We start from the raw sequence: 55316 nt of genomic DNA on the forward strand, positions 1-55316 counted from the left end.
GGGCCTTGACGATGTCTACGCCGGTGATTTCCTCGGTCACGGTGTGCTCCACCTGCACACGCGGGTTCATCTCGATGAAGACGTGGTTGCCACGCTCATCGACGAGGAATTCCACGGTACCCGCACCCTCGTAATTGATGTGCTCACAGAACTTCACCGCATCCTGGCAAATGCGGTCACGCAGCTCGGAATCCAGCGACGGCGCCGGCGCAATCTCTACCACCTTCTGGTGGCGGCGCTGCACCGAGCAGTCGCGCTCGAAGAGGTGAACCACGTTGCCCTGGCTATCGGCCAGAATCTGCACCTCGATGTGCTGTGGTTTAATGACCGCAGTCTCCAGGTACACGCTGCCGTCACCGAACGCCGCCTCCGCCTCGCGCGAAGCCTCGGCCGCCTTTTCGCGCAGCTGATCCTCGGATTCCACGAAGCGCATGCCGCGCCCGCCGCCACCGGCGACAGCCTTAACGAAGACAGGAAAGTTAAAGTCCTTGGAGTATTCCACCAGCTTATCGACGTCCGTCGATGGCTCCGAGTCCTGCAACGTCGGCAGCCCAGCTTCCTTCGCCGCACTAACTGCCGCAGCCTTATCACCGGTGAGATCCAACGTGCTTGGGGTCGGGCCAATGAACTTAATGCCATTGTCCTCACACGCACGGGCTAGATCTGCGCGCTCCGAAAGGAATCCGTAGCCGGGGTAAATGGCATCCGCTTCGGCCTTCTTGGCGGCGCGGATAATCTCATCAATGTCCAAGTATGCCTTGACCGGCTGCCCCTCACCGCCGATGCGGACGGCTTCATCCGCGAAGGCGCGGTGGAAGGAGTTACGGTCTTCGCGAGGATAGACCGCGACGGTCTTTGCCCCGGTCTCAAAAGCAGCGCGGAATGCACGCACGGCGATTTCGCCACGGTTGGCTACCAGAATCTTTTTGAACGATGGAAGCGCGGGATTAGCCACTTCTGTGTTCCTTTCAGCTCGGAAGACGCCGCGATGCAACGCCTCCTGTTGGGTGATCCGTATCTCAGTTTAGAGATCGAAACCTTTCTTGTCTGCCCATTTTCAAGCGGAGTTCGCCACACCAACCAGCGATTAAAGCAACGTCTGAGAGATTTCTGCAGCCCGACCAGTAATAACGCGCTTGACCTTCCTGTAAATGTTGTAAATTTTTGGTTCAACAAAATATGCAGCGGGGACACCTGCCAGACCAACCCGCTTCGTATTGACCAGATTCATAAACACCTATATGGTTACCCACATAGGTGGTTAACCCATACACCAGAAAGGGAGTCATATGCCACGAATTAGAGAGGCCGCAGCATGAGTGACACCCGGCCTATTTACCAGCAACTGGCAGGAGGAATCAGGGACATGATTATTTCCGGCGAACTCCCAGAGGGAGAACGCGCCCCTAGCACCAATGAACTTTCGGCTTTCCATTCCGTCAATCCCACTACCTCCGCCAAGGCACTGACCGTCCTCTTCGAGGAAGGGCTGCTGGAAAAACGCCGCGGCTTGGGCATGTTTGTACGCGAAGGCGCGCGCGAGAAGGTTCGCCATCAACGCCAAGAATCACTCAGGGAAGACTTCATCGTTCCCCTCCTGAAAGAAGGAGCCGCGCTGGGCTTAAGCGCCAGCGATATCGCCGACCTCATCGAAGCCGAAGGAGACCATCATGACGCACCTTAAGTTGAAGAACGTCACCTGCAAGCGCCGCTTGCACGTGCCACACCTAGAGCTCACCGCCGGCATGTATGGGCTTATCGGCCCCAATGGCGCGGGCAAGACCACGCTCTTGCGTGCGGTAGCGGGATTCCTTCCTACCAAGGGCAGCATCGATACCCCACAGGTGGGGATCGCGCGCACCGGAGCCGATATTCTGCTCTCCGGTTCCACTGTGCGCCAGCACCTGCGCGCCGCAGAGCACGTACGTGAGGGATTCGCCGTGGGGTATGCGGAGGAGCTGTTGGATAAGATGGGCATCGATAAGCGCAGCAAGAACCGCTCTTTGAGCACCGGCCAGCGCCAATTGGTTGCCTGTGCCACTGCCCTGGCTGCGCGCACGCCGGTCACCCTCCTCGATGAACCTTTCAACGGCCTGGACGCGCCGACGCGCACGCGCCTGCGCGAGCTCATTATCGCCCACGCCTCCGGCACCCAGGACTGGCTGCTGCTGCTTTCTTCTCACCGCGCCGAGGACCTCGTCGGTCTGGTTGACCAGGTCATTACCGTGCACGACGGCACGGTCAATAAGCCCACCGACCTGGAATCCCAAAGGCCGCACTACCCCGTGCTTAGCGGCAGCACCAAGGACGTGGAGCAAGCACTCGCGCTTGCCGACGCCCTCCCCCTCCACCGTTCCTCCCTTGGCTCCACCGCCAAGGTGCACGCCTGGTGCCCGACCCCGTTCCCGGCCGATACCGCAGCCGCCGCCCAGGTCACCGTCTCCTACCTCGACGACGGCCAACTCATTGATTCCCTTGTCTCCCGCGCCCACGAATCCGCCCGCACCCCACAAGAGGAGTCCTAGCCATGCAGACACTCAAGACCTTTAATCTCAACGCCACCAAGGCGCTCATCGTCATAAGCATCATCGTCGTGTTGCTGTGGGCCCTGCCCTACTTATTGAGGAATGACTCCTCGGCAGTGGGTCCAGCAGGGTTTTACTGGGACTTTGTAGCGATCCTTCTCTGGGGAATCTACTGCGCTTTCGCTGCGACCGAGTATCGTGCTTTGCGCGGTTTAGGAATAAGACCTCGCAAATGGCTCGCCAGCATGCATGCAACATTGTGGTTAGGCTCACTTAGTTTCGGTGCTGTAGCCTGGGTTATCTACTACATCGCACGGCAGGGCGGGGACGATATTTTTCCTTCCTGGGTTGTTACCTCCAGCGTATTCGGCACACGTCCCATTCTTAGCTACATAGCCACGTACGGCAGCTTCGCCTGCGGTCACCTGCTGGTCGGATATATTGGCGCGCTCATAGGGTCGGTGGTAAGTAGCGCCAATCAAAGCTCCCTCCTAGCGCGGATTCTGTTCATCATCGGCATTATTGTGGGCCTTGCTCTAGCAAATGGTCTCCTGATTACCCTTATCGAGGCTTTCGGGGAAATGAGAATTGGCGCCCCCTGGCCCGGCCTATTCTTCTTCACGGGCTTAAGCATCGTCATTTGCTCGGCTGGCATCCACTTCATTGCGCGGCACATCCAGCCTTAGAGCAAAACTCAGCCAGTGCGGGGCTTACTACCCCGCACTTATTTCAAATTCCATGCCAAAGAAGATTCATCCACGATTGAGTGATTCGATGAAATCCGAATTCAGCCAGAAATCGTCACTTCCAAGTCTGCCTTGGCTGAACTCAAGTCGCTCTTCCACGGTGTGCAGATAAATCTCGTGTTCGTAGTGCGTCGGCCAGGTGATTTTATCGGGAGTCGTGAAATCGATTTGTCCGATTGGGTAATCCCCGGCCAGCTGGTCTGCCCAAAGATGTGAAGCCACTGCGTTATACAGGACAAACTCACTCAAGGTAGCGCCGTAACGCATACCAGCCCCCACCACTTCATACCCAGCAAAAGCCAAGCCGGCCTCGAAGTCAGCCTCAACGGCTATGACAGTATCGATAGCTACTTCATGGCGAGCAATAGCAACAACCGTGAATTTGGGTTCTTTCCAGGTTCCTTCGTGAAAGTAACGGTTGTCCGAGGCAGTGAAACTATCAAGACGCGGAGTCAAATATTTTCCGATCTTTGAAAGATCTAGCTCTGCAATACCGATTCCCTCGGACGCGCCATGTTTGCCTGTCATGACCTGACCATAACACCTCGCTATTGCCGACAGAACGCGTTACAGCAACGCGCCTGGGATGAATGTCCGCATCGAGCTTGCTGCGACACAAAACCTTCCGGCGAAGCGCAATGGGCAGTCAGTACCAAGAAAACCTCCTTAGCTCAAGAATGACTCAGGGTTCTCAGAGCTAAGGAGGCTAATGCCACTTGGGAAAGGCGTCCTCAAAAAGCGAAGGAAGCTTTACTCCAAATCGTCGTGGGCAACGAGGCGTCGCGCAGCCTCGGTGATGGTGCCCGACAGGGACGGGTATACGGCGAAGGAATCGGCCAGCTGGTTCACGGTGAGCTGGTTGGTCACAGCCATGGCAATGGGCAGGATGAGCTCGGAGGCGGTCGGCGCAACGATGACGCCACCGATAACGCGGCCGGAGGTGGCGCGGCAGAAGAGCTTGACAAAGCCGTGCTGCAGCGAGCGCATCTTGGCGCGCGGGTTGGTATTAAGCGGCATGGTGATGGTGCGGGCGGCGACTTCGCCGGCCTCAATCTCTGCCTGGGTGAAACCGACGGCGGCGATTTCTGGGCGGGTGAAGACGGCGTTGGCCACGGTCTTCAAGCGCAGCGGGGAAACTCCCTCACCTAGTGCGTGGTACATGGCTACGCGGCCCTGCATTGCGGCAACAGATGCCAGCGGGAAGAGGTCAGAGCAGTCGCCCGCGGCGTAGATGCCGGCGATATTGGTGCGGGAGACGCGGTCGACCTGAATGTGGCCGGACTTGGCGGTTTCTACGCCGACATTCTCCAGCTTGAGGTCCTGGGTATTCGGGATGGAGCCGATGGACATGATGACGTGGGAGCCGGTGATTTCGCGGCCGTCCTGCGTGGTGACCAGGACGTTGCCGTCCTCGGTGCGGTTGACGGTTTCCACGCGGCAGTTCTTTTCCAATTCCACGCCGCGCTCGCTCAGCACGGTCTCGAGGACGTCGGCCGCGTCGGCGTCGTCATGCGGCAAAATGCGGTCGCGGGAGGCAACCATGGTGACCTTCACGCCCAGCTCAGCGAAGGCGGAGACGAACTCGGCGCCGGTCACGCCGGAGCCGACGACGATGAGGTGCTCGGGAAGCTCGGTGAGGTTGTATACCTGCTGCCAGGTGAGGATGCGCTCGCCGTCTGGCTGCGCGCCCGGCAGAATGCGTGGGGTCGCGCCGGTAGCTACCAGGACGAGGTCAGCGTCGATGGTTTCCTCGTGGCCGTCCTCGTTAAATACGGCGGTAACCTTGTGGCCGCCGAAGGCATCGGCTTCCTGATCCTCTGGGAAGTAGCCGCGGCCGTCGATAACGCGGGCTCCTAGGGATTCCACCGTGGCGCGGATATCGGAGGACTGGTTGCTTGCTAGGTCCTGCACACGCTTATTCAGCGCGGTGAGCGATAGGTCGGCTTGGCCAATGCCCTCGTTGAGCTTCATATCCTCGGCGCGGCGCAGGTCGGTCTTAATATTGGCGCCGGCGATAAAGGACTTGGAAGGAACGCAGTCCAAGATAACGCTATTACCGCCCATGCCTTGGTCTTCAATAATGGTGATTTCCGCACCATATTTAGCACCTGCCAACGCTGCCTCATAGCCGGCTGGGCCGCCGCCGATGATGACGATTCGCTTGGTCTGGTTCAACACGCACATGCTCCTTTATCGGCTCCACTTTAAAAGTCGCCTACGAGTTTAACGTGTAGAACCTTTCAGCGCGTTAGTCTGTCTCCGCATTCTCCCCTATGAACTGCTCAACCACGGCGCCGAAGAGCTTGATGCCCACGCCAATAGCCCGCTCGTCCACAATGAGATCACCCATATGCAGGTCATGCTGCTCGCCCTCGCCGGACCAGCAGCCAAGCCGCGCCATGGAACCGGGGACCTTTTCTAGGTACCAGGAAAAGTCCTCGCCGCCGGAGGACTGCGGGGCTTGCACTACGGCCTGCGGGTCGATGGATTGGGCGGCGGAGGCAAGCAGGGCGGTGGCGACGTCGTCGTTAAGCACCGGCGGAACACCCCGGTTGTAGGTCAGCTCATGCTCAACGCCTACCGGCGCGAGGATTTGCTCCACCAGCTCGGTAAAGAGGCTTTGCATATCGCGCCAGATGCCAATATCGGCCGTGCGCATGGTGCCGGTCAGGCTGCCGGTCTCCGGAATAGCGTTCGGGGCGTAGCCGGAATTGACCTGGCCAAAGACCAAAACGGTGCCGGTGCGCGGGTCAACGCGGCGCGAGAGCAGCGCGGGCAGTTCGGTTATCACCTTGCCCAAGGCATACACAACGTCAGCCGACAGGTGCGGCCGGGAGGTATGCCCGCCCGGGCCCTTGATATTGAGCTCCACCACGTCGGTAGCAGAAGTAATCGCCCCGGCGCGGATACCGATGCGCCCCACGCGCAGCTTGGGCTCGGCGTGGATGGCAAAAATGGAATGTACTCCCTCCAGCGCGCCCCATTCAATGACGTCGGTCGCACCGCCGACCCACACCTCCTCGGCCGGCTGGAAGATGACGCGAATGCCTAGCGGCAGGTCGTGGACGCGCTGGAAATCCGCCAACGCACAGGCCAAGCCGAGCGCCACGGTGGTGTGCACGTCGTGGCCGCAGGCATGCATTTTTCCGGGAACCTCGGAGGTAAATTCCAGGCCGGTGACCTCGGTGACCGGCAGGGCGTCGATATCGGCGCGGAAGGCCAGCCGGCCTAGTTCCGTATCGGGGCCGATATCTACCATGAGGCCGGTCTGTGGGAAGCGCTGCGGCTCCAAGCCATAGTCCTGCAGAACGGTGGCTAGGAAGTTGGTGGTTTCCACCTCTTGGTTCGCGGTTTCCGGGTAGCGGTGGATATGGCGCCGCCACGCGATGACCTCCGCACGGTGGGCATTGAACCACTCGTTGATGAATTCCGAGATCATCCGCGTGCCTTCCCTGTCGTTGAAATACGTCCGGGTGCAAAGTCTACAACTAGACCATGTGGTTCAGTAACTCAGGTGGTAATGCGGGGTGCGCTAGCTCAAGGCGCCATTCCACGTGGCAGCAAACCTACGCCGGTCCACGTATCCCCGCGGGAAAGGCGCGACGTCCTCGGCGACGACCACCGCGGAATCAGCCAAGTGCCCTTCCACCACGTCCCCGCCGGCCGGCAGCAGTACCGCCGGCGGGATTTCTAGAGCCAAGGCCAGCTTATATACCGTAGACAGCTGCGGATCGGCCATGGCGTGCACGCCATTTTCGTTGCGCTCCAGATTGGAAATTTGGCTGCGCGAGACCCCAGAAATCTCCGCCAGCGCCTGCTGCGAAATCCCCCGACGCTGTCGCACCCGCCGCAATTGTTGCGAAAATCCGTGGCCGTAGCTCGACCACATTAGATGAATGAAACTCATATTCTCCCCCTGGAAAGTGCGGTCGCCTTTCCAGGGAGAAGATTACCTTAAAGGTCGATATTGCGCGGACCGTAGAGGCGGTCGCCGGCATCGCCCAAGCCCGGCACGATATAAGCATCCTCGTTGAGCGAAGGATCGATAGCGGCGGTAACTAGGCGCACCGGCAGATCGGATTCAGCCAGCGCATCCACACCCGGCTGCGCCGAGACCATGCAGATGGCGGTGATATCGGTGGCGCCACGATCGGCAAGCAGGCGCAATGCGTGCAGCAGGGAACCACCGGTGGCCAGCATTGGATCCACCACGAACACCGTGCGGCCGGTCAGGTCCTCCGGCAATGCCTCCAGGTATGGCACTGGCTCGTGCGTCTCTTCGTTGCGCGCCATGCCAATGAAGCCGACCTGTGCATCCGGAATCATAGACAGGGCCGGGTCCACCATGCCCAGCCCAGCGCGGATGATCGGCACGATAATGGGCGGGTCCTGCAGGCGGGTGCCCTGTGCGGTAGAAACCGGGGTGGCGCAGTCGAAATTCTCCACGGCAAGGTCGCGGGATGCTTCATAGACAAGCATGGCGCCCAAGTCTTTCAGGGCGGCGCGGAAGGCGGAGTTGTCGCTACGCGCATCGCGCATGAGGGTAAGGCGGGAGGCGGCAAGCGGGTGGTCTACTACGTGGATGTCCATGACCACCACTTTAAACTTTTTGGGAACCAAATGGGCCATCGGGCAGTCCAATAGGGCATGAGACCTTTCACGATCGATACTGACTATGCCCGCCACCTCGCCCGCGACCTGCACGCCCAGTCCCAAGGGGAGAATCCGCCCCATCCCGTTTTGCCTGAAGATTCCGCATTCACCGCTTTCAACGAGGCGGTGCATGCCGCGCTCGATAATGTGGGCGCGCGCATGAGCGTGCTGCGCAACGATATGGGGCAGGTTGCCCACTCCGGTTTCCAGATGTCGCGCGAGGCAGAAGACACCGATGCCTCGCTAGGCCAGCACCTTGGGGCGGCGATGTAGATGCTCGATACCGCGCTTAAGCAGATTGCCACCATGCAACCGGCGCAGCTTCCGGAAGTTGAGCTTCCTCGTGTGCCGGATCTTTCCGCCGCCGAGCCTTTGGCCGCTATCGCCCACGGCAATCCCGCTCCCCTACTCGAATCGGCAAAAAGTATCGATCTCGATAATGCAACCATTTCTGCCGCGCTCGGCCAGGCCCGCGCCTTGGTGGCGGGCACCATCCGGGATCTGGTGGGCATCGCCACGCAGCTGGTACGCCAGGCCCTGCCCACTGCGCTGGGTTTCCTGTCGCTGGATCCATCGGCGCGTGCCGCTGCTCTGGCTCAGCTGCGCGCGCTTATCTCCCAGCACTTGGGCATGGCTACTGCCCGCGTGCAGCGCCTGATGGGCGATCTCAGCGCGGCCGCTCAGTCCTTGCAGCCGGTAGCGCAGCGGCCGGTGCACTCCGCGCTTGCCGACGCCCCAGTAAGCCCCACCGGTGCTCAGCAAGCCACCGCTCTTCCGGCACAATCTGCGGCGGGCGCTGGTGCCGGCGCCGATGCTCCCGCACACGAGGTATCTTCTCCCCCGCTCGCACCAGAGCCTTCTGCCGAGGGTGGTTCGGCCGCCGGGCAGGCCGCGGTCGCCGCGGCGAAGAGCCAAGTGGGACAACCCTACGTGTGGGGTGGCACCGGAAACGGTGGCTTTGATTGCTCGGGCCTTACCCAATGGGCATATTCACAGGCCGGAGTGGACTTGCCGCGCACGGCGGACCAGCAGGCGGTTGGTCAGCAGGTCAGTGCGGATCAATTGCAGCCCGGTGACCTGGTGGTATGGGATGGGCACGTGGCAATGTATTCCGGTAATGGCGAAATCGTGGAGGCCGGTGATCCGGTGCAAACCAACCCACTGCGCACCACGAATATGGGCATGCAATTCAAAGGCTTTTGGCGCCCCACAGCCTAAGGCCGGTGCGCTCTCGCGCACTGCTTAGGGCGTTGGGTAGACTAAAACGCCATGAGCACCCGCGCAATTGTACCTGTAAAGCTCTCGCTGACCGAGGGCGATTTTTATACCCTCTGGGCACCCAAGTGGCGCCAACATGGCTCCGAGTGGCAGGCCTTTTTGGGCGACGACGAGGCCGTCCTAGCCTTTAACTCACCCGCCGAGCTGCTGTGCTTCGTGGAGTCTGGCACTAAGCATGATTTGCTGGACCACCCGCAGTGGGACCAGTTTGCTGGCCGCGATGCGGACCGCGTTACCCCGGCGGAGCGCGATGAGTATGACCTCATCGGCATGCCGGAGGCGCTGGCTGGTCGCCCGAGCCACCGGAACGTATCCACGGTGGCCCGCAACCTGGAGATAGCCTCCGCGCTTGCCGACGTCGCCGGTGCAGAGCACACCACCATCTTCTTCGCCTCCCACTCCATCCTGCGCAATGTCTCCCGTGGCGCCGACCACTACTCCGGCGAACAGGGCATGAGCGAGTGGTCCGGCGTGGGCCACGTCATCGCCGGTAACTGGAAGAAGGTCATCGAGGACCTGGATAAGCACGTTCGCGTGGTCTCCAGCGATGACTTTGATGCGGCCAAGGTTTCCGATGCCAAGGAGCGCATCTCTTCTGCTGCTGCCGCCTCCGCTGCAGCGGCCAAGGAAGCCGAGGAAAAGCGCAAGGCCGCCGCCGAGGCCGCTGACCCGTACGATAATTCCCCGTGGGCCGCCGCTGGCATCGATCCCATCAAGATCACCGCGCAGTCCAAGTCTGTCTACACCCTGCGCACCTACCTGGACGGCAAGCCCATCTTCTTGGGCAAGTGGGGCGAGATCTTCACCTTCGATTCCCCGAAGACCCTGGTGCGCTGGATCATGGACAACGATGACCACGACCTAGCCCGCGTATCCACCTGGGAAGAGGTTGTCGCCGCCGCTAATGCCGGCGAGCTAGAAGTTCAGGTCCACCCGGATAACCAGTACTCTTTCAATGGCATCGTGCGCGATATCGAAAAGGGCCCAGAGGCCGTCGATTCCGATCAGATGGCGCGCTGCTATGAAGTATGCGCCGATGCCGCTGACTGGGCCGGCGACGATTCCATTAACTCCTATATGCTGGCCCACCCGCGCCTGCAGGACTACTTGGGCTACATGCTCGGCTCCACCGAGCACGCCGGCTACGTACCGTCCAAGCCATATAACGAGCACGCCGAGTCCTGGAAGGGCTTGGAAGATATGCTCATCAAGCGCTTCTCTAAGTTCTAAACCTGCACGGTTCGCGCGGCCTCGGCCGCGCGTGGCATCCGCCGCCCTAGCCTCTGCCCCACTGCACAGCAGCTGGACGGAGAGGGGCGGCTTTTTGCGTCTAGCGGCCCGGCGCTTCTTCCTCTTGGCGTCGGCTCCGGGTCCGGTCGCGCATGTATTTATCGAAAATCAGCCACACTATCGCCAAACTGAGTCCAATAATGGAGCGGCCTAGAGTCCCTATTCCAAAGACTCCGCCCAGAATCAGACCGAGAACAATCACGCTGGCGAAAGTTACGACCCACGACACGTGCGTGTTGTATTTCATCGCTCGTCCTCCCTTAGTACGTGACCTTAGAGGTGACGGCGGAGGTGGTCAATGAGGGCGTCGATAAGCTCGCGCGATTGTGGCGCCTTGGGTTTAATCTGGTCGAAGCCGTGATAGGCGCCGGCCCACACGTCGAGGGTCGTATCCACGCCGGCCGCGTCGAGGGCTTGGGCAAAGGCCACGGATTCATCGCAGAAGAGGTCGATGCCACCAACCCCGATCCACGTCGGGGGCAGCCCAGAGAGGTCAGTGCGCGTGGCCGGCGAAGCATAGGGCGGCAGGTCAACATCCAGGTGATCATCTCCCAGGTACATGGACCACGCGCCGCGGTTCGGGCCCGCCGTCCAGATGAATTGGCCCACCGCACCGGACTTATCCGTGGTGCGGTGATCCAGCATGGGATAGACCAAGCCGAGCGCGCGGACCGGATGGCCCTCATCAAAGGCCCGCTGGACCAAGCCCGCGGCTAGGCCACCGCCGGCGCTATCGCCGGCAACCGCGATGCGCGAGGTATCCCCGCCCAGCTTATCGCCGTGTTCTTGCACCCAGCGCAACGCGGCATAGCACTCATCATGGTCCGCGGGGAACGGCTCCTGGGTGGATTTGTGGTAGCGCGGGGCCACCACGATGGCACCGAGCTCGGACGCCATGCGTGCATTTTGCAGGTCATACATGGCCGGACCACCAATGAGATGGCCGCCGCCGTGCGTCCACACCACCACGGGGCGCGGCCCAGCGGTGGCTGCGCCCTGGGCATCGCCGCGTGGGGTAAGCACGCGGGCACTAAAGGCGTGGCCATCGAAGGAAGCGGCAAACTCCGTAATATCCACCGCGTGCCGCACCGGACGGGAAAAGTCGATGCTGGCAAAGAAGCGGCTGGCGCGGGCAAAGGTGGCGTCGGCAAGCAGGTGCATAGGCAGGTACAAAATCGGGCTGCGCAGCCCCGGTGCCACCTCACGCAGGTACGGCCGGCGGCTGAGTGCATACGCCGCCATGCCCGCTGCCCCGACCACGCCGGTCAGGGCAGCCCCAGCCTTGAGAACTCGCGAAACGCTCATTTAGAAATCGCGCAGAATACGCTGTGCCAGCGGCTCAGAGGAAGCCGGGTTCTGGCCGGTGTACAGGTTGCGATCCACAATGACGTTCGGGGACATCGGATCGGTCTCCTGGTAATCCGCGCCGAGCTCGCGCAGGCGGGTCTCCAGCGCCCACTTAGCGGCGGCGATGACGTCCTCGCCCTCCTCAGCATTGCTGAAAGCAGTCATCTTGTAGCCCTTGAACGGCCAGTTCTCGTTATCTACAGCCAGCATCGCCGCTGGGGCGTGGCAGAGCAAAGCAAGCTTGCGGCCAGAATCCATGCGAGCCTGCAGAAGCTTAGCGGAATCCTGGTCATAGGCCAGATCCTCCATCGGGCCATGGCCGCCTGGGTAGAAAATGAGGTCATAGTCTTCCTCATTGACATCGGCCAGGTTCATCGGGTGCTCGAGCGCTACGCCCAACTCTGCCAGGTAGTTTTCCTGCGCCATGCGCACGTTATCGGGCAGTACCTCCAGGCTGTACTCGTCTACGACGGGAGCCTTTGCTCCGGGGGTAGCGAAGTGGATATCCCAGCCTGCGCCTTGGAAGGCGCGGTGCGGTGCAATAAGCTCCTCGGCCCAGTAACCGGTCGGGCGCTTGGTGCCATCGGCCAGGGTCCATTCCTCAGCGGCGGTAACAACAAAAAGTACGGAAGGCATGTAATTCTCCTTTAGTCAGTAGTTTCTTCAGCGGCGTCTGCCAAAGACTCTTCAGTGTCTGGGCCTGCCAGCTCGGGGTCTGAAAGTTCCTCGTATGCTGGCAGGATAACCGTTTCTAGCAGATGCTGCCGTAATTCCTGGTCAGCGAAGGAATTCTCCACCGCTTTGACGGTGAGATCGAAAAATTCCTCCAGCCCATAGCCAAAGGTCTCACTCAGCGCGAGGAACTGCTTGGTCAAGGTGGTCTCGCCCGAGGAAATAGTGCAGGTAAAGCCCAGCTGCTGCAGCAGTGGCAGTGGGTGGTCGGTCAGCTCCTCGGCTTCCTCCAGTGGGGTAAAGACCAGGGGGATATGGCGGTCGCGGATGTAGCCAGAGGCCTTGCCGGGCACGATGCCTTCGATATTCGCAGTGAAGTCATCGATCATATTTACCGGGTGGATAAGGCGATTCACGCCGGCCTGGGCGGCGCGCTCAACTTCCGCGAAGTTCTCCCCCACGTGAATCTGGGTGGGCAGGTAGGCGGCGCGGAAGTCCGCGGCCGCGCTCGCCTGGTCCTGCGGCAGGTTGTAACCCACCACGGGGGCGTCGTCAGGCACTGCTGCCTCAGGGACCGTGCCGGCCAGGACTATGCGGGAGTCGAGGGAAGGAATGCGGGCTGCACCGGCGGCTTCGACGACCGCGGCAGCGTCCAGGCCAATCGCTGCTGGATCCAGGTGCAATTCCGCGTAGACCACGCCGTCTGCGGCCAGGGCCTCGTTGCGCTCACGGATGGTCACGGTAAGTTCCTCCGGCGTAGCGGCCGTGGAGCTAATGGTCTCAAAGAGGGAGACCTTAGGCAGGTGCGCCACCACGTCGGCGGCGGAGTCCTTGTTTTCGGGGCTAATCAATGGCGCGTCATGCATGCGTCCCATCGTAAGCACGGGCCTAAGATGTGTCATGTCATGAAAAGAATTCTCGCTTGTTCTCTCGCCGCCGTGCTGGCGAGCGGCCCGCCGCTAGCACTGGCGGAAACGCCGACCGCTCCAACCACCACGCGTACCGCCGCGCCGGATACCGATAAATGCCCGCACTCCGAACGCCCGGAAAAGGCGACCACCACCTCGGAGCGCCTCGCTCCTGGGCAGGCCTCCCCCACCCCGTTGCCTCCGGTGGACAGCGATGAGCCCTGCGGCACCACCCTGCCTGAAGGATTCAAAGTGGATAAGGATGTGGTGGCCGCAGCCTGGATGGTCTCCGATATCGACACCGGCGAGATCGTCGCGATGAAGGACCCTAACGGCCGGTACCGGCCGGCCTCCATCATTAAGGCGCTGCTAGCGCTCGTGGTCATCGACGAGTTGGACCTGCACCAGAAGGTCGAGGTGGGCGAAGAATCGGCGCAAATCGATGGTTCCGCGGTGGGCATCGGCCCAGGCGGCACGTACACGGTGGAGCAGCTTTTGCAGGGCTTGCTCATGGCTTCGGGCAACGACGCTGCGCATGCGCTGGCGCAGGAATTGGGCGGCGACGAGGCCACTTTGCGCAAGGTTAACGAGAAGGCGGCTGAAATCGGTACGAATTCCACGTACGCGGCCAGCTACTCCGGGCTCGACGCCCCGGGGATGTCTACCTCGGCCGAGGATATTTCCCGCATTTACCGCGCGGCCTTCCATAACCCGACGTTCGCGCGCATTGTGGATACGGACTCCGTAGATTTTCCGGGCTGGGGAGATTATGAAGGCTACCAACTAGGAAACGATAACGGGCTTTTCCTCAACGATCCGGATGGCATTGGTGGCAAGACGGGTTTTACCGATGACGCGCACCATACCTTCGTCGGTGCGCTCGACCGCCATGGCCGGCGGCTGCAAGCGGTGCTGCTCGATACCACCGTGGAGCACGGCCCGCGCGCGTGGGAGCAGGCCCAGAAGCTGCTACACGAGGCCTACAAGGTGCATCCCGGTGATGGTGTAGGGCAATTGCTTGCCGACGCCCATTCCGACGCCGACTCCCCCGCATCCCCTGCAGCAACACCGTCGCCCGATACCCAGGCACAATCAGCGAACTCCTCGTTGGACGGGGCGCAGGGGTGGCTCGGCTGGGTCATCGCCGGCGCTGTAGCTTTGCTGGCTATTTGCGTGGGTGCTTTTTCACTACTTCGGCGTTAGCCCACTCATCGTGGGTGCCACGGCGGTTATTCTTCTCCGAAATGGTGAAGCTATGCACGCCGGCGCCCACCCAGCTGGCGAACGTACCGGGGCCAGGCACGATATTGACTAGGCGCCACCACTGGCGCTTAGCGGACTGGGTGAGGCTAAGCCGCTCTTTGGTGTCGACATCGCGCACCGTGTAGCCCATCAGCAGCTTGGCTGGGCTGGCGCCGAGCCAACACTCAGTGCCCAAAACGTAGAGCAGCGTAATGATGGCAAAACCGATAAACGTTGAGAGTTCATCCGCGCCACCAGAAAGCAGTGCGCCGCCGAAGCTACCGCTGATGAGTGAGAAAAAGAATAGGTCCAAGATGGCCATGCCGATGCGCGCGTCTTGACCGGCGCGCTGACTAATTTCAGGCGCTGGATGTTGTAGCAACGGTGCGGGGACGGCCGCGTTCGCCGTTGCCGGCGGAAATGGATTGTGCTGCGGGTCAAAAGGATTGCGCGAATAGGGCGACCCATAGGGGCTCGCGGACTGCGTAAATCGCGGCTCCTGCTGAGCGTGGCGCCCTGGCCCTGCCGCCTGACCGGGCTGGAAGGACTGAGCTTGCTGCTGGGCCTGCTGTGTCCGCGGATTCCACTGCCCTACCGCGCCCAGCTGCCCGAGGTCTCCCCAGGTGGGGCGCACTCCCGCCGCGCACGCCTTATCGTATTCGGCCCGCTTTGCAGCAGAGCCCAAGACACTGGCAGCGATGCGCAGCTGCGCGCGCCGCGGCTCTTCAATGTCTTGGCCTTGCTGCTGTAGCAGCACATCCTTGGACTCCAGCAAAACTAGAAGCTCGTGCTCGCCATCGCGGCGATCTAGTCCCCATTCCTCATAAAGATTCGGTGCGATGTCATTGGCGTTCATAATGCTCCATCTTAAAGCCCAACAGCAGCGGCGTCCTCACCTCTAAGGAGGAGATTTTACTTACGGCGCAACAAGCTCCATGCGCCCACGGCCGCGGCGCCTACAGCGGCGCCAACGCCGAAGGTCGCACCTGCAGGCGCGCCTTCCTTGACCTCGTTGCGGACGCGAATAACGGCCGGCTCTGGGACCGGCGGGTGAGCGTACTTCAGGGACTCCTTGGTGGTGGCGGTCCATGCGGAGACGTACAGCACCACGCGCCAGATTAGGTACATGACCACCATGAGCACGATGACTGGGCCGAAGACCGCGCCGGCGGGGCTGCCGGTGGCAGAGGACATGATGAGTGTGGACAGCTGCTTGAGCAGCTCAAAAGCCACCGCACCAATGGCCGCGCCGATAAGGCCGGACTTCTTCGGCACCTTGGTGCGCGGCAGGATCATAATCAGCCACCACATGACGATGAAGTTCGCCAGAAGGCCCACAGCCAAGCCGACATAGAAAATCACCAAGTCCATGCCCGAGAAGGACTCGATTCCTACGCGCTCAAAGATCTTCTGGGTAAGGCCGGAGGAACCGGCGGCGGTCACGCCAAAGGCGATGAGGAATGCCACGATAAGGCCAATGAGGCCCACCAGGTCAGACAACTTCTTCTTCAAGAAGGAACCGCCCTCGTTGGCATCGATGCCCCACATGGCCGAGATACCGATGCGCAGGTTATTCATCCAGCCTAGGCCGGACCACAGGGTGGTCAAACCACCGATGCCGAACATGGCGCCGCGTTGGTCAATGGCGGTATCCAAGATCTCATTGACCGTATCTCCCATATCGCCATCGATAGAACTGGTGATATGGGATTGCAGATCATTGAGCAGGTCCTCGCGGTTAGCCAAGACGGCGGCGACGGTGGCCACGACCAGCATGGCAAGCGGGAAGATGGAGAGCACCGAATAATAGGTGATGCCGGCGGCAAACTGGTTGCCGCCTTCGGCACCGTAGCGCTCGTTCATGCGCATGAGGTGGTCAACGAATCCGGACTTGGAGCGAATCTTATCTACCGCACCGGGATCGTCGGCATTGGCGCGTTCGATGCCGTAGTGGTCCGTCTTCTTCGAGGAGGATTGCGTGGTGGTAGGCACGTGCTTCCCTTCTTGCTCGCACAGTTTTTATCTCACCTAGAGTAACTGGCAGATGCCCACTTGTCCCTTTGCGGGGTGGGGCACGGGGGAAGCGGCCGCTTACTACTTGCGCAGGCGGGGAAGGAAGCCGACCTTTTCATAGACGGCGTCGACAAGCGGCTGGGCAATCTCTTGTGCCGTCTCCGCGCCCTGCGCCAGGATGCGCTCGAGCTCGCCGCGGTCCGCCATCAACTCGTCATAGCGCGCCTTGAGCGGAGTGGTAAATTCCTGCAGCGCGTCGGCGGTATCGACCTTGAGGTGGCCGTAGCCCTGGCCGGCGTACTTTTCCACCAAGGAATCGATGGATTCACCGGTGAGCGCAGACTGGATGACCAGCAGGTTGGACACACCCGGCTGGTTGTCGCGGTCAAAAGCCACCGAGCCCAAGTCATCCGTCACGGCGGACTTGATGCGCTTAGCCGAGGTCTTCGGCGCATCAAGCAGGTTGACCAGGCCCTTCGGGTTGGCGCCGGACTTAGACATCTTGGAGGTCGGCTCCTGCAGGTCATAAATCTTTGCCGCACCCTCCGGGATGAACGGCTCCGGTACCTTGAAGGTCTCGCCGTACTTATTGTTGAAACGCTCGGCCAGATTGCGGGTCAGTTCCAGGTGCTGGCGCTGGTCCTCGCCCACCGGCACATAATCCGGCGAGTAGAGCAAGATATCGGAGGCCATGAGGATCGGGTAGGTAAATAGGCCCACCGAGGTGCGGTCCGAGCCCTGCTTGGCGGACTTATCCTTGAACTGGGTCATGCGGGAGGCCTCACCAAAACCGGTAAGGCACTGCAGTACCCAGGTCAGCTCCGCGTGGGCGGGCACGTGCGACTGCACGAAGAGCGTGGACTTTTCCGGGTCAATACCCAAGGCAATGAGCTGTGCGGCACCCGCGATGGTGCGGTTGCGCAGCTCCTCCGGATTTTGCTCCACGGTGATCGCGTGCAGGTCAGGGATGAAGTAGAAGGCGTCATAGCCGTCCTGCAGGTCAATCCACTGCTTGAGCGCTCCCAGGTAATTACCCAGGTGATAGGAATCAGCGGTGGGTTGGATACCGGACAGGACGCGGGAAACGGTGGAATTGTCTGCAGTCATGGTGCCTTATCCTACCCCCTAGCCTCGCCGCGCGGTTCATATCCTTCCCCGGCGCCGACTGAGCGAGGGATCGAAAAATCCCCTGCCCGATTGGGCAAGGGATGCGGCGCAAGGATGTTAGAGCTTGCGGGAGGTGGGGCTGACTACGTCCATCAGGATGGCCCAACCGGATACCATCAGCGCGCCACCCACGCCCATGAGCACGATGGGGCCGAGGAAAGCGAAGGACGGACCAACAACGGTCCACCACCAGATGCTCAGGCCGAGGATTACAGCGCCGAGGACGAAAGAAATAATTGCGCGAGCCATGAACTTTCTCCGTTGCAGATTACTGAATTTTTTGACCTACCCATAATAGCACTACTGCTTGTGTTTGGGTGCCTTGCGCTTGCCGACGTCCCCCTTATTAAAGCTCCACTGCTGCTCCACGTTGACTCCCCTCGCCCCTGGCGAGTGCCGGCCGCTCGGCCGCGTAATCGACTGTCGCTTCGGCCGGCGCGCGATGCGGTTGCTCGACATATCGCTGTAGTCAGTGCCCTCCGCCGCGTTAGAAAACTCTCGTGACTTGTTCTTAAACGTGCGCCCCAGTGGACGGCTCAGCGGCCGGGTCAGCGGGCGCGTGATGGGGCTGGCATAGCGCGTGGCCGCGCCCGCCTTGCGCTTGGCCTTGCGGGCGCCATCGCGCACGATGCGCGCGGACAAACGCAGGCGCGGATCCATCTGCTGCTCGGCATCGCGATACTCAAAGACGGGCAATCCCTTCTTGAAGTAGATCGCGGCCAAGCGGGCGATAAAGCACACGGAGGCGGTAATGATAGCGGCCGGTTCTTCGGCCAGACCGCCGTGGTAGAGCGCCATAAAAAGCGCCGCGGCCAGCAGCGAGATGGCGGCATAATACTCGCCGGAAAACACCAGCGGGATACGATCCGAAAGCAGGTCACGCAGCACGCCACCAAAGACGCCAGAAATCACCGCGGAGACCGAGGCAATGATGAACCCGTGCCCCAAGTGGACCGCGATTTGGGTGCCGAGCACCGAGAAGACCGCAAGCCCCAGCGCATCCAGGATGAGGAAGAGGTGGCGGAAGTAGTGCATGAGGAAGGACATGCCCACCGTCACCACGGCCGCCACGATGACGATCACCAAATAGATGGGGTGCTCAACCCAGGTAAAGGGAGGGTCATCGAGGATCATATCGCGCACCGTGCCGCCGCCCAGCGCCGTCATGGAGGCGATCATGGTGACGCCAAAAAGATCGAGCTTTTGGCGGCCGGCGGACAAGGCGGCGGTCATGGACTCGGCTGTAATACCAACTACATATAGGACGCTAAATAGTGGCGTCATCAGCGGTACTCCACCAGCAGTGGGGAATGGTCGGACCAGCGCTGCTCCACGGTAGGAGCCTTATCCACCCAGGTGCGCTGCGCGCGCTCCAGCATCGGGCGGGTGGCCGCCTGGTAATCGATGCGCCACCCGGCGTTGTTATTAAACGCCTGGCCGCGGTAGGTCCACCAGGTATAAGGACCATCTTCTTCCGGGTGCAGGCGGCGGGCGACGTCGAACCACTGCGGTTCTGCCGCTGGGGCCCACGGCTCGCCGCCGGCGTATTCGACCACACCCTGCCACTGCCCGAGGTTCTTCTTCTCCTGCGGCTTGTCATCCGGGAAGGCGCCAAAGACATGGTCCATGAAGGCGCGCTCCTCCGGCAGGTGGCCGGCCTTCTTTTCGTTGGCCTTATTATTCTTCAGGTCCTGGGCGCGGTGGCAGATATTCCAGTCGCCGCCGATGACCATGTCGGCCGGGCTGCCATCAGAATTCGTGTGCGCCGCATTCTCCGCTAGCACCTCCTGGAACTCGTCCAAGAAGCGGTACTTTTCATCCAACTTCGGCGAACCGGTATCGCCGGAAGGCAGGTACAGGGAGGCGACGCGAATATCGCGGGTGGTAGCCGCAATCCAGCGGCCGGCGTCGGTAAAGGAGCCGAAGCCCACTTCGACGTCGGCAAGCGGGGTGCGAGACAGGATGCCGACGCCGGCGCGGCCCTTTGCGGCGGCGTCGGCAAGAGCTAAGTGCCACCCCGCCTCTAGGGCTGGGGCCAGGGCCTTTTCGGCCTGCTCCGGGGTTGCGCGCACCTCTTGCATGAGCACGATATCGGCCGGAGTCTCCTCTAGCCAGGCATTCATACCGGGGTTATTTTCATTGCGCTGCTTGCACGCAGCGCGGATTCCGTTGACATTAACGCTCGCGATGGTAAGGGTCATGCCAACAGCATATCGGTCCGCCTAGGCGCGGCGAGCAAGGCGCTTTCTATCCCACATCGTCGCAGCCCACACCAGGCAACCCGCAGCCGCCAGGCCGGCACCCGCCAGCGCCGGGGCGGAGTAGCCCAAGCCGGCGCCCACGACGGCGCCGCCAATGGTCGCACCGGCCGCGTTTGCGATGTTCAGCGCGGATTGGTTAAGGGCTGCGGCTAGAGTCTGGGCGTCGCCAGCCACATGCACCAAGCGGAGCTGCAGCGAAGGTACCAAGGTGGAGCCCATAAACGCTACGCAGCCAAAGCACAAGATAGCGGGGATGGCATGGCCGGAGAGGAAGTAAAAGGCCGTCAGGATAACGATGAGGCAGGCCAGGGCAAAGATAATGCCAAACTCCAGGTTGCGGTCAGCCAGCCAGCCGCCGAAGGCATTGCCAATGGTCATGCCGATGCCATAGGCCATAAGCACAACCCAGATGAGGCTGTCATCCATGCCGGCGACCTCGGTCATGGTCCACGAAATATAGGTATAGACGGAGAACATGCCGCCAAAGCCCACCACGCCCATGATGACGGTGAACCACACCTGGCTATTTTTGAACGCGCCGAACTCCGTGCGGATATCGGTCTGCTTCATCTCTGTCATGTGCGGCATCAGGAAGAACAACGCAATGGCGGTGACAATGCCCAAGGCCACGACCACCAGGTAGGCCGCCTGCCAGCCCAGTGCGGAGCCAAGGGCTTGGGCGGCCGGTACACCAATCACCGTGGCGATGGCCAGGCCCATGCCCACATAGGCCATGGCCTTGCCGCGACCGCCGGGAGGGGCCATGGATGCGGCAGAAAGGTTAGCTACGGAGAAATAAGCACCGTGCGGCATGCCCGCAATAAAGCGCGCCACCATGAGGATGGCGTAATTCGGTGCCAAGACCGAGAGGAGGTTACCCACCACGAGGAAGCCGATGAGCAGCAGGATTAGCCGGCGGCGCGGCAGCTTGCCGGTAAAAGCCGCAATCAACGGGGCACCGACCACCACGCCCATGGCATAGATGGTGATGAGCGTGGAGGCGTTTTCTTCCGAAACGCCAAAATCATCCGCGATGAGCGGCAGCAGGCCCATGGACACAAATTCCGTCGTGCCGATGGCAAACGCGCCCAGGGCCATGGCCACCATGACGATGGTGCGGCGGCGGGCGGTAATCTCCGTTTGCAACGGCAGCGGACGGCGGCGAATGCGGTGTTCGTGTGCGCTGCGCGGGCTTAGCTCATCGATGATTTTCATGGAGAGTGAGGGTACACCCAGTGCACGCCTACAGCATGCCCGCAGCGGGGGCTCGTGAATATCTCCACCCCTCCCGCGCATGGGTGACAGCGGCCACGCAACCCTTTTCAAGGGGCGGCAAATAGGGGATCACTATCAGCAAACTGGCCCACATGCCGCCCACAAAATCGGTAATCTGGGCACTTGAACAATTTTCCAACGTTATTTAGGAGAATCATGGCAAAGATTACGTGGACCCGTACCGATGAGGCGCCGCTGCTGGCGACCTACTCCCTCAAGCCCATCGTGGAGGCCTTCGCTTCCACCGCTGGCATCGACGTGGAAACCCGCGATATCTCGCTGGCCGCCCGCATCGCCGCGCAGTTCCCAGAGCGCCTGACCGAGGAGCAGAAGGTCGAAGACGCCCTAGCGGAGCTGGGCAAGATGGCCAAGACCCCGGAAGCAAATATCATCAAGCTGCCGAATATTTCCGCTTCCCTGGTGCAGCTGAAGAAGGCCATCGCCGAGCTGCAGGCTGCGGGCTACGATCTGCCTGATTACCCGGATAACCCTTCCACCGAAGAAGAAAAGGACATCGCGGCCCGCTACGATTCCGTCAAGGGCTCCGCCGTTAACCCGGTGCTGCGCGAGGGCAACTCTGACCGCCGCGCGCCGGAGGCCGTGAAGAACTTTGTGAAGAAGCACCCGCACCGCATGGGCGAGTGGTCCAAGGACTCCAAGACCAACGTTGCCACCATGGCGGACAACGACTTCCGCCACAATGAAAAGTCCGTCATTCTGGACAACGAGGACACCCTGTCCATCGTCCTCAAGACCGCCGATGGCGAGCAGACCCTGCTGCCGGAGCTGCCGGTTCTCAAGGGTGAGGTCATCGACGGCACCTTCATGTCCGCCAAGGCCCTGGATGAGTTCCTCCTCGCACAGGTCAAGCGCGCCAAGGAAGAGGGCGTGCTCTTCTCCACCCACCTGAAGGCCACCATGATGAAGGTCTCTGACCCCATCCTCTTCGGCCACGTCGTCCGCGCCTTCTTCGCCGATGTTTATGACAAGTATGGCGAGGAGCTGCTGGCAGCCGGCCTCAACGGCGAGAACGGCCTGGGCGCTATCTACGAGGGCCTGAAGAACCTGGACAACGGCGAGGAAATCAAGGCTGCTTTCGACGCCGCGCTTTCCGACGGCCCCGACCTCGCCATGGTCAACTCCCACAAGGGCATCACCAACCTGCACGTGCCTTCCGACGTCATTATTGACGCCTCCATGCCTGCCATGATCCGCACCTCTGGCCACATGTGGAATAAGAATGACGAGGAGCAGGATACCCTCGCCGTCATCCCGGATTCCTCCTACGCTGGCGTGTACCAGGCCGTTATCGAGGATTGCAAGGAAAACGGCGCCTTCGACCCGACCACCATGGGTACCGTGCCGAACGTTGGCCTCATGGCGCAGAAGGCCGAAGAGTACGGCTCCCACAATAAGACCTTCAAGATCCCGGCTGCGGGCACCGTTGAGGTTCGCAACTCCCAGGGCGAGGTTCTCATCTCCCACGACGTGGAGGAAGGCGATATCTGGCGCGCCTGCCAGACCAAGGACGCCCCGATCCAGGACTGGGTCAAGCTCGCCGTCAACCGCGCTCGCCTGTCCGGCATGAAGACCATCTTCTGGCTCGACCCGGAGCGCGGCCACGACCGCAACATCAAGTCCCTGGTGGAGAAGTACCTTAAGGACCACGACACCGAAGGCCTGGACATCTCCATCGAGGATCCGGTCACCGCTACCAAGACCTCCATCGAGCGCATCCGCCGCGGCGAGGACACCATCTCCGTGACCGGCAACGTGCTGCGTGACTACAACACGGACCTCTTCCCCATCCTCGAGCTGGGTACCTCCGCCAAGATGCTGTCTGTGGTTCCGCTCATGGCCGGCGGCGGCCTCTTCGAGACCGGTGCGGGCGGCTCCGCCCCGAAGCACGTCCAGCAGGTCGAGGAAGAAAACCACCTGCGCTGGGATTCCCTCGGCGAGTTCTTGGCCCTGGCCGAGTCCTTCCGCCACGAGAAGCAGACCAACGGCAACGAGAAGGCCGGCGTTCTGGCCGCCACCTTGGACAAGGCCACCGAGCGCCTGCTCAATGAGGGCAAGTCCCCGTCCCGCAAGGCTGGCGAAATCGACAACCGCGGTTCCCACTTCTTCCTGGCCACCTTCTGGGCCGAGGAGCTGGCTAACCAGACCGATGATGCCGATCTCGCCGCTGCGTTCAAGGACGTGGCTTCCCAGCTGTCCTCCCAGGCAGACGAGATTGCCCAGGCGCTTGTCGACGCCCAGGGCAACCCCGCCGATCTCGGCGGCTACTACTGGCCAAATGACGAGAAGACCTCTGCCGTCATGCGCCCAGTTGCTCAGTTCAACGAGATCATCGACGGCCTGAAGAAGTAATTCTTCCTAGGCAAAAGCCGCCCCGCAGCGTTCATCAATTCGCTGCGGGGCGGCTTTGGTGTGTCTGCGTGCTTAGAAGCTGTCGAGCCAGGCGGCGTGCACGCGGGCGTCGCCATTTTCTTCTGGGTGGAAGCTCAGCGCCGTCACGCGGCCTTGGCGCACGCCGACCACCGCGTCGCCGTCCTCGCCCGGCACCGTCGCGATGACCTCGACGCCCTCGCCCACGCGGGTGACCAGCGGCGCTCGAATGAAGCTCGCCTCGATGTCGAGCATCTCCTCCCCCGCCGTCACAGGAACCGTGCGCTCTTCGGAAAAGCGCTGGTTGCCAAAGGCATTGCGCCGCACGGTCACGTCCAATAGCCCCAGGGTTTGCTGCCCCGGCGCGGGGTTATCGAGCTCGCGGGCGCAATAAATGAGCCCCGCGCAGGTCGCGAGCACCGGCAATCCTGCGGCCGCGGCGTCGCGCAGCGGCTCGGCCAGCCCGAAGCTGCGCGCCAGCTTGTCGATGACACTCGACTCGCCGCCCGGAATCACCAGCCCATCGAGCCCGTCCAGGTCCCGCGGCACCCGCACCCGGCGCGTAGCAACGCCGAGCCCGTCCAGAATGCGCAGGTGCTCCTCGACGCCACCCTGCAGCGCCAGCACCCCGACGGTGGCTACCATCCGCGCTCAGCCAGGCGGTGCGGCGCAGGCACGTCATTGACATTGATGCCCACCATGGCCTCGCCCAGGCCGCGGGAAAGCTTGGCGAGCTCAGCGGGGTCGTCGTAAAGCGTGGCGGCCTTCACGATGGCCTCCGCGCGCGCCACCGGGTTGCCGGACTTGAAGATGCCGGAGCCGACGAAGACGCCTTCGGCGCCCATCTGGCGGACAAGGGCGGCGTCGGCAGGCGTGGCCACGCCACCGGCAACGAACAGCACAACCGGAAGCTTGCCGGTCTCCGCCACCTCTGCAACCAGGTCGTACGGTGCCTGGAGCTCCTTAGCCGCGACATAAAGCTCGTCTCGGTCCAGGTGGTGCAGGCGGGCAATCTCCGCCTTAATGGTGCGCAGGTGCTTCACGGCTTCGGAGACGTCGCCGGTGCCGGCCTCGCCCTTGGAGCGAATCATGGCCGCGCCCTCGGTGATGCGGCGCAGGGCCTCGCCCAGGTTGGTCGCGCCGCACACGAACGGCACGTCGAAGTCCCACTTATTGATGTGGTTGACGTAATCGGCCGGGCTGAGCACCTCAGACTCGTCGATGAAGTCCACACCCAGCTCGCCTAGGATTTGCGCCTCTACAAAGTGGCCGATACGGGCCTTGGCCATGACGGGGATGTCGACGGCCTCGACGATGCCCTCGATAAGCTCCGGGTCAGACATGCGGGCCACGCCGCCCTGCGCGCGGATATCGGCCGGCACGCGCTCCAGCGCCATCACGGCCGACGCGCCCGCGTCCTCCGCAATGCGCGCCTGCTCTGGCGTGACGACGTCCATGATGACGCCGCCCTTCAACATATCGGCCAGTCCTCGCTTCACGCGCGTGGTAGCGCGTCCTTGTTCATTTACCTGTTCAGTCATAGGTGCCATAGTGACCCACACAAGTGGTACAAGACAAGAGCCATTTTCAGCGTGTTGGATTAGACCACTTATGATGGGGCCGTGCCCCTTCGCCTCGATCCCTCTGATACGCGGCCGCTACCCGTGCAAATCGCCGCGGCCCTGCGCGCCCAGGTCGCCGCCGGAGTCCTCCTGCCCGGCGAGCGCGTTCCCTCGACCCGCAACTTGGCTTCGCAGCTCAGCGTTTCCCGAGGCAGCGTGGTCACCGCCTACGACCAACTCACAGCCGAGGGCTACCTCACCGCAGAGGTCGGGTCGGGCACCGTCATCAACCCGCGCCTCCCCCACGCACGTGCCCCCCGGCCGGAGCCAGCCCCCACACCGGCCGCCGAGCCCGAACTAGTGTCACTGACCCCCGGCCTGCCCGACACCGCCGGCATCCTCACCCCTGAATGGAGGGCCGCGTGGCGCGCCGCGGCTGTCGACCCCTCCGGCGATCTGCCCCACGAGGTCGCCGCCCACCTGCGCCACATGCGCGGGCTCACCGTGGACCCGGCCTGCGTGCTCATCACGGCCGGCGCCCGCGACGGCCTCTCCGTGCTCCTGCGCGCCCTCGGCCGCCGGCTGCGCGTGGGCGTGGAATCCCCCGGCTACCCCAGCCTGCGCCGCGTACCTCATGCCCTCGGCCATACGTTGGTGGAAATCCCCACCGGCCCCGAAGGCGTCACCGTTCCCACAGCCGATCTCGACGCCCTCATTGTCACCCCCAGCCACCAATACCCCTACGGTGGCTCGCTGCCCGCAGCCCGGCGCGCCGAACTCGTCGAATGGGCCCGCACACACGACGCCCTGCTTATCGAGGATGACTTCGACTCCGAACTGCGCTACGTCGGCCAGCCGCTGCCCGCCCTGGCCGCACTCGCCCCGGAACACACCGTGCTGCTGGGTACCTTCTCCTCGGTCATCTCCCCCTCAATTGCCTGTGGCTACCTCGTCGTTCCACCGCGCCTGCGCCCGGCCGTGGACCACGTGCGCGAGGTCTTCGGCCAACCCGTCGGTTCCATTCCCCAGGCCGCGCTCGCCCACTACCTTTCAAGCGGCGCTTTACGACGCCACACCGGCCGCATGCGCCGCACCTACAAACGCCGCCGCAACCTCGTAGCCGAAACGCTCGGCACCATCGATGGCGCGCAACTCCTCCCCATCCACGGTGGCCTTCACGCGGTATTGCTGTGCGACCCAGCCGTGGTCCCCCGCGCCGCCGCCCGCGGCATTAAGCTCACCCCGCTGCGCGACTATTGGGGCGGCGCCGACGCCGAAGATGGCGTCGTACTCGGCTTCGGCCACCTCAGCGACACCGAGCTGCGCACGAGCCTCACCGCGGTCGCGGCCGCCTTACGCGAGTGATACCGTCACCCCAAAGACCATAAAAGAAAGGTAATACATGTCTATTGGCATCTGGGAACTCGCACTCATTCTTCTTTTCATCGTCGTGGCCGTCGGCGTCGTTGCGCTCATTACACGAATCTCCCGCGGCAACAACGAGAGCCACCACCCCACCGATAGCCACAAAAATCACCACCCCCACCCCTAACCCAACTGACCGCTTGGTCTATTTTTATTCTCGTTCCTGCCAGCGGGTTTCACTAAACCCATTCGCAAGACATACCGCTTGGTCTAGTCTTGCCAAGCATGACGACGAAATACGATAACTCCAATTCCAACTGGTCCTTCGCTACCCGCTCCGTACACGCGGGCCAAAACCTCGACGGGCACCACAACGCCCGCAACGTGCCGATTTACCAGACCACTTCCTACGTTTTTAACGACGCCGAGCACGCGGCCAACCGCTTCAACCTTTCCGATGCTGGCCCCATCTACACCCGCCTGACCAACCCCACCCAGGACGCGCTGGAAGAACGCCTCGCCTCCCTCGAGGGCGGCGTCGCGGCCGTTGCCTTCGCCTCCGGCCAGGCCGCCGAAACCGCGGCCATTTTGAACCTCGCCTCGGCCGGCGCCCACATCGTTACTTCCCCGCGCCTCTATGGTGGTACTTCCACCCTCTTTACCGTCACGCTCAAACGCCTGGGCATCGACGTTACCCTCGTCGAGGACCCGGACGATCCGCAATCCTGGCAGGACGCCGTCCAGCCGAATACCAAGGCCTTCTACGGCGAGACCTTCGGCAACCCCGTGGCCGATGTCCTCGATATCCCGGCCATCGCCGAGGTCGCCCACAACAACCAGGTCCCGTTCATCGTGGATAACACCACCGCCACCGCCGCCCTCGCCCGGCCGCTGGACCTCGGCGCGGATATCGTCGTGGTCTCCACCACCAAGTTCTACACCGGCAATGGCTCAGCCATGGGCGGCGCGATTATCGACGGCGGCTCCTTCGACTGGACCGTCACCCGCAACGGCGAGCCCGTCTTCCCCTACTTCGTCACTCCAGATGAGGCCTACCACGGCCTGAAATACGCCGATCTCGGCGCCCCAGCCTTCGCGCTCAAGGCCCGCGCCGGCCTGCTGCGCGATACCGGCGCCGCCATCTCCCCCTTCAACGCCTGGCTGACGCTGAACGGAATAGAGACGGTGGGGCTGCGCGTCGAAAAGCACAATGCCAACGCCCAGGCCGTCGCCGAATACCTGGAAGGCCACGCCAAGGTCACCAAGGTCAACTACGCCGGCCTGGATTCTTCGCCGTACAAGGCCACCAAGGAAAAGCTCGGCTATGCCTATACCGGTTCCGTGTTCTCTTTCGATATCGATGGCGGCCGCGAGGAAGCCTGGGCGTTTATCGACGCCCTCAAGCTCCACTCCAACCTCGCCAATATCGGCGATACCCGCTCCCTGGCCGTGCACCCGGCGACCACCACGCACTCGCAGTCCGACGAGCCTGCGCTGGCAGCGGCCGGCATCACCCAGTCCACCATCCGCCTATCCGTGGGCATCGAGCACATCGATGACATCATCGCGGATCTCGACCTGGGTTTTAACGCGTTGGCATGAAGCTAGTTAGCATCGGCAACTTTCACACCGAAGCCGGCGCCACGCTTGCCGACGCCCACATTGCCTACCACCGCTTCGGCCGCCTCCTCGGCGATCCTCACGGCCGCAATAACGTCATTGTGATCGAACACGCCCTGACCGGTGATTCGAATGTAGCCGAATGGTGGGCCGATCTGGTTGGCCCTGGCAAGGCGCTAGACACGACGAAGTGGTGCGTTATCGCCACCAATGCGCTGGGCGGATGCGCCGGCTCCACCGGCCCCGCCTCCCCGCACCCAGACGACGGCCGCGCCTGGGGCTCGCGCTTCCCCGCGCTTTCGGTGCGCGACCTCGTCTCGGCCGAGCGCGCCGCGCTCCGCGAGCTCGGCATCACCCACGTCCACGCCATCATTGGCGGTTCGATGGGCGGCGCGCGCACGCTGGAGTGGACGCTGATGCACCCCGAGGCCGTTGATGCGGCCTGCGTCATTGCCGTATCGGCCCGCGCTTCCGCCTGGCAGATTGGTATCCAATCGGCACAGATCGCGGCCATAGAGCAAGATTCTTTCTGGCACGGCGGCGATTATTACGCCTCTGCTCAGCGCCCGCGCGAGGGGCTGGCGGCCGCGCGTCGCATTGCACACCTGACGTATCGCGGCGAGCAGGAAATCGACGAGCGCTTCGGCGTCCAGGCCCAAACCGGCGAGAACCCACTCGGCCCCTACCGCCGCCGCAATGAGCGCTTTGCCGTCAACTCCTACCTGGACTACCAGGGCACCAAGCTGGCTGACCGCTTCGATGCCGGTTCCTATGTCACCCTCACCGAGGCGCTCAACCGCCACGATATCGGCCGTGGCCGCGGCGGCCTCAACCGCGCACTAGGCTCGTCCGAGGTGCCGACCATGGTTGTCGGCGTGGACACGGATATCTTGTACCCGTATCACCAGCAAGAACACATCTCGCGCAACCTTGGCAACCTGCTGGCGATGGCAAAGGTTGTCTCCCCGGTAGGCCACGACGCCTTCCTGACCGAGTCACGCCAAATGGATCGCATCCTGCGCAATTTCCTCACGCTTTCCCAACCGGACCCGGGCATCGATTCTGCGGCGGGCGATCCCACGGAGCATTCGATTTAAAGGCTCGCTGCATCCGCGATCACCAAAGCCGCGCAGCGCGCACTAGCTATAAGCGGTGCGGCACGCTGCGCTGGGGTTATGGCTTGACGCGGCGGGACGGGGCTCAGCCGTCTTCGGGCGGTGAGGCCCAGGGCGGGCGCCAGACGATACCTTCACCGGGCCGGCGCTCGAGCCTGCCGCGGCGCGGCGGCGCATTAGGGTCATCATCATTGACCCCGTTGTGATACTTGCAGGCCATGGTGAGGTTCTCGGGATTCGTGTCCCCACCGAGCAGCCACGGGGTGAGGTGGTGGACTTGGCATTCATCCGCTGGCGTATGGCAATCAGGCCACGGGCACACAGGGGTTTCCGCCATCGCCATCTGGCGTTGCTTCCATGTTGCTAAGCGCCGTGCTTGATAGAGGTTTACGGGGCCGGTGACGGGGTGGATGAGGGTGATAAGGCCGACGTCGGCAAGCGCGCGGCGGGCAAGGTCTGCACCGGAGATTTGCGCGCCATTGGTCAGCTGCAGGGTGACGTCCTCGCCGTGGATGACCTTGACCATCTCATTGAGGGTGAGCACCACATTGGTGGTGATTATGGAAGCGGCGGCGCCCTGGGAAAAGACGCGGCGAGCATCGGCGACGGTGGAGACATGGTTGTTAATCTCTGCCACCAGTTCGGACTCGGCGGTAATGGTCAGCGTCCACAGGTCATCGCGGCGGCGGGTCAGGCGCACGCCCTCAGAGCGCTTGGTGGTGCGCTCCTCGCGCACAAGGCGGCGGGCGCGCTTTTCAATCTCGCTGGTAGCAACGCGCAGGGCGCAGAGTTCCTCGCGCAGCGCCCAGGCCGCGCGCTGGGTTTTCATCTTCTGAGCATAGTGCTCGATGATTTTTAGCGCGTCGAGCGGCAGCGTAGTGCGGCGGGCGGTGCGCTGCTTGGCGCGAAAGGAGGTGCGGCCGAAGTAGGTATCGGCAAGGCGGGCGAACTCGGCGGCTTCGCGGTCGCTAAAGCCCTTATCGACGAGCTCTTCTACCGACAGCCCAGCACACTCCTCGATGAGCACCATCGGGGAGTTCACGGCTGTCAGGTAGTTCGAAATCATGGCCCTGAGCCTAAACCGGCCGCGCAACTCGGCGCGCGGTGACGGGCGGCAGCCTGTGGATAATCTCCCGAACGACACCCTCTAAGGCCGAGATAGGTGAAAGCTCTACAAAAGACTGTGGATAACTAGCTGCCGAGCGAATCCACGGAGAAGGCCAGAAAGGCCATCACGGCGCCGAGTAGGCCGGTAAAGCAGGCATCGAAGCGACGCGAACGCACTGCCAGCACGCCAACGCGGCTGGAATCACAAGTCAGGCGTACCACAGTGAGCCACAGCAGAGCGAGTCCAAGGAGGAACGTGGCTCGGCGCCAGTACTCGAAGACCGCGTAACCGCCGGAGACTATCACGCCGGCCACGAAGATTCCGATGGCCGCCCACTGCGCGGCGGGCGGCAGCGGGGAGGGCGCGAGGCCGGCGTCGTGCGGATTGTCTAGATTCACGCCAACTTTTCCGCGCGCTCGACGATATTGCGCACCAAGAAGGCACGGGTCAGCGGGCCGACGCCGCCAGGGTTCGGCGAGACGAATCCGGCCTTGTCCCAGCAGTCTGGGTGGATGTCGCCGGTGAGCTTGCCGTCGACGCGGGAGACTCCGACGTCGAGAAGCGCGGCGCCTTCCTTAATCATGTCCGCAGTGAGCATGTGGGGCTGGCCGGCGGCGGCGATGACGATATCGGCCTCGCGGGTCTCGGCGGCCAGGTCCTTGGTGCCGGTGTGGCAGAGGGTGACGGTGGAGTTCTCGCTGCGGCGAGTAAGCATCAGGCCGATGGGACGCCCCACGGTCACGCCGCGGCCGATGACCACGGTCTTGGCGCCGTCAAGCTCAACGCCGAAGCGGCGCAGCAGGTGCAGGCAGCCGTTCGGGGTACAGGGCAGGGGTGCGTCCTCGTTGAGCACGAGCTTGCCCAGGTTGACTGGGTGCAGGCCATCGGCGTCCTTTTCGGGGTCGATGCGCTCGAGGATGGCGTTTTCATCTAGGTGCTTCGGCAGCGGGAGCTGGACGATGTAGCCGGTGCAGGCATCATCGGCGTTGAGCTCATCGATGACGGCCTCGAGTTCTTCCTGCGTGATATCGGCCGGCAGGTCCTTGCGGATGGAGTTGATTCCGAGCTTTTCGCAGTCGCGGTGCTTCATCTTCACATAGGACTGGGAGCCAGGGTCTTCGCCGACCAAGACGGTGGCGAGGCCGGGCGTAATCCCCTTGTCTTTCAGCGCGGCCACGCGCTGGGCGAGGTCGGCGAAAATCTCGTCGCGGTACAGTGTGCCATCTAGTTTGGTAGCGCTCATAGCCACCATCCTAGACTGAAGGCATGAGCCAGCTGCACATTGTCTTTGATAACCCCGTCATTCCCACCAATACGGGCAACGCCATCCGCACGGCCGCGGTGACGGGCGCGAGCCTGCACCTAATTGAGCCGCTGGGTTTCAATTTCGACGATAAGCACTTAAAGCGCGCCGGACTGGATTATCACGATCTGGCCGATGTGCAGATTCACAAGGATTTTCAGGCCTGCATGGATGCGCTGCCGGGGGCGCGCGTCTTCGCGTTTACCACGCATACGGATAAGTGGTTTACGGATATCGAATACCAGGAAGGCGATGTCCTTCTCTTCGGCACGGAGCCGACTGGCCTGCCGGAGGAGCATATTAACCATCCGCGCGTGACGGACCGCGTGCGCATTCCGATGGTGCCGGCCAGGCGCTCGATGAACCTGTCGAATTCGGCGTCGACGGCCGTATTCGAGGCGTGGCGCCAGCTGGGATTTAACGGGGCGGTTTAAGTCCTGGCAGCTGGCGGGAGCGCAGGCGAGTTAGGAGTGCGGTGGCGTCGGCAAGCGTGAGGTTGCGCGCGGCCATGCGCACGGGCCCTTGGACTAGGTCGAGGTCGACGGTGGCCAGGCCGAGCGCCTGGGAAATCGGCCCGCGGCGGTAGGTTAGCTCCTGGATATGGGAGGTGTGGATGGCCTTGATGCGGCGGTTGAGCCGGCCGTTGCGCACGATGACGTAGTCGCCGGTGAGCGCGACGGTTTGCTGGCGGTAGTCCAGCGGGGAGACCCATTTGGCGCGGGCCGGCGAGGCGTAGGTGGGCGCGGCGTCGGCCGGGAGGAATTGCCGGGCTTGGGCGAGGGTGCCCACCGGCAGGATGCGAGTGGAGCCAGAAGCCTTGCCGCTTGCCGACGCCCCATACCCCGCCACCGACACCCTCACCTCGTACCAGCCCAACGGCCGCCAGAGGAAGGGCTGGGTAATTTGCACGGCGTGGATGCGGTCGAGGCGAATGCTTTGGCGGCGGCGATCGGCCAGGCCGTAAGTGATGTTGAGGACCTCGCCGTCGGTGCGGGCGGTGTAGCGCCAGGATGAATCGAGCACGTTCCAGACGTTGGGTATCGCGCCGACGAGGATGGGCAGCGCGGTCGACAGCGGCAACCGGGTGACCACGACGACGATGAGGAAGCCGACGAGGAAAAGCGTGGAGGTGCGCAGCGCGGCCGCCACAAGGGAACGGGCGATCGGAATTTCGGGCACGAGGGCCGGTTCTTCAGCCGGCGGGGCGGGTGTTGGGGCGCTGGTCGCGTCGGCGGCGGTTGCGTCGAAGTCAGTGTCCGCGGCCGGTGTGGGAGCGCCGTGGACGCGGGCGAGGATGTCCTCGCGCAGGGCTTCGGCGTCGGCCTTTTTGAGGTACGCGATTTCGATGACGGATGACTGGCCGCCGGCTGTTTCTACGCGCACGGCCGCCAGCCGGAAAAGGCGGGCAATGACGGGCTCGACGACGTCAACGGCCTGGGTGCGGTCATAGCGCGCGGTGCGCAGTTGGGTAGAAAAGAGTCCGCGGCGCAGGGAGAGCTCGTCACCGCCGAGCTGGTAGCCCATGCGGCGCCACCACAGGCCGGAGGCGAGCCACACGACCGCGCAGACCGCAACGAACCCGGCGATCGCAAAGGCGGTATCGCGCAGGGCCTCACCGCGGTGCTCGCCAGTGATGAAGGCAAAGATATCGCGCAGGGCTTCCAGGTTGACGTTGAGGGCGAAGGCCGCGATGAGGGCCAGGATCACTGACCATAGGCGCAGCAGCGGGGTGAGGCGGTGGACGCGGCGGAAGCTTGGTTGGGTGCTGGACTGGTCGCTCATAGGCCGCTCATCCGTTCGCGGGCTTGGTGAGCAAGGCGGGTACGGAGGGCGTCGGCAAGCGGGGCTTCCAAGCCCTTAATGGTGGCGTCCGTGCTGGCCGAGGCCGTGTGGAGCTGCAGCTTTTTTAGCCCGAGGGCGCGGTCGATGGGCCCGGAGGTCACGTCCACGAATTGGATGCGGCCGTAGGGCACGACGGTGAAGGAATGCCAGAGCTTGCCGCGAGTGATAAGCAGCTCATCGTCGGTCTCGAGCCAGCCCATGTTGCGCACCTGGGCGGGGATGAGCCAGAGCAGCCAGAAGAAAAGGGCGACGAAAAGCCCGGCCGCCCAGTAGAACCACGGGGTCCACCAGAAACCTGCCGCACCGGCGGCCGCCGCGAGGACAATCATCCAGCTCAGGTGGTGGATATAGCGCGAGGTCACCAGGCGTGGCGAGACGGGATTCATTTCTTCGCTCATAGTTATTGACAGTATCAATCGGGCCATACCCTCGCGGCACTGTGGCGGCACTGTGTACGGCGCTGGACTGCCAGCCGGGAGACATCTTCGGCGTCGAGTAGCAACCCTTGCCAGGGTGTTGGGTTTATGCAATACTTTGACTTATGTCCCCAAAGAAGAAGCCCTCCGCACCCATTCATAACCGGGTTCGTGTGCTGCGCGCCGAGCGGGACATGTCGCGCGCGCAGCTGGCTGAGGCCATCGACGTCAACCCCCAGACCGTCGGAGCCCTCGAGCGCGGGGACCACTCCCCCAGCCTGGACCTAGCCTTCCGCGTCTGCGAAGTCTTTGACCTTCCGGTGGAGGCCATCTTTTCCCGCCAGGAATTTGCCCCTATGTCCACTGAAATCTATAGGAAGAATTCCTAATGGCTACCACAATTCCTGCCTCTGTTTCTCGCCGTAAGCACCTGGTCTTGGCCGGCGATATTTTTCTCGGCCTGGCCATCGTGGCTGCGGCCCTGCACTTCTTCACGCTCAGCTTGTCTAACTTGCTATGGCCGATTGCCGGTATCGCGGCCACCATCTACACCACGTCGCTCCGGCAGTCCATCCGTCGCCTCGATGAACCCACCACGGAGATGGATGAGTACGAACTGCGCCTGCATACCGACGCCCGCGACACAGGACTTAAGACCGCAGTGGTTATTTCTATAGTGCTCTTCCTCGTCGCCGGCGCCACCGCATTCGGGCTGCGCTTCTTCGGTGCGGAGCAGGTCGCGGTGGAGCAGGCGACCTCGGGGGCCAATATCGCCATCTTCTTTGCCAAGCTCATCTACACCCAACTGCTGTGGATTCCATTTGCGGTAGCCAAAGAATTGGCCAATAAACTCAACGCAGACGAGCTGCGCAGCGGCGGCAACTAGCGGAAGTCGCGGGAGCCGCGGGAGAGGAATTCTCCAAAGTCCAACGGCTCGAGCTTATCTGCGACCACGCTGACCGCGCCGGTGGCATTTTGCACGATGCCGCGGATGATCATCGCGCGGGCGGTGCGAGCCACAACCTTGTGCCGCGACCACAATCCAGGTGAGACCATCACATTCATCAGGCCGGTTTCATCCTCGACACCCAAAAAGGTCAGGCCAGACGCGGTGCGCGGACGCTGGCGGTGAGTAATGATGCCAGCGATACGCACGCGGGTGCCATCGGGGACATGGGGGAGCTGGGAGGCAGGGAGGACGTCGGCAAGCGAGGCACGCACCAGCTCCATCGGCTGCTGGTTATGGGTCACGCCGGTGGCAGCGACGTCGGTAGCCATGAGCTCAAACGCGGACATACCGGGCAGGTGCGGCGAAGCCAGGGCGGACGTACCGGGCAGCATGCCCTCACGCTCGGTGGCGGCGACGCCTGCCTGCCACAGCGCTTGGCGACGATCCAGCCCAAGGCACTCCAACGCCCCGGCCGTAGCCAGCGCCTCCACCTGCTCCACGCTGAGATCCGCCCGGCGCGAAAGATCGGACACGCTAGTAAAAGGCGCGGCCGCCTCCACGCGCTCGGCGGCGGACTCCCCCAGCCCCTTGATGAGGTTAAGGCCCAAACGGATCTCGGACGACCCCGTCGCACGGGCCTGGGCACCGGAGTCATTGATGCCCACCGGCAGCACCCGCACGCCGTGGCGCCGGGCGTCTTGGATGAGCGACTGCGGGGAATAGAAACCCATCGGCTGCGCGCGCAGCAACCCCACGCAGAATTCCGCCGGGTAGTGGTATTTAAACCACGCGGAAAAATACACCAGCGAGGCAAAGGACTGCGAGTGCGATTCCGGGAAGCCATAGGCGGCGAAGGCCACGATTTTGGTCCACAGTTTTTCTGCTACCTCGCCCTCGATGCCATTGGTCTCGCGCAGGCCGGCAAAGAAGCGGCTGCGCAGCGCGGCCATCTTTTCCGGTGAGCGCTTCGAGCCCATGGCGCGGCGCAGGTCATCGGCCTCGGCACCGGAGAAGCCGGCGGCGTCAACCGCGATCTGCATCAGCTGCTCCTGGAAGAGCGGAATACCTAGCGTCTTGCCCAGGGATTTTTCCAGCACCGGATGGTCATAGGCCACCTCCTCAAGGCCATCGCGGCGGCGCAGGTAGGGGTGCACGGACCCGCCCTGGATAGGGCCGGGGCGAATGAGCGCGACCTCGACCACTAGGTCAAAGAAGCGGCGCGGCTTCAGACGCGGCAGCGTGGCTAGCTGCGCGCGGGATTCCACCTGGAAGACACCCACCGCATCGGCGCGGCAGAGCATGTCATAGACCTCCGGCTCGGCAAGATCGAGCTCCCACAGGTGCACCTCGCGGCCGGTGGTGGCGCGCACGGCATCGATCATATGGTGCAGCGCCTCCAGCATGCCTAGGCCCAAGAGATCGAATTTCACCAGGCCGGCGGCCGCGCAATCATCCTTATCCCACTGCAGCACGGAACGATTTTCCATGCGCGCCCATTCCATAGGAACGACGTCCGCAATGGGCCGGTCACACAGCACCATGCCACCGGAGTGGATGCCCAGGTGGCGGGGCTGGCCGAGGAATTGCTCGGCTAAAGAGGAGACGTCGGCAGGCGGCTCGGAGGTACCTTTCGACCACGCATCGGCCGAGCCCTGCGGGTAGCCCAACGCGCGGGCGGCATCGCGCGTAGCTCCCTTGCGGCGATAGGTAATGACATTGGCCACCTGCGCGGCACGATCGCGGCCGTGGGTGCGGTAGACATACTGGATGACTTCCTCGCGGCGGCCTGACTCGATATCGATATCAATATCGGGCGGGCCATCACGGTCCGGGGAGAGAAAGCGCTCGAAGAGCAACTGCGCGGAGATGGGCTCTGCATTGGTAATGCCCAGCGCAAAGCACACCGTGGAGTTGGCGGCCGAGCCGCGGCCTTGGCACAGAATATTCTCGCGGCGGCAAAAATCCACCAGATCGCACACGATCAGGAAGTAGCCGGGAAAGCCCAGCTGCTTGATGACGCCCAGCTCATGCCGAATCTGTTTCCTTGCTGCCTGCCGGATCTCGGCCGGGCGCGAAGCATAGCGGTCCTTGGCGCGGCGCCAGACCTCATGCTCCAGCCAGCTCATTTCGGTGTGCCCCTCCGGCACCGGAAAATGCGGCAGGTTGGGCGCGAGGGAATCCCAGGTAAAGGAGCACTCTCGGGCGAGCGCCACGGTTTCGGCGATGAGCTCCGGCCGATCTGGCAAGAGTTGTGCCATCTGCTCGCCGGATCGCAGCCAGCCGGCCCCCATGGGGTGGGCGTGCGGCGCGGCGGCCGCTAGGGATTCGCGCCGGGCCAGGGCACGCTTGGCAGCAGCAAGCCGAGTTTGATCGCGGGTCGCGGCCGCGGGCCGTGCGGTTGCGATGGCCCGCAAGTTATTGTATTTATCCAGGAAACGGTACTGATCCGCATCCTCGGGGGACATGCTGCACGAATATTCGAGAACTATGCTGTCTATTTTTATTCTTTCGAGCAGGTTATCGATTTCTGCTAGCGCCTCCGGCCCCACCAGAAAGAAGCACTCCCCTTCCAGTTCGCGCGCCACCTCATCCAAGGGCGGATAAGCCACGCGATCCTTCTCCCCGGCTTCCATCCGGGCGCGCGCAATGAGGCGCGACAGGCGGCGATAGCCCTCCGGGGTGCGCGCCAGCACGGTCACCGGGGCCTCCGCGAGCGATAGCTCCGCACCATATACGGCCGGAAGACCGGCTTTAGCAGCGGCTTCGGCGAATTTCATGAGCCCATAAAAACCATCGCGGTCCACGATGGCCAACCCCTCAAGGCCCAGCTCCGCAGCCCGTGCTACCAGTTCCTCCGGCTCAGCGGCGCCGTCAAGAAAGCTATAGGAACTTACCGCATGCAGCTCCGCAAAGGGCACGGTGGAATGGCCGTGCTGGGCAGGAGCCGTTGGTCCGGGAAGGTGATCCATCGGCACGGGCGCAGCAGATTCGCGGCCAGAGAGGACGCGCTCCACCCGCGACCATGACAATACCCTTCCGCCATTAAATTCCACTCCAGACAGCGTAATATCGAATCATTGTTCTAGACAAGCCGGTGGGACGTGATGCCCACAATAGACAAAGCGGTTCGCTGATTGCTAAGTTGCTACACAGACAAATTATTTCAACTCCTACAAGAAGGGGATTCCCCATGCAGATCCGTCGCGTAGTGGCTGCTACCGCCGCCGTGTCCATCGCCGCCACCAGCCTGGTGGCATGCTCTTCCGACTCCGATGACTCCAAGGCCATCAAAGTCGGCACCACCGATGACGCAAAGAAGGCTTGGGTAGCGTTCGAGCAGGAAGCAAAGAACGCAGGCTATGACATCGATATCCAGCCTTTCGCGGATTACAACACCCCGAACCAGGCTCTGGACCAGGGCGAGCTGGACACCAATAACTTCCAGCACCTGAAGTTCTTGGCGGAGTATAACCACGGCAACGGCACCAACCTGGTGCCTATCGTGGCTACCGAGATCGTGCCGCTGGCACTGTTCTGGAAGGACCACGACTCGCCCGACGGCATCGAGGGCGAAGAGGTCGCCATCCCGAATGACTCCACCAACCAGGCTCGCGCCATCAACGTGCTGGTCCAGGCCGGCCTTCTCACCTTGAAGGACAAGGACAACCTGGAGCCCACCCCACTGGACATCGATGAGAAGAAGTCCAAGGTCAAGGTCACCCCAGTAGACGCGGCACAGACCACGTCCGCGCACGGCGAGGGCACCCCGGCGATTATCAATAACTCCTTCCTGGAGCGCGCCGGTATCGACCCAGCCACCGCCATCCTCAAGGACAACCCGAACTCTGAAGAGGCAGAGCCGTACATCAATGTCTTCGCCGTCCGCGAGGAGGATGCCGATAACGAGGACATCAAGAAGCTCGCCGAGCTATGGCACAGCGACGCCGTCCAGGAGGGCGTCGACGAAGACTCCGCCGGCACCTCCGTCGAGGTAGAGCGCAGCCAAGAGGATCTGCAGAAGATCCTGGATAAGCTCGAAGCAGATCTGGACTAATCACCCTTGCTTTTACCCCGCCGGAGCCCCCGGCGGGGTTTGGCACTTTCCTAGCTAAGGACGCAAACACGTGGCAGATTCCACTCACCGCGGCACCCGCATCGAGTTCCGCGAGATCACCAAGGTCTTTAAACAGAAAAAGGCACGAGTCAAGGCCCTCGACAATGTCTCCATGACCATCGAGCCCGGCGAAATCGTCGGCATCATTGGCTATTCCGGCGCCGGCAAGTCCACCCTCGTGCGTATGATCAACGGCCTAGACACCCCGTCCGCCGGCGAACTGTTGCTCGACGAGACCAATATCGTCGGCATGTCCGAGAAAAAGCTGCGCGGCATTCGCCGCAATATCGGCATGATTTTCCAGCAGTTCAACCTGATGAACTCGCGCACCGCGGCCGGCAATATTGAATACCCGCTGCAGCTGCAGGGCGTCGGCAAGCAGGAGCGCGCCAAGCGCGTGCAAGAGCTGCTGGACTTCGTCGGCCTGGGAGACAAAGGCAAGAGCTACCCGGAGCAGCTCTCCGGCGGCCAGAAGCAGCGCGTCGGCATTGCCCGTGCGCTGGCCACCAACCCTTCGCTGCTGCTTGCCGACGAAGCCACTTCCGCCCTCGACCCCACCACCACGCAGGAAGTCCTCGACCTGCTGCGGCGGGTGAACAAGGAATTCGGCATCACCATCGTGGTCATTACCCACGAGATGGAAGTCGTACGCTCCATCGCCGATAAGGTCGCCGTGATGGAAAACGGCCGCGTAGTGGAACAAGGCAGTGTCTACGAGGTCTTCTCCAACCCGCAGACCTCCGTGGCCGCCAAGTTCGTGGCCACCTCGCTGCGCAACGAACCCGACGTCGTCGAAACCGACGACCTGCTTGCGCACGAAGGCCGCCTGTTTACCATCAACCTCACCGAGGAATCCGGCTTCTTCACCGCCGCCGCCCGGCTCAAGGAAGCCGGCGTGTCCATCGCCGTCGTCCACGGCGGCATCACCACGCTGCAACAGCATTCCTTTGGCAAGCTGACTGTGCGGCTTAGCGGCGATAATAACGCCATCGAAGAGTTCTACCGCACGCTTTCTACCACCACCCAGATTGAGGAGATTGCACGATGACCGTCACCACCCTCGCCCAAGCCAACTGGGACCGCCTCGGCCCTTCACTGGCCGATGCCATCGTCGATACCCTCATCATGGTCTCGACTACTCTCATCGTCTCCGGCATCCTCGGCCTTGGCCTGGGCATGCTGCTCTACACCACCCGCACGGGCGGCATCCTGCAAAACAGGTTTGTCTACGTCATTGTTAACCTGCTGGTGAACTTCGTCCGCCCCATCCCGTTCATCATCTTGCTGGCCTTTGCCCAGCCGTTGACCGTCGCCGTAATGGGCGGCTCCATCGGCCGCGGCCCGGCTACCTTCGTCATGGTGATCGCCGCAACCTTCTCCGTGGCCCGCGTGGTGGAGCAAAACCTCGTGGCCATCGATCCCGGTGTTATCGAGGCCGCCCGCTCCATGGGTGCCTCGCCGTGGAAGATCATCACCTCCGTCATCGTTCCGGAGGCCCTCGGCCCGCTGATTCTGGGCTACACCTTCCTATTCATCGCCATCGTGGATATGTCCGCTATGGCCGGCTACGTCGGCGGCGGCGGCTTGGGTGACTTTGCCATCGTCTACGGCTACCGCGCCTTTGAGTGGGAAGTCACCGTCGTGGCCACACTCATCATCATCGTGCTGGTGCAGGCCGCCCAGTTCCTCGGCAACTGGCTTTCTTCCAAGGTCATGCGCCGCTAGCCCCCGCTTGCCGACGCCGCCCCTCCCCGCGCGGCCTACTCCACGACCGGCTCCACGCCGGTCGCTACGATGGCTTGGCCTTTCTTCGGCGCATCGCCGCACGATGAGACCACGCCTTCTACCTCGCGCTCCTCGAGCGCCACACGCCAGCGCCGGCCGTCAGTGTGGCTGACCTCGCCGCCGTCGGTGGCGGTGAGCTGGCCGTAGGAGAGGTCCTCGCCGGCGTCAATAAGCGAGCGGGCCACCGCCAACTCCGCCACCTGGCCGCGCGGGCCGAAAATACCGCGCCCGCGATTTACCGGGTAGAAATACTTCCCCTTCGCCGCCGCCGCAATCATCTGCGCGGCGGCTTCTTTATTCATGCGACCAAAGGAATAGGCCCATGGCATGAGCATGACCGACGGCGCGAACCGGTGCCCCTTGGTGTGCGAGGTCTCCCACACCATATCCGGGTAATCCGCCACCAGCTCCGCAGCCAGCGGCCGGCCCTTGACCGCACAGCACGTATCGCGCTTCGCGTGCGTGCACACCAGCACCAGCGGCGTATCCAAAGCGCCGCCCCCATTGCGGCCAGGCCCGGTCAGGTCCAGATCGAGGATTTTCTCTGGGCCCGTCAGCAGCACGAGTTCCATCACGCCCTGTTCGGCCCACACCAGGTAGCAGCGGTGCATCTTGCCCACCTGGCGGCCGTTGCGGCCCGGCCGGCGAATTAGCTGCAGCCCTGCCGCACCCTTCAGCTTGGTCTTGAGCTGCGCTGTGAGCTCCGGCCCAAAGGTATCGCCGTCGAGCACGTCTCGCGACCATCCGCCCGGCCACTCGAAAAGCACATAGACGGATTCCTTCTTCGCCGTGCCTGGCAGCGGCTCTACCTGGATATCTGAACAGAACTCGGTCATATACCTAAGCCTAACCTTTCTGCATTTCAGCTCACACCCTTGGCAACAATTCGGCCACGAAGTACCCCCTCAGCTATACAGTTCACGACTGAAAATATAACCTAGGGGACATGTTGAAAGTCCGTCTCGCCGCAACGCTTCTCGTCACTGCTTCTCTCAGCGGCTGCGCCGCCCAGGAGTCGGACCGCACCACCATGGCTGCGTCCGTGGATAGCTCCCAGCTCAATCCGCTGGGCCAGGCCAATATGGAGATGAAGACCCTCCGGCCGCAGGCGCCCTCCGAACTCACGGTGACCGACGTGCGCATCGGCCAGCACGAGGGCTTTGAGCGCGTCGTCTTCGAGCTCGACGGCGGCGGCGCTCCCGGCTGGTTCGTGGACTTCGCCGACACGCCCACGCAGCAGGGCTCCGGCAAGACCATTGATTACTCCGGCGAGACCGCACTCAATGTCAATATCGACGGCGTGGTCTACCCCTTCGAGGCCGGCAAGGAGGACCCCCGCATCGGCGTGGTGAATGCCCCCACGGAGGGAGTTGTCACCCAAGTGGTCAATGGTGGCACCTACGAAGGCCGCTGCCAATTTGTCATCGGCATGACCTCTCGCAAGCCTTATTCCGTGCAGGTGCTCGATAACCCCACCCGCCTCGTGGTCGATATTCGCAATTAGTAAGTCGCCTCAACCCGCCAGCGGCCGCCGGACCATACCAACAGCCACGCCCGCTGATGCTCTTCGTGGTCGGCTTGGCCCACCACCTGCAAGCGCGCTACGTGCTGTGGAGTATCGGTCCACCACTGCGTATCCACCGGCCAGGGGCCGGCCCAGCCCAGCACGCGGAAACGACGCGCACCCCAGCTCAAGGCCACCGGCACCCCGGACAGGAGGGCCTCAGCGGTGACGAAGACGGGGTGCTCGGCGGCGTCGACAAGCCGAATGCGCGCGGCCGGGTGGTTCGGCCCACCGCCCAGCCGCGCAGGCAGGGGCGCGGGAATGCGGCCAGGCCACTCGCCCTGCGGCGGTGCGTCACGCTGCTCACCATAGGGCACGTACTCGATGCGCTCGGCCACCCCACGGCCACCCACTGCCCGCGGCTGCAGCACGCGGTCAATCCCCAACTGTGATTGCACGCGGGCGATCACGCGCTTGACCTGTTCCTGCGAACCCTCCCCGCCCCAGAGGCCAGCGGCGGCTGGGGCGGCAACCTCCACCGGCTCCAACGCTAGGCGGCGAATGGCCGCGCCCTCACCAGTAGCGCGCGTGAGCCAGCCATCGAGCTGCCAGCGCACCCGGTCCGCGGTGGCCTGCTCCGTCAGCGCCTCCTGCGTGCGCCATACCCGCGCCAGCTCCTCACCGGTGCCAAACTCCGCCACCACGCGCAGCCGCAGGCACACCTTGCCGGCCTCTTCCAAGCGGGCATGCAGCCGGGCCGCGAGTTGGCGGGCCGCGAAGGCCGCCGCGTCCACGCGCTCGATGCGCTCTTCCATTTCCACCGCCAGATCCGGGCGCGCCATCTCTGGGGCCACGCGCCTATCCGCACGGGCCTGGGCCAGTTCGTGGGCGCGCCGGCCCGGCTCACCAAACCGGGTAGCTACCTGCTTAAACGGCAGCGCGGCTAAATCACCCAGGCGCCGCACGCCCAGCTTATCCAGCTGTGCGATAAACCCAGCCTCAAAGCCCAAGGCCTCATCGGCCGCCAGCACGCCTATGGGCTGGGTGGCCAAAAACTCTCGCGAGCCGCCCTCTGGTACCACCGCTCCCACGCCGCGGTGCCGGGCCGCGATGACGGCCGTGGCAATCTCATCGGCGACGCCGAGGGTGGAGTCGAAGCCGGCGTACGAAGAGGCGTCGACAAGCATCTCTAGTGCCTTCTCCCCGTGGTAGCGCAGCGCCGCGCCCGCATCCACAATCGCCAGGCCCGGGCGCAGCACCTCCACCGAGGACGCCACCGCATCCAAACCGGCCGCAACCTCCGCAAACGCCGCGCCATCCCGGTCTGGATTGGCCTCCACCACTGCAGCCTCGGGGCACAACGCTTGGGCCTGGCGCAGGCGCATCCCCCGCCGCACGCCCGCCCGGCGCGCCTTCCTATCGCACACCGCCACCGCGTGATTGCGCGCAATAACCATAGGGCCCTGCCCGCCGGCGGCCTGGATGGGCCAATCCGGAAACCACACGGCCGCTACCCTCATACGGCCTCCAACCGGCGACGCTGCCCCACCGTGAGCACCCCGCGCGAGGCCCCCTGCTTCGAGGTCACCTCCACGTCCATGTCCACGCCGCGAATGCGCCCGCTGCCCTTGCCGACGCCCCGATAGGCACTCACCCGTGCCCCTATCCCCACCGCCGTGCCGGGCAGGCGCGTGCCCACCGTGAGCACCGCCGCGCGCCCGCCGCGCACCTTTGCCAGCACCGGCCGAGCCTTGGTAGGGCTCACCTCGCCGGGCGGCCCATGGTGGACAACAAGGTCCAACCCTTCCGCCAATACTCCCGTCACCATCCAGGATTCCAGCCCCGGATCCGGCACGGTTACCACGCGTTCGATAGCACCCTCCTCGGCCACTTGTGCGAGTAGCAAATCCGGCCACCCCACCACGCCTACATGCCCGCCACGGGCGGTGAGGTGGCAGATAAGCTCCACTACCAGCGCCGGGCAGTTCACACAGTGCACCACCTGCCGGCGCGCCAGACCGCCTGCAGGAAGCAAGCGCGCCAGGCCAGGAAGGGTGTCTACCAGCTCTTCTTCTGAGCCACGCTCCATAGCGCGCATGCGGGTACGCAGCATCGCCACGCGGTCCGACCTACTTAGCCCGGCCACCGCTTTTTCTAGGCGAACGCTCGTTTGACTCACCCGAATAGTATGAACCCTCACCCGGACACATGCAAGTGTATGTTCGAATGGTAGCCTTAGCGGCATGAACTTCAATACTGCCTACGGCGCCATGCGCGAGCACACCACACCCATCCCTACTCCGCCTTGGGTGCGCTTGGGCTCGTCCATCCTCATCGGTGCGGCCGTGGCGCTCTTGGCTAGCCGCGCGCATATCTTTGCCGCACTGGTTGGGGCACTCGTATGCCTCGTGGCGGCCTTCGTTCTCGTCTTTGCCCACCCCTACCGCCGTGCGATGCGCGCTTATGCCGACAAGCGCAATGTCGCTCTAGTTCCTACCATCGCACAGCTCGTGCCACTGATGATTCTGTGGCTTATGGTGATGCTCGCGCCCATCGTAGCCCTACCCGCGTGGGGCGCCGGCCTGGTGTGGCTAGTAGTCTTTGGGCTGAGCTTTTTCGTCTTCCCCCATGTGGATGGCACGCGCCGGCTCGCGTTTGCCTAATCTAAACGACACTTTTCGGGGTTATCCACAGCTTTTCCGACCCATGGCGGGTATGCGGGCCGGGTTATCCACAGAATCGGCCGTAGCGGTTGCGCCGGCCGTGCGCTGGTGTAGGTGCGCGCCGTAGCGTTGCAGGCATGAACGCACTCAAGACCTACCTCACCGCCTTGGGCCCTGGCATGGATATCATCGCCGGGTGCCAAGGCATGTCCGGGTCCGAGCTCATGGACCGCGGCGCGCCCGATGCCATCGCCGCCGATCTGCTGCTTTTGTGCGAAAGCTACTTCGGCCGCACCAAATTTACGCGCCTGCAGCGCCGCGCTATTGCCGACGCCCGCCGCAACACCCACTCCATCGCCACCCTTACCGCCCTAGAACGCATTGTTAACCGCGCGCCCAGCAAAAAGCAGGCCTGGCAGCTGCGCGCGGAATGCTGCGCGATGACCAGCTCAATGAGCCACATCCTTAAACACGCCCGACGGCGCTTGCGCGAAATGAAGGACAACACCGTAGCCCCAGGCGTGCGCACTTACCGACGCCCCAATGACTTCTGGACGCTTGCCATCACCGGAACCTCTAGTTTCATCGCGGATCTCAACGCCGCACTGGCCGCGACCGGAAAGCAATCGCTCGAGGCGGTAGAAAAGATCTTCTTTGACCAAGCTGCGGCCGCGCGGGCAGAAGTGGTGACCAATGCCATCGTGCCGTTAGACAAATTCATCCGCATCCGCGACGGCCGCGGCAATGATATCGAGCTCGATCTGACCAATGGCGCCACCATCACCGGCACCGAATATCTGCGCCGCGTGCTCAACGACGTCGGCTTTGCTGGCGACAAAGAAACCGGCTACGTCACGCTCGTGCACCCCGAAGAAGGTCCAGTCAATCTCTACCGCACGGCGCGCGTGGCCAATGACAAGCAGCGCATTATGGCCGCCGCAGAAAACCCACGCTGCGCCTGGCCGGGCTGCAACCAGCCGGCCGACCTCTCCCAAGTCCACCACCTTAAAGCGTGGAGCAATGGCGGGGAGACGAATATGAAAAACCTGGTCATGTGCTGCGCTTACCATAATGGCGTCAACGACGATGACCCCAACGCCCCACCTCGGCGCGGCCGCCTCGAGCGGGTGGGCGGGCGCATTGTGTGGCGGCCACCGTTTACCCCGCGCGAGTAAACGCCGGCGCCAAAACGAGCGAAAAGGCGCTCAGCACTAGACTGAGCGCCTTCTACGCATGCCGTTTTACTCCCACTCGATGGTTCCCGGTGGCTTGGAGGTGCAGTCCAAGACCACGCGGTTGACGTCCTTCACCTCGTTGGTGATGCGGGTAGAAATCTTCTCCAGCACCTCGTAAGGCAAACGGGTCCAGTCTGCGGTCATGGCGTCTTCCGAGGACACCGGGCGCAGCACAATCGGGTGGCCATAGGTACGGCCATCGCCCTGCACACCAACGGAGCGGACATCGGCCAGCAGTACTACCGGGCACTGCCAAATCTGGTCATCCAGGCCGGCATTGGTCAGCTCGGTGCGAGCAATAAGGTCTGCCTCGCGTAGCGTCTCCAAGCGCTCCTCGGTCACCTCACCGATGATGCGGATACCCAAGCCCGGGCCAGGGAATGGCTGGCGGCTAACGATCTCTTCTGGCAAGCCCAGCTCGCGGCCGACGGCACGTACCTCGTCCTTAAACAGCAGGCGCAGCGGCTCGACCAGCTTGAACTCCACGTCATCTGGCAGACCGCCGACATTGTGGTGAGACTTAATATTCGCCGTGCCATCGCCGCCGCCAGACTCGACAACGTCCGGGTACAGAGTGCCTTGGACGAGGTAGTCGATGGTGGAGCCTGCGGGGGCGTCGTCAAGCACGCCTGCAACCGCGCGCTCAAAGGAACGGATAAACTCCGCGCCGATGGCCTTGCGCTTAGCTTCTGGATCGCTAACTCCTGCCAGCTTTTCCAGGAAGGCAGCGCGCTCATCTGCGGTCACCAGCTTCGCTCCAGTGGAGGCGACAAAGTCCTTCTCCACCTGCTCGCGCTCGCCGGCACGCAGCAGGCCGTGGTCAACGAAGACACAGGTGAGGCGATCGCCAATGGCGCGCTGCACCAGTGCGGCCGCTACAGCGGAATCTACACCGCCGGACAGGGCGCAAATAGCGCGGCCTTCCTCGCCCACCTGCGCGCGGACATCCGCGATGAGCTGCTCGGCAATATTATCGGCCGTCCAGTTCTGCTCTAGGCCAGCAACCTCAGTAAGGAAGCGGGTAAGCACCTCCTGGCCGTGCGGCGAGTGCTGTACCTCAGGGTGGTACTGCACGCCGGCCATCTTCTTGTCCAGGCACTCCATCGCTGCAACCGGAGCACCGGCCGACGTGGCCGTAACCTCAAAACCTTCAGGAGCGGCAGATACGGCATCGCCGTGAGACATCCACACCTTGTGGGTAGCCTCCAGGCCTTCGTGAAGTACGCCGCCCTTGACATTCATATCGGTACGGCCGTACTCACGCTCGCCAGTCGACGACACGGTGCCACCAAGCGCATGGTTCATGGCCTGGAAGCCGTAGCAGATGCCGAAGACTGGAATGCCGAGCTCAAGCAGCTCCGGCTTCAGAGCCGGGGCGCCGTCAGCATAGACAGAGGACGGACCGCCCGTCAGAATAAGCGCGGCGGGATCTTTAGCTTTGATTTCCTCCACAGACGCGGAGTTGGGGACAACCTCGGAGTAAATCTTGGCCTCGCGCACGCGGCGGGCAATAAGCTGCGCGTACTGAGCGCCAAAGTCCACAACGAGGACGGGGCGCGGGGTAGTATTTGGCTTAGTCACGCCCCATAGTCTAACCCACTAAACTGATAGCTTATGAAGCGCTTGGCTATTGTGCTCGCCGCGAGCCTGTTGTTGTGCGGTTGTGACGCCACCCCAACTACGGCCGAGGTGGCGTCTGCGCTGGATGAACAAGGCCCGCAACAGGTAACACTTCCGGCCGCGGAAATCTTTGGAAGCGAGTGGGATGAGTGGGTTCCATTGTGCGGCACGCAGCAGGCAGAGCGCGTGGGGCATCCAGAAGTAGCGCAAAATTCGGTGGTTCTACGCGCGAGCGGCGAAGAGAAGGTTGTAGAGCTCAATCCCTCGGGAGTACGCGTGTGCCCAGTCCACAACTCAGGGCAATGGCGGCCAACGACGGACAAGACCACGTGGAGGCGTGAGGGCGGCTGGCAATTGGTTTCCTAAACCACTCTCCTACCTCGCCAACTGGTATCTGTTCGGCGGCGAAGGAAGCCCTGAAACAAAGAAACGCGGCTGCGCCGAGAAGGCACAGCCGCGTCAGGACTCTCGCGCGGATTAGTAGCGAACGGCGAGTTCGACCTTCTGGAAGGACTTCAGGTCGGTGTAGCCACACTTGGCCATGGAACGGCGCAGCGCGCCGACCAGGTTGGTGCGGCCAAAGGGCTCGCTGGAGGGACCGTGCAGCACGGTTTCCAGCGACGGGGCGGCCGATTCTTCTGTGGCTTCGGCCGGGGTACCGGTGGTGAGGAAATCGACGTCCAAGTCGGTATCGGCCCCGGAGAACTGAACGAAGCCGCGTGGGAAACGCGGGTGGCCGGCCGTGGCAGGCCAGTACCAGCCCTTGCCGCCGGCCTCGCGGGCCTGGGCAAGCAGTGGGCCGAGAGCAACACCGTCAGCGCCGCAGGCAAAAGCCTTGGCAATATTGCCGGAGTTTTCAAACTCGGTATCGGCGATGATGTGTACATAGCGGCCGCCGGTCTCGTCGAGGTAGTCGCGGCGGGCTGCGGCGGCGTCGGCAATCGCGGTGCCCATGGCCGAGTCGATGCCTACGGTCTCGGCGTTAGTGGTCACGCCTGCGCCAACGATGACGCCGGCCGCACCGGTGCGCATCAGGTGTAGCGCAGTGGTGTAGTCGGTAACTCCGCCGGCGATGACGGGAACGTCAAGGGAGCCAATGAACTCCTTGAGGTTCAGCGGTTCACCGCCGGTAGCCACGTGCTCGGCCGACACCAAGGTGCCCTGGATAAATAGCAATTCTGCACCGGCCGCGATGACCTTCGGGGCCATCTCGCGAGCATTTTGGGGGGATACGCGCACAGCAACGGTGACTCCGGAGTCGCGGACTTGGGAGATGCGCTCGGCAAGGAGGGCGTCGTCAAGCGGGGCAGCGTGCAGCTCCTGGATGATGGAGTTATCGCCCGGCTGCGAGTAAATGCGGGCTAGGGCGCCCTCGAGGTCCTTGTGGCGGCCCCACAGGCCCTCGGCATTGATGACGCCGAGGCCACCTTGCTTGCCCATCTCGATGATGAACTCAGGGGTGGCGAGCGCATCGGTGGGGTGGGACACGAAGGGGATGTCGAAGGTATAGGCGTCGATGTGCCAGGTGGTGTCCACGTCCTTGGAGGAACGGGTGCGGCGCTGCGGCACGATGGATAGTTGCTCTAGATCAAAGGTGCGGCGGGCCTCGCGGCCGATGCCAATTTCGGCGTATTCACGCATGATATTCCTAGCGGTAGTTTGGTGCTTCTGCGATTTGCTGCAGGTGGTGCGGGTGGGATTCCTTCAGGCCTGCGGCGGTGATTTGGACGAAGCGCTTGGTCTTTAGCTCGGCCAGGGTGGCGGAGCCCGTATAGCCCATGGAAGCGCGCAGACCGCCAATAATCTGGTGCACGATGGCATCGATATCGCCACGGAAGGGCACGCGACCCTCGACGCCTTCCGGAACCAGCTTGTCTTCGCTGCGGACATCGGCCTGGAAGTAGCGGTCCTTGGAATAGGAACGCTTCTCACCAGAGAGGCCACGGCCCTGCATGGCGCCCATGGAGCCCATGCCGCGGTAGCGCTTGTACTGCTTGCCCTGGTAGACCACGATATCGCCGGGGGCTTCGGTGGTGCCGGCAAACATGGAGCCCAGCATGACGGTATCGGCGCCGGCCGCCAGGGCCTTGGCGACGTCGCCGGAGTACTGCATGCCACCATCGCCGATAACCGGCACACCGGCCGGGCCAGCTACTGCGGCGGCCTCCATCAGGGCCGTAATCTGCGGCGCGCCCACGCCGGCGACGACGCGGGTGGTGCAAATGGAGCCTGGGCCGATGCCGACCTTGATGGCGTCGGCGCCGGCATCGATCATTGCCTGGGCGGCCTCGCGGGTGGCGAGATTACCGCCGATGACATCGACCTTGGAGCCGAAATCCTTCTGCACGCGGGAGACCATTTCCAGCACGCGGTTATTGTGGGCGTGGGCGGAGTCGACGACGAGGGCGTCCACGCCGGCGTCGACAAGCGCGGCGGCGCGCTGGTAGGACTCTTCGCCGGTACCGATGCCGGCCGCAACCAACAGTCGCCCGGCCGAGTCCTTGGACGCGTTAGGGTACTGCTCGGTCTTGACAAAGTCCTTGACGGTAATCAGACCGGTGAGCTTATTGTTCGCATCGACGATGGGCAGCTTTTCCACCTTATTGGCCGAGAGCAGTTCGAGGGCTTCCTTCTTGGATACGCCCTCGCGCGCAACGACGAGAGGCATGGCCGTCATGACCTCGCTGACCTTGCGGTCAAAGTCAGGCTCGAAGCGCATATCGCGGTTGGTGCAAATGCCCACCAGGGTGCCATCCTCGTCTACCACCGGCAGGCCAGAGATGCGGAAGCGGGCGCACAACGCGTCTACTTCCCCGATGGTCATATCCGGGCGGGCAGTGATGGGGTCGGTGACCATGCCGGACTCGGAGCGCTTCACAATCTCTACCTGCTCGGCCTGGTCCTCGGTGGACAGGTTGCGGTGCAGCACGCCGATACCACCCTGGCGGGCCATGGCAATGGCCATGCGGGCCTCAGTCACGGTATCCATGGCGGCCGAGGCAAGCGGAACGCCGAGGCGGATATTACGGGTAAATTGCGCGCCAGTATCGACCTCGGAGGGCACGATATTGGATTCGGCGGGCAAAAGGAGCACATCATCAAAGGTCAGGCCGCGCAGGGCTACCTTGTTCGGGTCATCTCCACCAGTATGAATACGGTTCTCGCTCATCGAGGTCTCTCCTTAACAGGTTTAGCGGCTAACCCAACTGTAGTGCGTTGCCGGCCGACGACACCATTTGGGCAGGGGGTAAATTGCCTCGGGAGGGTAAGTTCAATAGGCTCGCAGGCGTGAACTTCTTCGCCAATATGCCCCGCGATCCTTTCGCCGATGATCCGAATGACCCCGCCTCCTTCCTGGAGGAGGACGAGCAGGTCATGCCGCTTACCGACGACGACCGGATCGCCATCATTCACGACCTCGCGCTGGTGCAGAAATTTGCGTCCATCCTCGGCCCGCGCGGCATCGACGGCATCTTCTTCTTGTGCGAGGATTGCCAGGAAAACCACTTTTATGAGTGGGACATTATGGCCGCCAATATGCGCGCCACCCTTGAAGGCGAGCTAGCACCGGTGCATGAGCCAGGAGCCGAGCCAGATCCCTCCCGCTACGTGCCTTGGGACTACGCCTTGGGTTACTTGGATGGCCTAGAGGGCCGCTAGCTTCTACTGCTGCTGACCCAACTCGATGGTGGTCGTCGGCGCGTCCTCAACGTTGGGGTTGGGCTGCGGGTTTGGCTGTCCTTGTTCCGTGACCACCACGGTTTCGGTGGCGTATTGAGTTTCGGTCACGGTGACCTGCTCCGGCTGCTGTTCCGGTTGCGAAGCCTCTTCCGCAACGGTTTCGGTGGTGGTCTCCGTCACGGTGTGCGGGGTGGGCTTCGGTTGCGCAGAGCGCTTTTGTTCCGCCTCGCGGTTGGCGGCGATGGCCTTTTCTTCTTTGCCTTCGGCCTCATCCAGCTTGGCGCGGGCGTCCTTCATCAGTTCGCGAGCGCCTTCAATATCGCCTTCGGCCGCGCGAGATTCCATCTCTTCCAACGTGCCGGCCAGCTCCACGTTGCGGGTCTTATCGCCCTTATCAAGGGTTCCGGCGTGCAACATCGCACCACCGGCTCCAGCGATAACTAGGGTTGCGGCCGCCGCACCGATGAGTCCATGTACGAACGGGCCGCCGCGGCGGCGCTTGCGGGCCTGGCCTAGGTCGATGACCTCAGGCTCAGCGTCGGCGCCTTCTACCAGCGGGGCTGGAGGCATCTGCTTATCGACGTCCCCCTTTAACTCCAGCAGCAGCTCCGCCAGGTCGTCCTGGCTGTCGGAAGGGTTAGTCCCCTTCGAAAGCTCGGTGAGGAATGCATCATCATCTACCAAGGGCTGGAGCTGGTCTGCAAGGCCGTCATTATCGCCGTGATGCTTCGGTGCCATGATGGTGTCTCTCCCCCTTCCTTTCTGATATGAAATATCTGCTGTAAGAGTCGGCCGCTAGGCCCTTAGCGCGCAGTTTCCTGGGCGGCTTGGAGGGTCTTTCGCAATTGAGCGAGTGCTCGGTGTTGTGCGACACGAACCGCACCTGGGGTGGAACCCACAATTTCCGCGGTTTCTTCTGCCGACAAACCGTTGAACACGCGCAGAATAACGATGTTTTTCGCCTTGTCACTTAACGTATCGAGCAAGGCGCGCATTCTGTTACTACCGTCGGCCTCCAATGCCCACTCTTCAGGGGTGGCGTCACGCGCGGAGTCTTCTGGAATTTCTTCGGTAGGGGTGGACTTATCGCGCCCCATGGCGCGGTGGGCATCGGTGACCTTGTTGAACGCAATGCCGTAGACATAGGCCATAAACGGACGGCCCTTGTCCTCGTAGGAGCCAATAGAGGTGGCCACTGCAAGACAGATCTCTTGGGCTACATCCTCCGCGGTGGGTTGACGGCCGCCACCGATGCGGGCGCGGCAGTAGCGCAGCACCTGCGGGTGAATGATCCGCAGGACTTTTTGCAGCGCTCGACGGCTGCCGTCGACGGCATGCGGGACGAGATCCGCTAGCTCCTGTTCCTTATCACTCACGTATGCACCCTCTGACATGTTTTAAACCGGTAACTAACCATATTGGCACACGGGAAGTTTATGCAAAGGCAACGCGCAGCCCCATTACCTATGCAAGCTGAGAGACAGAAAATTCACAAACCGTTAACCTTCGACGTTTGCGCTGGTAAACCGTGGTGTAGGAAGGGGAATGGCGAGAACAATACTTAAAAGTCAAAAATCGGTAACCCACCGTTTACCCACGCGCGAAACACTACGTGAGGTTGCTTTCCGTAACACTGCGGAAGCCACACAAGAATTCTCGCCCTTACAAAGGAGCTTAGTAACGTGTCTCAGCCTCATTTGCTTCCCGGTCCCACCGCTGACTTGTGGGATTGGCAGCTACAAGGCGCCTGCCGCGGAGAAAACTCGGACGTGTTTTATCACCCAGATGGCGAGCGTGGCCGTGCCCGCGCCCAGCGCGAGAACCGCGCCAAGGCCATCTGCAATTCCTGCCCGGTCATTGATTTGTGCCGCGAGCATGCTCTGCAATCCGCCGAGCCTTACGGCGTCTGGGGCGGAATGAGCGAATCCGAGCGCGTCGTTGCGCTGCGCCAGCGCCGCCGCGCCGCCGCGCCGGTCAACGCTTAAGGCAGAAGGTTAGGGGGAGACGAGGGCGTCGGCAAGAAAGCGCCCCGTCACCGAGTCTTGCTGCTCGGCTAGGTCGGCCGGGGTGCCGCTAAAGACCAGCTGGCCGCCGGCCGAACCGGCGCCGGGGCCCAAGTCGATGGCGTGATCCGCATGCGCGAGAACGGCCAGATTGTGGTCGATGCAGATGACGGTGTGCCCGGAGTCCACCAGCTCATCCAGCAGCGTCAGAATCCGGGCGGTATCTGACGGGTGCAGGCCGGTCGTGGGCTCATCGAGAACCAGTACATCAGCGGTGGACTTCTTATCGCTCAGGTGCGCTGCGAGCTTGAGGCGCTGGCGCTCGCCGCCGGACAAGGTGGACAGCGGCTGGCCTAGGGTGAGATACCCCAGGCCGACGGTGCACAAGGTATCGCAGATTTTCGCCGCGGCCGGGACTTTGACCTCCCGCAGGAAATCCGCGGCTTGGGCGGCCGAGAGCTCGAAGACATCCGCAATGGTGCGCCCGCACAAGGTATAGGCCAGCACATCGGCCGAAAAGCGGCGGCCTTGGCAGATTTCGCACGTGACGTCTACCCCGCTCATCACGCCCAGCTCCACATAGACCACGCCCGCACCGTTGCATTTGGGGCACGCACCTTCGGAATTGGCGGAAAAGAGTGCGGGCTTTACTCCATTGGCCTTGGCAAAGGCCTTGCGGATGGGGTCGAGCGCGCCAGTGTAGGTCGCAGGATTGGAGCGGCGCGAGCCCTTGATGGGGGCCTGTCCGATGCTGAGCAAGCGCTCCCCTACTACGGCCGGGATCTCGGCCGTGAGCGAGGATTTGCCGGAACCGGCGACGCCGGTAATGACGGTCAAGACACCTTCCGGGAAATCCACATCGATTCCGCGCAGGTTATTGCGTTGGGCGCCGCGGACCGCGAAAGTCCCGGTAGGTGTACGCACGTTGTCCTTTAACGTAACGGGCCCCGACATATGCCGGGCCGTGGTGGTATCGGCCGCGCGCAGCTGGGCGGGGGTGCCGCTGAAGGTAATGCGGCCGCCGTCCCGGCCGGCGCCAGGGCCAAGATCCACCACGCGATCCGCCGCTGCGATGGTAGAGGGATTGTGCTCTACTACGAGCACGGTATTGCCCTTATCGCGCAGCCGCAGCAAGAGGCTATTAATACGCTCGCAGTCGCTCGGGTGCAGGCCGGCGGTGGGCTCGTCGAAGACATAGGTGACGTCGGAAAGCGCGGAGCCCAAGTGGCGAACCATGCGGGTGCGCTGGGCCTCGCCGCCAGAAAGCGTACCGGCCGCGCGGGCGAGGGTGAGGTAGCCCAGGCCGAGCTCGATGGCGTTGTCGACGGCCGCGGCAATGGAATCGAGCAGTGGTTGCGCGGCCGGCAGGGAGACGCCCGCGAGCCAACCGCGCAGGTCAGTAAGCTCCATCTCGCACAGGTCCGCAATGGAAGCGTCCTCGATATAGGATTCGCGGGCGTGGCGGGCCAGGCGCGTGCCGTGGCAGTCGGGGCAGGCGACGAAGACGACGGCGCGCTCAACAAAAGCCCGCATGTGCTTTTGCAGGCTTTCTACCGGTTTGCTCAGCACGTTTTTGCGCAGGCGCGTGGCCAGGCCCATGTAGCTCATGTTGACCCCGCCGACCTTGGTTTTAGTCTCGGTATAGTACAGCGCCTCTTTTTGTTCG

The 55316-nt window shown here is 62.8% G+C and carries 59 protein-coding genes (2 of these 59 running past the window's edge); 25 read left to right on the top strand and 34 right to left on the bottom strand.

The features are described from left to right. A protein-coding gene (locus MHY08_RS01850; RefSeq protein WP_239235018.1) for a pyruvate carboxylase crosses the window boundary here: on the bottom strand, nt 1-955 show its beginning. It extends 2477 nt beyond the left edge of the window; only the first 955 of its 3432 coding nucleotides appear in the window; its start codon is at nt 953-955; the stop codon falls past the left edge of the window. Nucleotides 956-1087: 132 nt separating this feature from the next. Continuing rightward, a complete protein-coding gene (locus MHY08_RS01855) occupies nt 1088-1231 on the bottom strand; it encodes a hypothetical protein (RefSeq protein WP_239235020.1) in 144 nt (47 codons plus the stop codon). An 84-nt stretch (nt 1232-1315) separates the two neighbouring features. On the opposite strand from MHY08_RS01855, the gene MHY08_RS01860 reads away from it, so the two are divergent. The 3 genes from MHY08_RS01860 to MHY08_RS01870 are packed head-to-tail and all read left to right on the top strand — an operon-like array spanning nt 1316 to nt 3211. Further along, complete coding sequence (locus MHY08_RS01860; RefSeq protein WP_049359605.1) at nt 1316-1684, top strand: GntR family transcriptional regulator; 369 nt, start codon at nt 1316-1318, stop codon at nt 1682-1684. Continuing rightward, complete coding sequence (locus MHY08_RS01865) at nt 1671-2525, top strand: ATP-binding cassette domain-containing protein (protein ID WP_239235022.1); 855 nt, start codon at nt 1671-1673, stop codon at nt 2523-2525. The genes MHY08_RS01860 and MHY08_RS01865 overlap by 14 nt, the downstream gene beginning before the upstream one ends. 2 nt (nt 2526-2527) lie before the next feature. Further along, nucleotides 2528-3211, top strand: coding sequence for a transglycosylase (locus tag MHY08_RS01870; protein WP_239235024.1), 684 nt, complete (start codon nt 2528-2530; stop codon nt 3209-3211). Between the two features lie 66 nt (nt 3212-3277). Here the strand turns inward: MHY08_RS01870 and MHY08_RS01875 are convergent, their stop codons facing one another. From MHY08_RS01875 to upp, 5 genes are all read right to left on the bottom strand, one after another. Further along, complete coding sequence (locus MHY08_RS01875) at nt 3278-3799, bottom strand: hypothetical protein (protein ID WP_239235026.1); 522 nt, start codon at nt 3797-3799, stop codon at nt 3278-3280. 222 nt (nt 3800-4021) lie between these two features. Further along, nucleotides 4022-5449 (bottom strand): NAD(P)H-quinone dehydrogenase, encoded by a 1428-nt coding sequence (locus tag MHY08_RS01880; protein ID WP_005326758.1) that lies wholly within the window; start codon nt 5447-5449, stop codon nt 4022-4024. Between the two features lie 70 nt (nt 5450-5519). After that, nucleotides 5520-6710: a M20 family metallopeptidase gene (locus MHY08_RS01885; protein ID WP_239235029.1), complete on the bottom strand. Its 1191-nt coding sequence runs from the start codon at nt 6708-6710 to the stop codon at nt 5520-5522. A gap of 93 nt (nt 6711-6803) precedes the next feature. Beyond that, nucleotides 6804-7178: a helix-turn-helix domain-containing protein gene (locus MHY08_RS01890; RefSeq protein WP_204610089.1), complete on the bottom strand. Its 375-nt coding sequence runs from the start codon at nt 7176-7178 to the stop codon at nt 6804-6806. A gap of 47 nt (nt 7179-7225) precedes the next feature. Further along, on the bottom strand, nt 7226-7861 hold the full coding sequence (gene upp, locus MHY08_RS01895; RefSeq protein ID WP_086588022.1) for a uracil phosphoribosyltransferase: 636 nt from the start codon (nt 7859-7861) through the stop codon (nt 7226-7228). Between the two features lie 57 nt (nt 7862-7918). Here upp and MHY08_RS01900 point away from each other — a divergent pair, with 57 nt between their 5' ends. The 3 genes from MHY08_RS01900 to MHY08_RS01910 are packed head-to-tail and all read left to right on the top strand — an operon-like array spanning nt 7919 to nt 10432. After that, nucleotides 7919-8197, top strand: coding sequence for a hypothetical protein (locus MHY08_RS01900; protein WP_005322591.1), 279 nt, complete (start codon nt 7919-7921; stop codon nt 8195-8197). Continuing rightward, nucleotides 8198-9142, top strand: coding sequence for a C40 family peptidase (locus tag MHY08_RS01905; protein WP_239235032.1), 945 nt, complete (start codon nt 8198-8200; stop codon nt 9140-9142). A gap of 51 nt (nt 9143-9193) precedes the next feature. Beyond that, nucleotides 9194-10432 (top strand): hypothetical protein, encoded by a 1239-nt coding sequence (locus tag MHY08_RS01910; protein ID WP_239235035.1) that lies wholly within the window; start codon nt 9194-9196, stop codon nt 10430-10432. Between the two features lie 333 nt (nt 10433-10765). Here MHY08_RS01910 and MHY08_RS01915 read toward each other — a convergent pair whose 3' ends face one another. Genes MHY08_RS01915 through MHY08_RS01925 form a run of 3 tightly spaced genes read right to left on the bottom strand, consistent with a single transcriptional unit; the run spans nt 10766 to nt 13377 of the window. Continuing rightward, nucleotides 10766-11797 carry an alpha/beta hydrolase gene (locus MHY08_RS01915; RefSeq protein WP_239235038.1) on the bottom strand — a complete coding sequence of 344 codons (1032 nt, stop codon included), beginning with the start codon at nt 11795-11797 and terminating at the stop codon, nt 10766-10768. After that, complete coding sequence (locus MHY08_RS01920; protein WP_005326768.1) at nt 11798-12475, bottom strand: type 1 glutamine amidotransferase domain-containing protein; 678 nt, start codon at nt 12473-12475, stop codon at nt 11798-11800. Nucleotides 12476-12486: 11 nt separating this feature from the next. Continuing rightward, nucleotides 12487-13377 carry an adenosine deaminase gene (locus MHY08_RS01925; protein ID WP_239235039.1) on the bottom strand — a complete coding sequence of 297 codons (891 nt, stop codon included), beginning with the start codon at nt 13375-13377 and terminating at the stop codon, nt 12487-12489. Between the two features lie 39 nt (nt 13378-13416). Between MHY08_RS01925 and MHY08_RS01930 the strand changes: the two genes are divergently transcribed. Continuing rightward, complete coding sequence (locus MHY08_RS01930) at nt 13417-14622, top strand: D-alanyl-D-alanine carboxypeptidase family protein (protein ID WP_239235041.1); 1206 nt, start codon at nt 13417-13419, stop codon at nt 14620-14622. On the opposite strand, the gene MHY08_RS01935 is transcribed toward MHY08_RS01930, so the two are convergent. The 7 genes from MHY08_RS01935 to MHY08_RS01965 form a co-directional block, all read right to left on the bottom strand. Continuing rightward, the gene (locus tag MHY08_RS01935; protein ID WP_239235043.1) at nt 14585-15517 is read right to left on the bottom strand and encodes an RDD family protein; all 933 of its coding nucleotides are present in this window, start codon (nt 15515-15517) and stop codon (nt 14585-14587) included. The two genes, MHY08_RS01930 and MHY08_RS01935, sit on opposite strands and share 38 nt — an antisense overlap. Before the next feature lie 56 nt (nt 15518-15573). Next, complete coding sequence (locus MHY08_RS01940; RefSeq protein WP_239235045.1) at nt 15574-16653, bottom strand: YhjD/YihY/BrkB family envelope integrity protein; 1080 nt, start codon at nt 16651-16653, stop codon at nt 15574-15576. Nucleotides 16654-16755: 102 nt separating this feature from the next. Then, nucleotides 16756-17781, bottom strand: coding sequence for a tryptophan--tRNA ligase (trpS, locus tag MHY08_RS01945; protein WP_005322617.1), 1026 nt, complete (start codon nt 17779-17781; stop codon nt 16756-16758). 117 nt (nt 17782-17898) lie between these two features. Then, on the bottom strand, nt 17899-18090 hold the full coding sequence (locus tag MHY08_RS01950; protein ID WP_005322618.1) for a hypothetical protein: 192 nt from the start codon (nt 18088-18090) through the stop codon (nt 17899-17901). Between the two features lie 51 nt (nt 18091-18141). Beyond that, nucleotides 18142-19125: a trimeric intracellular cation channel family protein gene (locus MHY08_RS01955; RefSeq protein ID WP_255710244.1), complete on the bottom strand. Its 984-nt coding sequence runs from the start codon at nt 19123-19125 to the stop codon at nt 18142-18144. Continuing rightward, nucleotides 19125-20042 (bottom strand): exodeoxyribonuclease III, encoded by a 918-nt coding sequence (locus MHY08_RS01960; RefSeq protein WP_239235050.1) that lies wholly within the window; start codon nt 20040-20042, stop codon nt 19125-19127. Before MHY08_RS01960 ends, MHY08_RS01955 begins: the two co-directional genes overlap by 1 nt. Before the next feature lie 21 nt (nt 20043-20063). Continuing rightward, nucleotides 20064-21317: an MFS transporter gene (locus tag MHY08_RS01965; protein WP_239235053.1), complete on the bottom strand. Its 1254-nt coding sequence runs from the start codon at nt 21315-21317 to the stop codon at nt 20064-20066. 216 nt (nt 21318-21533) lie between these two features. Here MHY08_RS01965 and MHY08_RS01970 point away from each other — a divergent pair, with 216 nt between their 5' ends. Next, a complete protein-coding gene (locus MHY08_RS01970) occupies nt 21534-23747 on the top strand; it encodes an NADP-dependent isocitrate dehydrogenase (protein WP_239235055.1) in 2214 nt (737 codons plus the stop codon). Nucleotides 23748-23819: 72 nt separating this feature from the next. On the opposite strand, the gene pdxT is transcribed toward MHY08_RS01970, so the two are convergent. Continuing rightward, nucleotides 23820-24410 (bottom strand): pyridoxal 5'-phosphate synthase glutaminase subunit PdxT, encoded by a 591-nt coding sequence (gene pdxT / locus MHY08_RS01975; protein ID WP_239235057.1) that lies wholly within the window; start codon nt 24408-24410, stop codon nt 23820-23822. Beyond that, nucleotides 24404-25306, bottom strand: coding sequence for a pyridoxal 5'-phosphate synthase lyase subunit PdxS (gene pdxS, locus MHY08_RS01980; RefSeq protein ID WP_239235059.1), 903 nt, complete (start codon nt 25304-25306; stop codon nt 24404-24406). Before pdxS ends, pdxT begins: the two co-directional genes overlap by 7 nt. 81 nt (nt 25307-25387) lie before the next feature. Here pdxS and MHY08_RS01985 point away from each other — a divergent pair, with 81 nt between their 5' ends. From MHY08_RS01985 to MHY08_RS02000, 4 genes are all read left to right on the top strand, one after another. Next, complete coding sequence (locus MHY08_RS01985; protein ID WP_239235061.1) at nt 25388-26692, top strand: PLP-dependent aminotransferase family protein; 1305 nt, start codon at nt 25388-25390, stop codon at nt 26690-26692. Nucleotides 26693-26729: 37 nt separating this feature from the next. Further along, nucleotides 26730-26879 (top strand): hypothetical protein, encoded by a 150-nt coding sequence (locus MHY08_RS01990; protein WP_239235063.1) that lies wholly within the window; start codon nt 26730-26732, stop codon nt 26877-26879. A 98-nt stretch (nt 26880-26977) separates the two neighbouring features. Then, nucleotides 26978-28294 (top strand): O-acetylhomoserine/O-acetylserine sulfhydrylase, encoded by a 1317-nt coding sequence (locus MHY08_RS01995; protein ID WP_239235065.1) that lies wholly within the window; start codon nt 26978-26980, stop codon nt 28292-28294. Next, nucleotides 28291-29409, top strand: coding sequence for a homoserine O-acetyltransferase (locus MHY08_RS02000; RefSeq protein ID WP_239235067.1), 1119 nt, complete (start codon nt 28291-28293; stop codon nt 29407-29409). Before MHY08_RS01995 ends, MHY08_RS02000 begins: the two co-directional genes overlap by 4 nt. Nucleotides 29410-29512: 103 nt before the next feature. Here MHY08_RS02000 and MHY08_RS02005 read toward each other — a convergent pair whose 3' ends face one another. The 3 genes from MHY08_RS02005 to MHY08_RS02015 all read right to left on the bottom strand — a co-directional run bounded on the left by MHY08_RS02005 (nt 29513) and on the right by MHY08_RS02015 (nt 31778). Continuing rightward, complete coding sequence (locus tag MHY08_RS02005; protein ID WP_239235069.1) at nt 29513-30493, bottom strand: HNH endonuclease signature motif containing protein; 981 nt, start codon at nt 30491-30493, stop codon at nt 29513-29515. A gap of 125 nt (nt 30494-30618) precedes the next feature. Continuing rightward, entirely contained in the window at nt 30619-30933 is a 315-nt protein-coding gene (locus tag MHY08_RS02010) for a DUF3017 domain-containing protein (protein ID WP_239235071.1), read from the bottom strand. Further along, nucleotides 30930-31778: a bifunctional methylenetetrahydrofolate dehydrogenase/methenyltetrahydrofolate cyclohydrolase gene (locus tag MHY08_RS02015; RefSeq protein WP_150850691.1), complete on the bottom strand. Its 849-nt coding sequence runs from the start codon at nt 31776-31778 to the stop codon at nt 30930-30932. Before MHY08_RS02015 ends, MHY08_RS02010 begins: the two co-directional genes overlap by 4 nt. 23 nt (nt 31779-31801) lie before the next feature. On the opposite strand from MHY08_RS02015, the gene MHY08_RS02020 reads away from it, so the two are divergent. Further along, on the top strand, nt 31802-32272 hold the full coding sequence (locus MHY08_RS02020; RefSeq protein WP_005322648.1) for a tRNA (cytidine(34)-2'-O)-methyltransferase: 471 nt from the start codon (nt 31802-31804) through the stop codon (nt 32270-32272). Here MHY08_RS02020 and MHY08_RS02025 read toward each other — a convergent pair. Together MHY08_RS02025 and MHY08_RS02030 are read right to left on the bottom strand one after the other, a co-directional pair. Then, complete coding sequence (locus MHY08_RS02025; protein WP_239235073.1) at nt 32256-33620, bottom strand: PH domain-containing protein; 1365 nt, start codon at nt 33618-33620, stop codon at nt 32256-32258. The genes MHY08_RS02020 and MHY08_RS02025 overlap by 17 nt on opposite strands. Continuing rightward, complete coding sequence (locus MHY08_RS02030; protein ID WP_179387420.1) at nt 33617-34078, bottom strand: PH domain-containing protein; 462 nt, start codon at nt 34076-34078, stop codon at nt 33617-33619. Before MHY08_RS02030 ends, MHY08_RS02025 begins: the two co-directional genes overlap by 4 nt. A gap of 5 nt (nt 34079-34083) precedes the next feature. Between MHY08_RS02030 and MHY08_RS11725 the strand changes: the two genes are divergently transcribed. Genes MHY08_RS11725 through MHY08_RS02040 form a run of 3 tightly spaced genes read left to right on the top strand, consistent with a single transcriptional unit; the run spans nt 34084 to nt 34982 of the window. After that, nucleotides 34084-34179, top strand: a complete 96-nt coding sequence (locus MHY08_RS11725) for a helix-turn-helix transcriptional regulator (RefSeq protein ID WP_350223465.1) — start codon at nt 34084-34086, stop codon at nt 34177-34179. Between the two features lie 42 nt (nt 34180-34221). Further along, on the top strand, nt 34222-34485 hold the full coding sequence (locus MHY08_RS02035; RefSeq protein WP_239235075.1) for a helix-turn-helix transcriptional regulator: 264 nt from the start codon (nt 34222-34224) through the stop codon (nt 34483-34485). Beyond that, entirely contained in the window at nt 34485-34982 is a 498-nt protein-coding gene (locus MHY08_RS02040) for a hypothetical protein (protein ID WP_239235077.1), read from the top strand. The genes MHY08_RS02035 and MHY08_RS02040 overlap by 1 nt, the downstream gene beginning before the upstream one ends. On the opposite strand, the gene MHY08_RS02045 is transcribed toward MHY08_RS02040, so the two are convergent. Further along, nucleotides 34979-38098 carry an error-prone DNA polymerase gene (locus MHY08_RS02045; protein WP_239235079.1) on the bottom strand — a complete coding sequence of 1040 codons (3120 nt, stop codon included), beginning with the start codon at nt 38096-38098 and terminating at the stop codon, nt 34979-34981. The genes MHY08_RS02040 and MHY08_RS02045 overlap by 4 nt on opposite strands. A gap of 137 nt (nt 38099-38235) precedes the next feature. On the opposite strand from MHY08_RS02045, the gene MHY08_RS02050 reads away from it, so the two are divergent. The 3 genes from MHY08_RS02050 (at nt 38236) to MHY08_RS02060 (ending at nt 40884) form a co-directional block, all read left to right on the top strand. After that, nucleotides 38236-39099: a MetQ/NlpA family ABC transporter substrate-binding protein gene (locus MHY08_RS02050; protein ID WP_239235081.1), complete on the top strand. Its 864-nt coding sequence runs from the start codon at nt 38236-38238 to the stop codon at nt 39097-39099. A gap of 70 nt (nt 39100-39169) precedes the next feature. Further along, nucleotides 39170-40207 carry a methionine ABC transporter ATP-binding protein gene (locus tag MHY08_RS02055; RefSeq protein ID WP_239235084.1) on the top strand — a complete coding sequence of 346 codons (1038 nt, stop codon included), beginning with the start codon at nt 39170-39172 and terminating at the stop codon, nt 40205-40207. Then, nucleotides 40204-40884: a methionine ABC transporter permease gene (locus tag MHY08_RS02060; RefSeq protein WP_239235086.1), complete on the top strand. Its 681-nt coding sequence runs from the start codon at nt 40204-40206 to the stop codon at nt 40882-40884. Before MHY08_RS02055 ends, MHY08_RS02060 begins: the two co-directional genes overlap by 4 nt. Nucleotides 40885-40919: 35 nt before the next feature. Here the strand turns inward: MHY08_RS02060 and MHY08_RS02065 are convergent, their stop codons facing one another. After that, complete coding sequence (locus MHY08_RS02065) at nt 40920-41780, bottom strand: sucrase ferredoxin (RefSeq protein WP_239235088.1); 861 nt, start codon at nt 41778-41780, stop codon at nt 40920-40922. A 110-nt stretch (nt 41781-41890) separates the two neighbouring features. Between MHY08_RS02065 and MHY08_RS02070 the strand changes: the two genes are divergently transcribed. Continuing rightward, a complete protein-coding gene (locus tag MHY08_RS02070) occupies nt 41891-42448 on the top strand; it encodes a hypothetical protein (RefSeq protein WP_239228575.1) in 558 nt (185 codons plus the stop codon). Here the strand turns inward: MHY08_RS02070 and MHY08_RS02075 are convergent. Together MHY08_RS02075 and MHY08_RS02080 are read right to left on the bottom strand one after the other, a co-directional pair. Further along, nucleotides 42445-43968: a DNA polymerase Y family protein gene (locus tag MHY08_RS02075; RefSeq protein ID WP_239235090.1), complete on the bottom strand. Its 1524-nt coding sequence runs from the start codon at nt 43966-43968 to the stop codon at nt 42445-42447. The two genes, MHY08_RS02070 and MHY08_RS02075, sit on opposite strands and share 4 nt — an antisense overlap. Then, a complete protein-coding gene (locus MHY08_RS02080) occupies nt 43965-44561 on the bottom strand; it encodes a hypothetical protein (RefSeq protein WP_239235180.1) in 597 nt (198 codons plus the stop codon). Before MHY08_RS02080 ends, MHY08_RS02075 begins: the two co-directional genes overlap by 4 nt. Before the next feature lie 130 nt (nt 44562-44691). Between MHY08_RS02080 and MHY08_RS02085 the strand changes: the two genes are divergently transcribed. Next, on the top strand, nt 44692-45111 hold the full coding sequence (locus MHY08_RS02085; protein ID WP_239235092.1) for a hypothetical protein: 420 nt from the start codon (nt 44692-44694) through the stop codon (nt 45109-45111). 137 nt (nt 45112-45248) lie between these two features. After that, nucleotides 45249-46286: an HNH endonuclease signature motif containing protein gene (locus tag MHY08_RS02090; RefSeq protein ID WP_239235094.1), complete on the top strand. Its 1038-nt coding sequence runs from the start codon at nt 45249-45251 to the stop codon at nt 46284-46286. 66 nt (nt 46287-46352) lie between these two features. On the opposite strand, the gene guaA is transcribed toward MHY08_RS02090, so the two are convergent. Continuing rightward, complete coding sequence (guaA, locus tag MHY08_RS02095) at nt 46353-47927, bottom strand: glutamine-hydrolyzing GMP synthase (RefSeq protein ID WP_204610141.1); 1575 nt, start codon at nt 47925-47927, stop codon at nt 46353-46355. Nucleotides 47928-47960: 33 nt separating this feature from the next. Here guaA and MHY08_RS02100 point away from each other — a divergent pair, with 33 nt between their 5' ends. Further along, the gene (locus MHY08_RS02100; RefSeq protein ID WP_204610142.1) at nt 47961-48332 is read left to right on the top strand and encodes a hypothetical protein; all 372 of its coding nucleotides are present in this window, start codon (nt 47961-47963) and stop codon (nt 48330-48332) included. A gap of 111 nt (nt 48333-48443) precedes the next feature. Here the strand turns inward: MHY08_RS02100 and MHY08_RS02105 are convergent, their stop codons facing one another. Together MHY08_RS02105 and guaB are read right to left on the bottom strand one after the other, a co-directional pair. Then, on the bottom strand, nt 48444-49607 hold the full coding sequence (locus MHY08_RS02105) for a GuaB3 family IMP dehydrogenase-related protein (protein ID WP_239235096.1): 1164 nt from the start codon (nt 49605-49607) through the stop codon (nt 48444-48446). Nucleotides 49608-49614: 7 nt separating this feature from the next. Further along, entirely contained in the window at nt 49615-51135 is a 1521-nt protein-coding gene (gene guaB / locus MHY08_RS02110; RefSeq protein ID WP_204610143.1) for an IMP dehydrogenase, read from the bottom strand. 119 nt (nt 51136-51254) lie between these two features. Between guaB and MHY08_RS02115 the strand changes: the two genes are divergently transcribed. Beyond that, a complete protein-coding gene (locus tag MHY08_RS02115; protein WP_005326826.1) occupies nt 51255-51626 on the top strand; it encodes a DUF5319 domain-containing protein in 372 nt (123 codons plus the stop codon). 3 nt (nt 51627-51629) lie between these two features. On the opposite strand, the gene MHY08_RS02120 is transcribed toward MHY08_RS02115, so the two are convergent. Further along, complete coding sequence (locus MHY08_RS02120; protein ID WP_204610145.1) at nt 51630-52385, bottom strand: hypothetical protein; 756 nt, start codon at nt 52383-52385, stop codon at nt 51630-51632. Between the two features lie 65 nt (nt 52386-52450). Continuing rightward, nucleotides 52451-53023, bottom strand: coding sequence for a sigma-70 family RNA polymerase sigma factor (locus tag MHY08_RS02125; RefSeq protein WP_239192960.1), 573 nt, complete (start codon nt 53021-53023; stop codon nt 52451-52453). A gap of 306 nt (nt 53024-53329) precedes the next feature. On the opposite strand from MHY08_RS02125, the gene MHY08_RS02130 reads away from it, so the two are divergent. Continuing rightward, complete coding sequence (locus MHY08_RS02130) at nt 53330-53632, top strand: WhiB family transcriptional regulator (RefSeq protein WP_005326832.1); 303 nt, start codon at nt 53330-53332, stop codon at nt 53630-53632. Nucleotides 53633-53641: 9 nt separating this feature from the next. Here MHY08_RS02130 and MHY08_RS02135 read toward each other — a convergent pair whose 3' ends face one another. Then, a protein-coding gene (locus tag MHY08_RS02135) for an excinuclease ABC subunit UvrA (RefSeq protein ID WP_239235098.1) crosses the window boundary here: on the bottom strand, nt 53642-55316 show its 3' portion. The gene runs 653 nt beyond the window's last position; 1675 of the gene's 2328 nt are visible here — the last part of the coding sequence; the start codon falls outside the window, past its right edge; it ends in the stop codon at nt 53642-53644.

Origin of the sequence: Corynebacterium sp. ACRPJ, from assembly GCF_022347345.1 — a bacterium.
Lineage (GTDB): Bacteria > Actinomycetota > Actinomycetes > Mycobacteriales > Mycobacteriaceae > Corynebacterium > Corynebacterium tuberculostearicum_D.

What these genes read in the sequence shown, in the direction of transcription:
- MHY08_RS01935 (WP_239235043.1), bottom strand. Translation starts at nt 15,517, where the DNA reads ATGAACGCCAATGACATCGCACCGAATCTTTATGAGGAATGGGGACTA.
- MHY08_RS01865 (WP_239235022.1), top strand. Translation starts at nt 1,671, where the DNA reads ATGACGCACCTTAAGTTGAAGAACGTCACCTGCAAGCGCCGCTTGCAC.
- MHY08_RS02090 (WP_239235094.1), top strand. Translation starts at nt 45,249, where the DNA reads ATGAACGCACTCAAGACCTACCTCACCGCCTTGGGCCCTGGCATGGAT.
- MHY08_RS02060 (WP_239235086.1), top strand. Translation starts at nt 40,204, where the DNA reads ATGACCGTCACCACCCTCGCCCAAGCCAACTGGGACCGCCTCGGCCCT.
- MHY08_RS02075 (WP_239235090.1), bottom strand. Translation starts at nt 43,968, where the DNA reads ATGAGGGTAGCGGCCGTGTGGTTTCCGGATTGGCCCATCCAGGCCGCC.
- MHY08_RS01855 (WP_239235020.1), bottom strand. Translation starts at nt 1,231, where the DNA reads ATGAATCTGGTCAATACGAAGCGGGTTGGTCTGGCAGGTGTCCCCGCT.
- MHY08_RS02015 (WP_150850691.1), bottom strand. Translation starts at nt 31,778, where the DNA reads ATGAGCGCTACCAAACTAGATGGCACACTGTACCGCGACGAGATTTTC.
- MHY08_RS01885 (WP_239235029.1), bottom strand. Translation starts at nt 6,710, where the DNA reads ATGATCTCGGAATTCATCAACGAGTGGTTCAATGCCCACCGTGCGGAG.
- MHY08_RS01950 (WP_005322618.1), bottom strand. Translation starts at nt 18,090, where the DNA reads ATGGCTCGCGCAATTATTTCTTTCGTCCTCGGCGCTGTAATCCTCGGC.
- MHY08_RS02000 (WP_239235067.1), top strand. Translation starts at nt 28,291, where the DNA reads ATGAAGCTAGTTAGCATCGGCAACTTTCACACCGAAGCCGGCGCCACG.
- trpS (WP_005322617.1), bottom strand. Translation starts at nt 17,781, where the DNA reads ATGACTGCAGACAATTCCACCGTTTCCCGCGTCCTGTCCGGTATCCAA.
- MHY08_RS02050 (WP_239235081.1), top strand. Translation starts at nt 38,236, where the DNA reads ATGCAGATCCGTCGCGTAGTGGCTGCTACCGCCGCCGTGTCCATCGCC.
- MHY08_RS02070 (WP_239228575.1), top strand. Translation starts at nt 41,891, where the DNA reads ATGTTGAAAGTCCGTCTCGCCGCAACGCTTCTCGTCACTGCTTCTCTC.
- MHY08_RS02100 (WP_204610142.1), top strand. Translation starts at nt 47,961, where the DNA reads ATGAAGCGCTTGGCTATTGTGCTCGCCGCGAGCCTGTTGTTGTGCGGT.
- MHY08_RS02035 (WP_239235075.1), top strand. Translation starts at nt 34,222, where the DNA reads ATGTCCCCAAAGAAGAAGCCCTCCGCACCCATTCATAACCGGGTTCGT.
- MHY08_RS01955 (WP_255710244.1), bottom strand. Translation starts at nt 19,125, where the DNA reads ATGACGCCACTATTTAGCGTCCTATATGTAGTTGGTATTACAGCCGAG.
- MHY08_RS01925 (WP_239235039.1), bottom strand. Translation starts at nt 13,377, where the DNA reads ATGCATGACGCGCCATTGATTAGCCCCGAAAACAAGGACTCCGCCGCC.
- MHY08_RS02005 (WP_239235069.1), bottom strand. Translation starts at nt 30,493, where the DNA reads ATGATTTCGAACTACCTGACAGCCGTGAACTCCCCGATGGTGCTCATC.
- pdxS (WP_239235059.1), bottom strand. Translation starts at nt 25,306, where the DNA reads ATGACTGAACAGGTAAATGAACAAGGACGCGCTACCACGCGCGTGAAG.
- MHY08_RS02120 (WP_204610145.1), bottom strand. Translation starts at nt 52,385, where the DNA reads ATGGCACCGAAGCATCACGGCGATAATGACGGCCTTGCAGACCAGCTC.
- MHY08_RS02065 (WP_239235088.1), bottom strand. Translation starts at nt 41,780, where the DNA reads ATGACCGAGTTCTGTTCAGATATCCAGGTAGAGCCGCTGCCAGGCACG.
- MHY08_RS01910 (WP_239235035.1), top strand. Translation starts at nt 9,194, where the DNA reads ATGAGCACCCGCGCAATTGTACCTGTAAAGCTCTCGCTGACCGAGGGC.
- MHY08_RS01875 (WP_239235026.1), bottom strand. Translation starts at nt 3,799, where the DNA reads ATGACAGGCAAACATGGCGCGTCCGAGGGAATCGGTATTGCAGAGCTA.
- MHY08_RS02020 (WP_005322648.1), top strand. Translation starts at nt 31,802, where the DNA reads ATGAGCCAGCTGCACATTGTCTTTGATAACCCCGTCATTCCCACCAAT.
- MHY08_RS01995 (WP_239235065.1), top strand. Translation starts at nt 26,978, where the DNA reads ATGACGACGAAATACGATAACTCCAATTCCAACTGGTCCTTCGCTACC.
- MHY08_RS01905 (WP_239235032.1), top strand. Translation starts at nt 8,198, where the DNA reads ATGCTCGATACCGCGCTTAAGCAGATTGCCACCATGCAACCGGCGCAG.
- pdxT (WP_239235057.1), bottom strand. Translation starts at nt 24,410, where the DNA reads ATGGTAGCCACCGTCGGGGTGCTGGCGCTGCAGGGTGGCGTCGAGGAG.
- MHY08_RS01930 (WP_239235041.1), top strand. Translation starts at nt 13,417, where the DNA reads ATGAAAAGAATTCTCGCTTGTTCTCTCGCCGCCGTGCTGGCGAGCGGC.
- MHY08_RS01900 (WP_005322591.1), top strand. Translation starts at nt 7,919, where the DNA reads ATGAGACCTTTCACGATCGATACTGACTATGCCCGCCACCTCGCCCGC.
- MHY08_RS02080 (WP_239235180.1), bottom strand. Translation starts at nt 44,561, where the DNA reads ATGCTGCGTACCCGCATGCGCGCTATGGAGCGTGGCTCAGAAGAAGAG.
- MHY08_RS01990 (WP_239235063.1), top strand. Translation starts at nt 26,730, where the DNA reads ATGTCTATTGGCATCTGGGAACTCGCACTCATTCTTCTTTTCATCGTC.
- MHY08_RS01965 (WP_239235053.1), bottom strand. Translation starts at nt 21,317, where the DNA reads ATGAAAATCATCGATGAGCTAAGCCCGCGCAGCGCACACGAACACCGC.
- MHY08_RS02105 (WP_239235096.1), bottom strand. Translation starts at nt 49,607, where the DNA reads ATGCGTGAATACGCCGAAATTGGCATCGGCCGCGAGGCCCGCCGCACC.
- MHY08_RS02025 (WP_239235073.1), bottom strand. Translation starts at nt 33,620, where the DNA reads ATGAGCGACCAGTCCAGCACCCAACCAAGCTTCCGCCGCGTCCACCGC.
- MHY08_RS01870 (WP_239235024.1), top strand. Translation starts at nt 2,528, where the DNA reads ATGCAGACACTCAAGACCTTTAATCTCAACGCCACCAAGGCGCTCATC.
- upp (WP_086588022.1), bottom strand. Translation starts at nt 7,861, where the DNA reads ATGGACATCCACGTAGTAGACCACCCGCTTGCCGCCTCCCGCCTTACC.
- MHY08_RS01860 (WP_049359605.1), top strand. Translation starts at nt 1,316, where the DNA reads ATGAGTGACACCCGGCCTATTTACCAGCAACTGGCAGGAGGAATCAGG.
- MHY08_RS02085 (WP_239235092.1), top strand. Translation starts at nt 44,692, where the DNA reads ATGAACTTCAATACTGCCTACGGCGCCATGCGCGAGCACACCACACCC.
- MHY08_RS01960 (WP_239235050.1), bottom strand. Translation starts at nt 20,042, where the DNA reads ATGACCCTTACCATCGCGAGCGTTAATGTCAACGGAATCCGCGCTGCG.
- MHY08_RS02030 (WP_179387420.1), bottom strand. Translation starts at nt 34,078, where the DNA reads ATGAGCGAAGAAATGAATCCCGTCTCGCCACGCCTGGTGACCTCGCGC.
- MHY08_RS01915 (WP_239235038.1), bottom strand. Translation starts at nt 11,797, where the DNA reads ATGAGCGTTTCGCGAGTTCTCAAGGCTGGGGCTGCCCTGACCGGCGTG.
- MHY08_RS01970 (WP_239235055.1), top strand. Translation starts at nt 21,534, where the DNA reads ATGGCAAAGATTACGTGGACCCGTACCGATGAGGCGCCGCTGCTGGCG.
- MHY08_RS01890 (WP_204610089.1), bottom strand. Translation starts at nt 7,178, where the DNA reads ATGAGTTTCATTCATCTAATGTGGTCGAGCTACGGCCACGGATTTTCG.
- guaB (WP_204610143.1), bottom strand. Translation starts at nt 51,135, where the DNA reads ATGAGCGAGAACCGTATTCATACTGGTGGAGATGACCCGAACAAGGTA.
- MHY08_RS01920 (WP_005326768.1), bottom strand. Translation starts at nt 12,475, where the DNA reads ATGCCTTCCGTACTTTTTGTTGTTACCGCCGCTGAGGAATGGACCCTG.
- MHY08_RS02040 (WP_239235077.1), top strand. Translation starts at nt 34,485, where the DNA reads ATGGCTACCACAATTCCTGCCTCTGTTTCTCGCCGTAAGCACCTGGTC.